The 57,671-nt window shown below is 45.3% G+C and carries 40 protein-coding genes and 1 riboswitch (2 of these 41 cut by a window edge); of the genes, 3 read left to right on the forward strand and 37 right to left on the reverse strand.

The features are described 5' to 3' along the window. The 17 genes from AC4CV5_RS16765 to pcrB all read right to left on the reverse strand — a co-directional run. Positions 1-881, reverse strand: the start of a protein-coding gene (locus tag AC4CV5_RS16765) for a type I polyketide synthase (RefSeq protein ID WP_490923322.1). The gene continues 6,673 nt to the left of window position 1, outside the view; only the first 881 of its 7,554 coding nucleotides appear in the window; it begins with the start codon at positions 879-881; the stop codon falls past the left edge of the window. A 17-nt stretch (positions 882-898) separates the two neighbouring features. Beyond that, the gene (locus AC4CV5_RS16770) at positions 899-5,419 is read right to left on the reverse strand and encodes an SDR family NAD(P)-dependent oxidoreductase (RefSeq protein WP_490923323.1); all 4,521 of its coding nucleotides are present in this window, start codon (positions 5,417-5,419) and stop codon (positions 899-901) included. Continuing rightward, the gene (locus AC4CV5_RS16775) at positions 5,412-8,081 is read right to left on the reverse strand and encodes a non-ribosomal peptide synthetase (RefSeq protein WP_490923324.1); all 2,670 of its coding nucleotides are present in this window, start codon (positions 8,079-8,081) and stop codon (positions 5,412-5,414) included. The genes AC4CV5_RS16770 and AC4CV5_RS16775 overlap by 8 nt, the downstream gene beginning before the upstream one ends. Before the next feature lie 19 nt (positions 8,082-8,100). Then, complete coding sequence (locus tag AC4CV5_RS16780; RefSeq protein WP_490923325.1) at positions 8,101-17,196, reverse strand: amino acid adenylation domain-containing protein; 9,096 nt, start codon at positions 17,194-17,196, stop codon at positions 8,101-8,103. Between the two features lie 21 nt (positions 17,197-17,217). Next, positions 17,218-18,360: an acyl-CoA dehydrogenase family protein gene (locus tag AC4CV5_RS16785; RefSeq protein WP_490923326.1), complete on the reverse strand. Its 1,143-nt coding sequence runs from the start codon at positions 18,358-18,360 to the stop codon at positions 17,218-17,220. Next, complete coding sequence (locus AC4CV5_RS16790) at positions 18,347-18,616, reverse strand: acyl carrier protein (protein WP_003240117.1); 270 nt, start codon at positions 18,614-18,616, stop codon at positions 18,347-18,349. The genes AC4CV5_RS16785 and AC4CV5_RS16790 overlap by 14 nt, the downstream gene beginning before the upstream one ends. A gap of 25 nt (positions 18,617-18,641) precedes the next feature. Then, complete coding sequence (locus tag AC4CV5_RS16795; RefSeq protein WP_490923327.1) at positions 18,642-19,703, reverse strand: HAD-IIIC family phosphatase; 1,062 nt, start codon at positions 19,701-19,703, stop codon at positions 18,642-18,644. Between the two features lie 15 nt (positions 19,704-19,718). After that, entirely contained in the window at positions 19,719-20,573 is an 855-nt protein-coding gene (locus AC4CV5_RS16800) for a 3-hydroxyacyl-CoA dehydrogenase family protein (protein ID WP_490923328.1), read from the reverse strand. Between the two features lies 1 nt (position 20,574). Next, a complete protein-coding gene (locus tag AC4CV5_RS16805; RefSeq protein ID WP_166854014.1) occupies positions 20,575-21,276 on the reverse strand; it encodes a thioesterase II family protein in 702 nt (233 codons plus the stop codon). Continuing rightward, positions 21,273-22,256, reverse strand: a complete 984-nt coding sequence (locus AC4CV5_RS16810) for a cysteine peptidase family C39 domain-containing protein (RefSeq protein ID WP_490923330.1) — start codon at positions 22,254-22,256, stop codon at positions 21,273-21,275. The genes AC4CV5_RS16805 and AC4CV5_RS16810 overlap by 4 nt, the downstream gene beginning before the upstream one ends. Then, the gene (locus AC4CV5_RS16815) at positions 22,246-23,751 is read right to left on the reverse strand and encodes a serine hydrolase domain-containing protein (RefSeq protein WP_248602508.1); all 1,506 of its coding nucleotides are present in this window, start codon (positions 23,749-23,751) and stop codon (positions 22,246-22,248) included. The genes AC4CV5_RS16810 and AC4CV5_RS16815 overlap by 11 nt, the downstream gene beginning before the upstream one ends. Next, positions 23,748-28,244, reverse strand: a complete 4,497-nt coding sequence (locus AC4CV5_RS16820) for an amino acid adenylation domain-containing protein (protein ID WP_490923333.1) — start codon at positions 28,242-28,244, stop codon at positions 23,748-23,750. The genes AC4CV5_RS16815 and AC4CV5_RS16820 overlap by 4 nt, the downstream gene beginning before the upstream one ends. 81 nt (positions 28,245-28,325) lie before the next feature. Continuing rightward, on the reverse strand, positions 28,326-29,519 hold the full coding sequence (locus tag AC4CV5_RS16825) for an MFS transporter (RefSeq protein WP_490923336.1): 1,194 nt from the start codon (positions 29,517-29,519) through the stop codon (positions 28,326-28,328). 125 nt (positions 29,520-29,644) lie between these two features. Then, positions 29,645-30,835, reverse strand: a complete 1,191-nt coding sequence (locus AC4CV5_RS16830; protein WP_222143724.1) for a CamS family sex pheromone protein — start codon at positions 30,833-30,835, stop codon at positions 29,645-29,647. Positions 30,836-30,850: 15 nt separating this feature from the next. After that, positions 30,851-32,857 carry an NAD-dependent DNA ligase LigA gene (ligA, locus tag AC4CV5_RS16835; protein ID WP_166854020.1) on the reverse strand — a complete coding sequence of 669 codons (2,007 nt, stop codon included), beginning with the start codon at positions 32,855-32,857 and terminating at the stop codon, positions 30,851-30,853. A gap of 23 nt (positions 32,858-32,880) precedes the next feature. Next, positions 32,881-35,100, reverse strand: coding sequence for a DNA helicase PcrA (pcrA, locus tag AC4CV5_RS16840; RefSeq protein WP_326222507.1), 2,220 nt, complete (start codon positions 35,098-35,100; stop codon positions 32,881-32,883). Between the two features lie 61 nt (positions 35,101-35,161). Beyond that, complete coding sequence (gene pcrB / locus AC4CV5_RS16845) at positions 35,162-35,848, reverse strand: heptaprenylglyceryl phosphate synthase (RefSeq protein ID WP_166854022.1); 687 nt, start codon at positions 35,846-35,848, stop codon at positions 35,162-35,164. Between the two features lie 244 nt (positions 35,849-36,092). On the opposite strand from pcrB, the gene AC4CV5_RS16850 reads away from it, so the two are divergent. Further along, a complete protein-coding gene (locus tag AC4CV5_RS16850) occupies positions 36,093-37,670 on the forward strand; it encodes an FMN-binding glutamate synthase family protein (protein ID WP_490923340.1) in 1,578 nt (525 codons plus the stop codon). A gap of 37 nt (positions 37,671-37,707) precedes the next feature. Here the strand turns inward: AC4CV5_RS16850 and AC4CV5_RS16855 are convergent, their stop codons facing one another. The 3 genes from AC4CV5_RS16855 to AC4CV5_RS16865 are packed head-to-tail and all read right to left on the reverse strand — an operon-like array spanning position 37,708 to position 40,789. Beyond that, on the reverse strand, positions 37,708-38,022 hold the full coding sequence (locus tag AC4CV5_RS16855; protein ID WP_003219429.1) for a YerC/YecD family TrpR-related protein: 315 nt from the start codon (positions 38,020-38,022) through the stop codon (positions 37,708-37,710). A gap of 2 nt (positions 38,023-38,024) precedes the next feature. Next, positions 38,025-39,020 (reverse strand): DUF3048 domain-containing protein, encoded by a 996-nt coding sequence (locus AC4CV5_RS16860; protein ID WP_490923343.1) that lies wholly within the window; start codon positions 39,018-39,020, stop codon positions 38,025-38,027. A gap of 26 nt (positions 39,021-39,046) precedes the next feature. Then, positions 39,047-40,789 (reverse strand): adenine deaminase, encoded by a 1,743-nt coding sequence (locus tag AC4CV5_RS16865; protein WP_166854025.1) that lies wholly within the window; start codon positions 40,787-40,789, stop codon positions 39,047-39,049. 129 nt (positions 40,790-40,918) lie between these two features. Between AC4CV5_RS16865 and AC4CV5_RS16870 the strand changes: the two genes are divergently transcribed. Beyond that, the gene (locus tag AC4CV5_RS16870; protein WP_166854026.1) at positions 40,919-41,152 is read left to right on the forward strand and encodes a YgaP family membrane protein; all 234 of its coding nucleotides are present in this window, start codon (positions 40,919-40,921) and stop codon (positions 41,150-41,152) included. A 14-nt stretch (positions 41,153-41,166) separates the two neighbouring features. On the opposite strand, the gene AC4CV5_RS16875 is transcribed toward AC4CV5_RS16870, so the two are convergent. Further along, positions 41,167-42,441: an APC family permease gene (locus AC4CV5_RS16875; protein ID WP_490923407.1), complete on the reverse strand. Its 1,275-nt coding sequence runs from the start codon at positions 42,439-42,441 to the stop codon at positions 41,167-41,169. Between the two features lie 139 nt (positions 42,442-42,580). Here AC4CV5_RS16875 and AC4CV5_RS16880 point away from each other — a divergent pair, with 139 nt between their 5' ends. Beyond that, positions 42,581-43,003: an Lrp/AsnC family transcriptional regulator gene (locus AC4CV5_RS16880; protein ID WP_222143718.1), complete on the forward strand. Its 423-nt coding sequence runs from the start codon at positions 42,581-42,583 to the stop codon at positions 43,001-43,003. Positions 43,004-43,041: 38 nt separating this feature from the next. Here AC4CV5_RS16880 and purD read toward each other — a convergent pair whose 3' ends face one another. The 16 genes from purD to AC4CV5_RS16960 form a co-directional block, all read right to left on the reverse strand. Beyond that, positions 43,042-44,310: a phosphoribosylamine--glycine ligase gene (gene purD / locus AC4CV5_RS16885; protein WP_490923346.1), complete on the reverse strand. Its 1,269-nt coding sequence runs from the start codon at positions 44,308-44,310 to the stop codon at positions 43,042-43,044. A 15-nt stretch (positions 44,311-44,325) separates the two neighbouring features. Then, positions 44,326-45,864: a bifunctional phosphoribosylaminoimidazolecarboxamide formyltransferase/IMP cyclohydrolase gene (purH, locus tag AC4CV5_RS16890; RefSeq protein ID WP_166854030.1), complete on the reverse strand. Its 1,539-nt coding sequence runs from the start codon at positions 45,862-45,864 to the stop codon at positions 44,326-44,328. Continuing rightward, on the reverse strand, positions 45,861-46,448 hold the full coding sequence (gene purN, locus AC4CV5_RS16895) for a phosphoribosylglycinamide formyltransferase (protein ID WP_490923348.1): 588 nt from the start codon (positions 46,446-46,448) through the stop codon (positions 45,861-45,863). The genes purH and purN overlap by 4 nt, the downstream gene beginning before the upstream one ends. Continuing rightward, entirely contained in the window at positions 46,445-47,485 is a 1,041-nt protein-coding gene (purM, locus tag AC4CV5_RS16900; RefSeq protein WP_072181553.1) for a phosphoribosylformylglycinamidine cyclo-ligase, read from the reverse strand. The genes purN and purM overlap by 4 nt, the downstream gene beginning before the upstream one ends. 99 nt (positions 47,486-47,584) lie before the next feature. Then, positions 47,585-49,015: an amidophosphoribosyltransferase gene (purF, locus tag AC4CV5_RS16905; protein ID WP_222143714.1), complete on the reverse strand. Its 1,431-nt coding sequence runs from the start codon at positions 49,013-49,015 to the stop codon at positions 47,585-47,587. Then, positions 48,991-51,219, reverse strand: a complete 2,229-nt coding sequence (gene purL / locus AC4CV5_RS16910) for a phosphoribosylformylglycinamidine synthase subunit PurL (protein ID WP_490923351.1) — start codon at positions 51,217-51,219, stop codon at positions 48,991-48,993. The genes purF and purL overlap by 25 nt, the downstream gene beginning before the upstream one ends. Next, complete coding sequence (gene purQ / locus AC4CV5_RS16915) at positions 51,203-51,886, reverse strand: phosphoribosylformylglycinamidine synthase subunit PurQ (RefSeq protein ID WP_014112917.1); 684 nt, start codon at positions 51,884-51,886, stop codon at positions 51,203-51,205. The genes purL and purQ overlap by 17 nt, the downstream gene beginning before the upstream one ends. Then, the gene (gene purS / locus AC4CV5_RS16920; RefSeq protein ID WP_003219409.1) at positions 51,883-52,137 is read right to left on the reverse strand and encodes a phosphoribosylformylglycinamidine synthase subunit PurS; all 255 of its coding nucleotides are present in this window, start codon (positions 52,135-52,137) and stop codon (positions 51,883-51,885) included. Before purS ends, purQ begins: the two co-directional genes overlap by 4 nt. Further along, the gene (gene purC / locus AC4CV5_RS16925) at positions 52,130-52,855 is read right to left on the reverse strand and encodes a phosphoribosylaminoimidazolesuccinocarboxamide synthase (protein WP_166854033.1); all 726 of its coding nucleotides are present in this window, start codon (positions 52,853-52,855) and stop codon (positions 52,130-52,132) included. Before purC ends, purS begins: the two co-directional genes overlap by 8 nt. A gap of 74 nt (positions 52,856-52,929) precedes the next feature. Beyond that, positions 52,930-54,225 carry an adenylosuccinate lyase gene (purB, locus tag AC4CV5_RS16930; RefSeq protein WP_166854034.1) on the reverse strand — a complete coding sequence of 432 codons (1,296 nt, stop codon included), beginning with the start codon at positions 54,223-54,225 and terminating at the stop codon, positions 52,930-52,932. Beyond that, positions 54,222-55,364 (reverse strand): 5-(carboxyamino)imidazole ribonucleotide synthase, encoded by a 1,143-nt coding sequence (gene purK, locus AC4CV5_RS16935; protein ID WP_490923352.1) that lies wholly within the window; start codon positions 55,362-55,364, stop codon positions 54,222-54,224. The genes purB and purK overlap by 4 nt, the downstream gene beginning before the upstream one ends. Beyond that, positions 55,357-55,845: a 5-(carboxyamino)imidazole ribonucleotide mutase gene (purE, locus tag AC4CV5_RS16940; protein ID WP_166854036.1), complete on the reverse strand. Its 489-nt coding sequence runs from the start codon at positions 55,843-55,845 to the stop codon at positions 55,357-55,359. The genes purK and purE overlap by 8 nt, the downstream gene beginning before the upstream one ends. Positions 55,846-55,985: 140 nt before the next feature. Continuing rightward, positions 55,986-56,087: riboswitch (purine riboswitch) on the reverse strand. A gap of 79 nt (positions 56,088-56,166) precedes the next feature. Beyond that, entirely contained in the window at positions 56,167-56,364 is a 198-nt protein-coding gene (locus AC4CV5_RS16945) for an NETI motif-containing protein (RefSeq protein WP_003219403.1), read from the reverse strand. Continuing rightward, positions 56,364-56,918 (reverse strand): DUF2179 domain-containing protein, encoded by a 555-nt coding sequence (locus AC4CV5_RS16950; RefSeq protein ID WP_166854037.1) that lies wholly within the window; start codon positions 56,916-56,918, stop codon positions 56,364-56,366. The genes AC4CV5_RS16945 and AC4CV5_RS16950 overlap by 1 nt, the downstream gene beginning before the upstream one ends. A 214-nt stretch (positions 56,919-57,132) precedes the next feature. Further along, positions 57,133-57,300, reverse strand: coding sequence for a Fur-regulated basic protein FbpA (locus AC4CV5_RS16955; protein WP_166854038.1), 168 nt, complete (start codon positions 57,298-57,300; stop codon positions 57,133-57,135). A 158-nt stretch (positions 57,301-57,458) separates the two neighbouring features. Beyond that, positions 57,459-57,671 carry the 3' portion of a DUF6574 domain-containing protein gene (locus AC4CV5_RS16960; protein ID WP_490923355.1) on the reverse strand. Its footprint extends 591 nt past the window's final position, so only the last 213 of its 804 coding nucleotides appear in the window; the start codon falls outside the window, past its right edge — the gene reads right to left on this strand; it ends in the stop codon at positions 57,459-57,461.

The raw sequence follows: 57,671 nt of genomic DNA on the forward strand, positions 1-57,671 counted from the left end.
GCCTGCCCTTCAGCACTTGGAGCCGTATACCCAGCCTTATTGTTTCCATCATTATTAATTGCAGAGCCCTTGATGACCGCATAAATCACATCACCCTCAGCTTGTGCGTCTTTCAATCGCTTTAACGCCACCACTCCGGCTCCTTCACCAAAAATGGTTCCGTTCGCCTTTTCGTCAAACGGGCGGCAATGACCATCTGCTGAATAGATCATTCCTTCCTGATAAAGGTACCCAGATATATGCGGCAGGCTCAGGGTAACACCTCCGGCTAATGCAAGGTCACATTCTCCTCCAATCAAGCCCTGACACGCCATATGTATCGCGACAAGAGAAGTCGAGCAAGCGGTTTGAACTGATACACTCGGCCCTTTCAAATTAAGTTTATAAGCGATTCGTGACGCAAACGACGAATCATTTAAATGCATGATTTGAAAAGCGTCTTCATTCTTATGAAGAGAAGACATATGACGGCCCATCCAGGACAAATTGCTGGAAGCACCAGCATACAGCCCGATCAGCCCGTTAAATCGTTCAGCGTCACAGCCCGCATGCTCAAGCGCTTCCCAGGTACATTCATGCATGAGTCTGATTTGCGGATCCATCAAGGCAGCTTCTCTCGGTGAATAGCCGAAAAACTCCGCGTCGAAGTCAGAAACCTCATCGATGATCGGTTTTGCTTTTACATATGCCTCTTGACGAAGCAGCGTCTCATCTACCCCGGCGTCTTTTAATTCTTCATCGGTAAATTGAGTGACAGATTCTATTCCTTTTGAAATGTTGCTCCAATACTCATCAATATTTGCCGCGCCTGGAAACTTGCCCGCCATACCGACTACCGCTATTTCCAGTCCTGTTTCTGTCCATTGTTTCTCGTCAGCCATGGAAATCAGCCTCCCATCTATTTTCGTCTCATTCGCTGTTTTCGCCGGTTTTTCCCTTCATTTATGGCTTTTTGGCGATCTGGCTCTATTCCTTTTATGTGTAAGTCATCACCGCTTTGCTGTGCTTTGACGGCTTGGGTTAATGCTGCAACCGTCGGGTGGGCATACATCATCACAACCGGGATATCCACGCCAAGCTCTTTTTTGATTCTCCCGCTCACCTGAAGCAGATCAAGTGAAGAGGCTCCTAATTCAAAGAAATTCATATTTACATCTGTCTCAGAATGAAAATAATCTTTGAAAATATTCATTAACCTTTCTTCAAGTGTGTCCAAGCGGTCTTTTGTCAGCACATGCGCTGCGGTTTGTCTATCCTCTTTCACATAGCTGTCTTTCATTCGTTTGTTTACATCCTGCAGCGAAATCAGGACTTGCGGGTAGCGCAGCTGCAAAGCTCTCATAAACGCTTTCGCTCCTTGAGCCGGCAGGATTCCTTGGTGTTGCTCCTCTTTGTCCGCTATCTTCGAAAGAATGGCTGCCGTTTCTGATTCATATGCCATCCCTACTTGTTCCCAACGGTCCCAGTTAACCGTCACCATGTTTTCACCTTCTTTTCGGCATGCGTGAGCATAACTGTCCAAGAATGCGTTTGATGCAGCGTAGCCGACTTGGCCCCCCGCTCCTAAAAATGAAACTAGAGAGGAACAAATGAAGAAGAAGTCCGGCTGTTTGTTTCTAAGCGCTTTTCTTAACAGAGCGGTTCCTGTTATTTTGGCCTTAGCCATATGCCTCTCATCGTCTGGTGTCCTTGCGTGAATCACTTTGCCATCAGGAATGCCCGCTGCATGAATAACGCCATGAATGGCTTGTCCGAAACGAGATTCTGCCGTTTGCAAGGCTTTTTGAAGCTCTGTTTCGTCTGAAATATCCGCCTGTAATACCAGCACCTCAGCTCCAGCCTTCTCGAGTTCTTCCACAGCTTTGAGTTTTTTGGCAGTATCGTCATTTGCTCTCAGTTTATCGGGCAGTCCTGTCCGGCTTAGCAGCACAATCTTTGCTTGAACTGTTTCAGCTAAATGAGATGCAAGAGATAATCCGATCCCGCCAAGGCCGCCTGTAATGATATAAACTCCTTTATGCCTGAGATTGCCGGCCATATCAATCTCATCTTGCTTGCCCGGCTGCTTCGCCTGCCGAATCCATCTGCTGTTTCCCCGATAAGCCACAATAGGCTGATCATCCTCTTTTTTAAGTTCATAAGAAATCATTTCAGGCCAGCTTGATTGACCGTGGTCCAGACAAAGATCAACAGCTTTACAGCTGATCTGCTTATACTCTTGCGGAATGGTCAAACAGACTCCGGTCAGCGCAGCCTGATGAGGCTGAAGATCCTCCATTCCCGTCACATCGTGAGCTTGATTGGTCACTACGGTCATGCTGAATCTTTTGTTGCTCTCTGTTCCAAGTAAACGGACAAGATCAAGGAGAGGAAGATAACCGGCTATTGTGTGCTCTGCAATATCTCCATCACGACAATCACAGTCTTGCAGCCACATCCAGATGATTTCATCGGGGATAAACCCCCTTGCATTCAGTTCATCCAGCAGCTTCCGAAAGTGGGCCGTATCACGATGGTTTACCTTAAACGTGTTTCTGTCTTTTTCCGCAAAGTGATCACCCGGCTGGACAGACACGGCTTCCGCTTGCTGTTTTAGGAGATATTGGCTGACATCACTGTTTTCTTCAAAGACAAGTATCCTCTTTCCTTGATGAGTGAATGTCTCATTGACTGGTTCCATTCGTTCCCAGAACGGAACGGAAAACCACTTATCAAAAGGAAGCTGTTTTTCACTTGAAGCAACGTTTAATTTCAATTCGTTTTTGATCTTTTCTTCCATCCCGCCCTGAGATGTTTGCGGATCGGGAAATACTTGATGCTCAAAAGGATAAGTCGGAAGCGGGATCCTTTCGTATGAGCCCCCCTGGCGAAAGTGCTCCCAGTTCATGTTTACACCATGCGTCCAAAGCCTGCCGATGCGGTTTAACAGATAGACACGATCAGACGATACTTCCTTTGGATGCCTGATCATGTTTACCGCAGCATGTTGCTCCGTCATAAAACCCTCATGTTTTCTCACAAACTGCGTCAACGTATTCCCTGGTCCGATCTCAACAAATACAACATTGCCCATTTGTAAAAGTGTGTTCAGCCCTGAATGAAAATCAACCTTTTCCATGATTTGCGAAGCCCAGTATTTCGGATCTGTGGCCTGCTCTGCTTGTATCCAATCGCCTGTCACATTTGAAATAAACGGAAGGCCAGGTACTTGGAATTCCATATCTTGCAGACTATCAGCAAAACGAGATGCCGCCGGCTTCATCATGCTTGAATGAAACGCATGGGACGTTTTTAAGTGCTGAATTGCCACTCCTTTTGACTGAAGGCGCGCGGCAAAAGCATTGATTGGCTCCATAAGACCTGATACAACCGATAAATCAGAGCTGTTTGAAGCCGACAGCTCAACCCCCTCTGTCAATTCCATTTCTGTCTCTCTCCTAGACAGTCTGACGCTCAACATTTCTCCCTCCGGCATTTCCTGCATCAACTGGCCTCTCATCGCAACCATATGAAGCGCGTCTTCCAATGAACAAATGCCTGACAGACAGGCTGCCGTTAATTCCCCTATGCTGTGGCCAATCATGTATTGCGGTTTTAAACCTTTTTTGCTCAAGAAGGACGCCAGCGCATATTCAAAGGAAAATAAAATAGGCTGCGTATATGAGGTTTCATGGATAAGCTGTTCGGCTTCTTTGCTTTCTGCTTCATTAGCCGGAAACATGATGCTTCTAATATTGAGTCCTTCCTCAGCTTGCAGAATGGTAAAACAGCGCTCCAGCTCCTCCTGGAATACGGGCTCCATTTCATACAGTTGCTTCCCCATATTGACGTATTGAGAGCCTTGCCCGGAAAACATAAAGACAACTGCCGGCTTCTCCAGCGCTATTGAGGAATTTTCCATATCGCTTGTTATCCCTAAAGGACCCGCCGTAAATGCCTGACGATACTGAAAATGCCTGCGGCCCTCTTGCAGTGTATATGAAACGTCTTGGAGCGGTACCTCTTCATTCTCTTTTATAAATTGCTTGACCTGATCCGCGGCCTTCATTGCAGCTTTTTCAGATCGGGCAGAAATAAGCATAAGGCAGTCTTCATGATCCTCTTGATGACGTCTTTCCTTCATCGGAGGCTCCTCCATGACAACATGAACATTCGTGCCGCCGATCCCAAAGGAACTGACGCCCGCTCGAAACATCCGGTCAGATGCTGTCCATTGTTTTGCTGATGTGCTGACATAAAAAGGACTGTTTTCAAAATCAATTTTAGGATTGGACTTTTTGTAATGAAGGCTTGGCGGCAGGGTTCTCGCTTTGAGACTCAGCGCCGTTTTAATAAACCCCGCAATTCCCGCGGCGGAATCCAAATGACCGATATTTGTTTTAACAGAGCCGATCGCGCAGAATTGCTTCTTTTCTGTTTGAAACGCTTGTTTAAGTGCCTCTATTTCAACTGGATCTCCTAACGAGGTGCCCGTGCCATGCGCTTCAACATAAGAAATACTTTCGGACTCTATACGGCTGATGTTCAGTGCTTTTCTAATGACAGCTGCCTGCCCTTCGATACTTGGCGCGGTGTAACCGACTTTACGGCTGCCGTCATTGTTATATGCTGATCCTTTAATGACAGCGTAAATATGATCTTGATCCTTCAGCGCCTGCTTTAAAGTTTTCAGCACTACAATACCGCAGCCTTCACCCCCGACTGTCCCTTTTGCTTCCGCGTCAAATGCGCGGCAGCGGCCGTCCGGCGACATAATCATCCCTTCTTGATACATATAGCCCTTTTTATGGGGACAAGTCACCGTTACTCCTCCGGCGAGCGCCATTTTGCAGTCGCCGGTAAGCAAAGCTCTGGATGCGAGATGCACAGCGGTCAGAGAAGATGAACAGGCTGTATCCACTGCGATACTCGGCCCTTTCAAATTCAATTTGTAAGAAATTTGTGTATTCATAAAATCCTTGTCCGTCAACTGAACAGCAGCAAACTGCTCAGAAGAACTGCTGCTTCTCAGCAGCATTGAACTTGCCTGCCAGTACAAATTCGCAGACGCAGCGCCGAATAAGCCGATAGGCTGTGAATAGGTTTCGGGATTGTAGCCGGCGTTTTCAAGGGATTCCCACGCGACTTCATGAAACATGCGCACTTGCGGGTCCATTACCTCAGCTTCGCGCTGTGAGTAGCCGAAAAACGCTGCGTCAAAGTGGTCATGCCGGTCTACTTTTCCTTTGGCCCTGACATAATGCTTATGATCGAGCTGTTCTTTAGGCACACCGGCTTCCATAAGCTCTTCTTTTGAGAAAAATGTAATGGATTCCGTGCCCGTTTTGATATTCTCCCAAAACTCTTCAATATTTTTGGCACCGGGGAAACGGCAAGCCATTCCGATAACCGCTATTTCTAAGCCTGTTGTTTTACTCATCAGAAATCCCGCCTAACAGTTGTGCGACATTTTCTAAATCTTCCGCTGCCTCTTCAACACTCTCAGCATTTGCCTGAGAACCCTCAGACTCCGTCTGCCGGCTGAGCTGGGCTGCTATTGCCGATACGGATGTATATTGAAACAGCTGAACAACAGACAGCTCTTGTCCAAACTGCTCTTTCAATTTGTTCGATAATTCTACAATGTGAAATGAGTTTCCGCCGATATCAAAAAAGTTATCTTCCATGCTGATATCAGATCCAGGTATATTCAAAATGGCAGCAAAAATGGAAACCAGTTTTTTCTCAGTTTCATTGTGCGGTTTTATGACCTGCTCGTTAGATTCAGGCTCTTCCATAGGATCTGGGAGCGCCTTGAGATCAAGCTTCCCTGACAGGTTCATTGGAAATGAGTCCACGCGAATGAATCGTCTCGGAATCATATAACCCGGCAGCTTTTCTGCTAAAAGCCCTCTCATTTTTCGAGTTTTCAGTTTTTGATCGGAAATGAGATACGCCACAAGAAACTGATCATCTGATTCCTTTTGAACTGGAATAATCACCGCGTCATGAATGATTTGTCCCGACTCCCGGTAATCAAGCAAGGCTTTTCTAATCTCATCAAGCTCTACTCTGAATCCTCTTATTTTTACTTGATCATCATACCTGCCAAAAAATTCGATTAAGCCGTCAGAACGCCATCTCGCCAAGTCGCCGGTATGATAAAGCTTGCCGGCAGGAATATGCTGCGGTTCTGTAAATTTTTCTGCCGTCAGCTCTGGCTGACAGATATATCCTCTTGCCACCCCGTCTCCGGCAATGCACAGTTCTCCGTATACGCCAATGGGCACAGGCTGTCCGCAATGATCCAAAATATAAATCTGTTCATTCGGCATCGGCCTGCCGATCGGTACGACGGCTTCATTCCAAGACTCTGGTATGGTAAAAGCCGCTGACTGTACAGTACATTCCGTCGGACCGTAATTATTTGTCATTATCGGCTTATTAGCCCGAAACGTTTGTAAATATTGCTGAACCAATTGGGGCGGCAGAATTTCGCCGCCAGCCATTATTAACTTCAATTTGTCAACGTGATGCGGCTCTTTCTCAGCGGCTTTGATCATTAGGCGCAAATGAGAGGGTGTCGCATCTGAAATATGAATGCGGTTCTCCTCATAAAAAGACCACAGCTGCTTTCCATCCATCCTTGCATGATCCGGTGCAATATATAAGGTGTGTCCAAGAAGCACTGCCGGAAATATCGTTTGCACGGATGCGTCAAAAATATGTGAAGCAAGCATGCCGATGCGGAGATGCTCTTGTGAAAATGGCTGAAAATGAAGGCTGTCTATGCCATATACTAAATTGACGACTTGACGATGCTCCACCATCACGCCTTTCGGTTTTCCCGTTGTCCCTGATGTATACAGCACATAAGCGAGATTTTCAGGAAACGGCAGAAGCCCATGCTCCGCCGCCCCTTCAAATTTCATCATTTCCTCTATAAATAAGCTTTTTTGATTCTCAGCAGAAATGTCATGATCCTCGTTCGTGATCACAAACCGCGAACCGCTGTTTTTCAGCATATAATCCATCCGTTCGGACGGCATATTTACATCTATCGGCAAATAAGGACATCCTGCTTTCAATATGCCTAATATGCCAATAACCATTTCTGCCGAGCGATGAACCATCAGCCCCACAGGCTCCTCATGACGAACACCTTCTTTTATCAAAAAAGCAGCAACCCGGTCTGACAATTCATCAGCCTCACCGTATGTGAAGCTGACATCTTCATACACGATTGCAGGCTGATTAGGTTTGAGAACTGCCTGTTCTTTGAAGAGATCGACAATCGATTTTTCTTTCGGATAAGGCTGATTTGTGTGATTAAATGTCGTAATGATTCTTTCTCTCTCCTCATGAGAAAGTAACTGCAGCTCAGAGACCAGAGTCTCAGGCGCCGACAAAGCCCGGTCCGCCAGCATGCAAAAATGGCCGGCTATCCGTTCAGCAGTATCGAATGTGTAATGTTTCAAATTCCAGCTCAACTTTCCAGTCAATGTCCCTTCATCACGCTGAATGGAAATAAGCATATTCGTGTCCAGCGCTTTCAAAGACGACGGCTGCTGAAGATCATTCATAGCAAGGGAAATGCCGAAGCGGGGCTCCCCTTTTTTATGCAAAGGATGAAGCTCGTCCAATAGTATTTTCACAGGATAATTTTGATGGGCATACACTTCTTGAAAAGCTTGTTTCACATGCTCTAGACAGTCTCTGAAACTCATAGAAGAATTGATTTTCACCAGCAGCGGAAGAAGATCATTGATCACCGGCTGTGTTTCCCGCTGTCTTAACACAGGGGCCGACGCCATGATATTCGTCCTTCCGCTGTACCTGTGCAGCAATGTGACTGCCGCAGTCATAAAAATGATAAACATACGCAAATCTGAAGCTCCGGATGCCTTTAAGATGGCCTTTTCCAGCTGAGCCGGGAATGAAAAAGTTATTGAAGCTTCTTCATCGTTTTGATCAAGAAGCTGTGAATCATAAGGAAAACGGCAGTCCGACGGGATTTGAGATAATAGAGAAGTCCAATATTGCCGCTCCTTCACTTTTTCAAGAGCTGCGGTTTTCAATTGAAAGACATCGGTTTGGTTCATTGTTATTCACCTATTTCTGCTAGATTTTCAGATCGTCTAGTTCCAGCAACGATACCTTTTCTAAATCATTGATGCCTGAAGTCAGGTCAATATCCTTGAGAGCGGTTTGCTTACAATCAATCACGGCTGACAGCACCATTTTAATCCCTTTCGCAACGCTTTCAATCGTTTCTCTTGTAAACAGCTCAGTGCTGTATTCAATGACAGAAGATAAACCGTTTTCGTCTTCTGAAGCGATCCAAAGCAAATCAAACCGGGAAACCGCTGTTTCATATTCATAGTCGGTTAGTGTGATCCCGTCTACCTCTAAAGCAGGCTGGCTTAGATTCTGCAGAGCAAAAACGGTATCAAAAATATGATTTCTATTTAACGTCCTATCTAACTTCAAATCTTGAACCATATGTTCATACTGATAATCTTGATGATCAAAGTCATCAATCACCAGCTGCTTGACATGGTGCAGAAATTGAGTAAACGTCATCTCTTTTTTCGGATAAAACCGAAGCGGAAGCATATTAACGAATATACCGATGATCCGCTGCAGTTCCTCCTGTCTTCTCCCTGCGACCGGAACGCCGACTACAATGTCGGACTGTCCAGTGAGCTTGTGCAGCAGGATTTGATAGATTGATAAAAGTCCCATAAAAAGCGTGGCATCTTCATCGGCCATAATGGATTTAAACGCCTCAAGCTCTTTTTTGCTTATATAAAAACGATAGTGGGCGCCGGCAAAGCTTTTGACATCGGGTCTCTGGTAATCAGCCGGCAGCCGAAGCTCACGAAAGTCGTCAAGCCGTTTCAACCAATATGTTTTCACCTCATTCAGGTCATCAGACTGAAGCATCTGATTCTGCCATTCTGAGAAATCCTTATATTGCAGTTCAAGCGGTGCAAGCTCTTTGCCGTCATACAGATCCATAAACTCGCTGACCAAGATATCCTGAGATAAACCGTCAGAAATAATATGATGCATATCGAGCATCAGAATATACTCGTTTTCAGAGTTCTTAATAACACCAGCTCTCATCAAAGGAGCCTGATCAAGCTGGAACGGCTTTAAAAAGCTGATGATGACTTCTTGTTCTTTTTGGTTTTGCCCTTCCTGGCCTGCTACATTTGATAGATCAAAAAAGTCGGCATGAAATTCCGCCTGCTCAGCTATGCACTGCATAGGAACACCGTCTATTGCTTTAAAGGATGTTCTTAAACTCTCGTGACGATTAATCAATTGCCGGAACACATTCTCAAGCCTTTGCATATCAAGCTTTCCTGCAATCCGGCCGGCAGTGAACTCATTGTAGCCAGTGCTCGTTTGATCTAACAGCTGAACAAGATAAAGCCGTTTTTGCGCTGAGGACAACGGATAATAATCCCGTTTTTTAGCTTTTTCTATCTTTCTGTAAATCTTCTTGTCGGCTTGGCTGATAAATTCGGCCATCTGCCTGATCGTCGGAATGTTAAAGAAATCCGGCAGCGCAATTTCCACATTGAATGCTTGATGAATAATGGAAATGAAAGTAATCGCCTTTAACGAATCCCCGCCCATCTCAAAGAAATCATCGTCTATGCCAATTTGATCAATCTTGAAAAATGACTGCCAATGAACAAGGAGTTCTTTCTCCATATCAGTTACTGGTTCAACATATTCAGCGGTAAGTTCTGGCCGCCCGTACAGCGAAACGTCCTCTTGCTCTTCACCGTTAGGCTGCTGCAGACGATTCACATATTTTTGTATCCTCTCCTGCAGATCCGTGGCAGACACTACAATCTGATCCATATGATCAAATGTGAAAATTTTCTCGAAAACCTCTCTGCCCTCATGCGCACGAATCAGGGTATTTTCTAAATCCCCTCCGACTGGAATATCCGGTTTTTTGCCGTCTTCAAATTCCCAGCCGTCTAAATTTAGGGCTGTCCACTGAACAGGATGCTGCGCATTATGTTTATATACAAAGGCATCAACAAACTGGTTAACCGCAGTATAGGCGGTAAATCCAAGTCCTCCCAATATCGGAGACAAGGACGAAATCAAAAAGCAGAAATCAAGCGGTCGATCGGCCAACACTTTTTCTAATACCGCAACACCCGTCATTTTTGCTTGAAAGTGAGCATTCGTAAAACTTTTATCCGTTTGTTCCATCATCCTGAATGATTGTTCGCCTGTTATTCCAGCTGCATAAATTACACCATGAATGGAGCCGTACTTACGTTCAGCCACATGAACCAGTTCAGACATATCCGCTTCACAGCTTGCATCCGCAGCAACAGCAGTGACTTCTGCGCCTGTTTTTTCTATCTCATATATTGATTTTATTTTTTTAACGGTTGGATCATCCTGAGCATGCGTGCTGATTAAGGACTCCCATTCACTCCGCGGCGGTAGGCCGGAACGGCTTGTCAGAATAAGTTTTCCTTTTGTTTTCTCTGCAATGGTTTTTGCAGCATGTAAACCGATGAAGCCCAGCCCGCCAATCAGAATATATACGCCTCCGGGACGAAGGTGCCCCTGCGATGATTCTGCAGGCACGGCTTTGTGAGTAAAATTCCTGGTGTACCTTTTATTACTTCTGTAAACCGTTAAGAGATTGCCTGATTCGGTCATCAGCTCTGATCTGATGAGTCCCAGCAGCTTGTCTTCTTTCCAGGAATCTTCTTTCTGCCTGTCTATATCAATCACTCGATAGCGAAGAAACGGTGTTTCCTGAGATATGACCATACTCGGCCCCAGATGTACGGCTTTCTCTGGATACAGCATGTCTTCTCCGCCAAGCTGATACGTAAGGGACGATAACACAAAGATCGAGATTTCCTGCTTTGTTTCTTTCTTTTTCAATGCTTGCCCTAAGTAAAGCAAAGAGTAATAGGATTCGTTTTGCATCTGCTCAATCCACTCGGCAGCAGCGGTTTCATCTTTCTCTGCCAGCCCCCAGAGGTGCAAAATCCGGCTGTACTGAATCTTTTCCTTCTCCAACACTTCAAAAAGACGGCAGTAATCTTCCGCAGAGTCTGGGCGGAGTGTGTACACTCCTTTTTCAACCTGCTGAAAGTTATGCCCTTTTTTAACAATGACACAAGAAGCACAGGTGGATTGCAGCCCCTGAATAAGCTTATGGGAAAAATCGCTATCCTCCATGAAGACAAGCAAACGTTGTTCCGTCGCTTCAATCCCGCGGGAAATCGGCAGGATTTCTTTTTCCCATTGCGGCAAATAAAACCACTCCTGAAGCGGAAGCTTTCCTCCTGAATGTTTTTTGCCTTTTCCGCTGGCAGTATGTTTCCGTTTGTGCCAGAAGGATTCCTTTTCAAAAGGATATTGCGGCATAGTAATCTTTTCAGGATGTCTGCCCTCGTGCAGCCCGCGCCAATCAATGTCCGCGCCATACATCCACAGCGCGCCAATTCTGCTGAGTAAAAATTGGACATCTGACATACTCTGTCTGCTGTGTTTCAGCACATTGCAAGCATACTGGCGCAGCTCATCGTTAATCGATCTCTTCACCAGCACACTTAAATCTTGCCCCGGGCCGATTTCGATAAAAATAGCATCTTCTTGCTTCGTTAACACGCCAATACCCTCGGCAAAGCGAACAGTCTCAGTCATGTGCCGCTTCCAATAGTCATAGTCCGCAGCTTCTTCATCCGCTATCCAGTCTCCCGTTAAATTCGAAAAGAAAGGAACATCCGGTTTTTGATAAGAAATGCGCTTAGCCGTATTTCCAAATCGTTCAGCGGCGGAAGCCATGACGTGCGAGTGAGCAGCAATTGAACCTTTTACTCTCATACAAAGCACTTTTTTGGCTTTTAACTGTTCTTCAAATGCGGAAATGTCAGACTCAAGCCCCGACACAATGCAAGAAGCGTCATTAACAACAGCCAACGAAATGCAATCAGGGAGAATCGCTTTCAGTTCTTCCTCTGGTATTGGCACGCTTAGCATGATGCCTGACGGCGCTTCGTGCATCGCTTGTCCACGTAAGCTGATTAGCTTGATGGCATCACTTAGCGTAAACACTCCCGATACCGCAGCAGCCGTTAATTCGCCGAAGCTGTAGCCGATCATAGCCCATGGCCGCAGCCCCCACTTCATCAGCAAAAGTGACAGCGCATATTCCAGCATAAAAATAGCCGGCTGGGCATATTTCGTCTCTTGAAGCTTTATCGCGGCAGCGTCTTCATCCTGCTGGTCAGGGTATAGAATATCCTCTAGCCTCTCACCGGTCGCTTCATAAAATTCTTGAAAACAGTGATCCATCGTCTCTTTGAAAAACGGCTCCTCCGTGTACAAATCCCTGCCCATGTTCACATATTGACTGCCTTGGCCCGAGAACATGAAGATCAATTTTTTCTCCTTTTTTTCCTGAATCCGGGACATTCGGCTGAGTCCTCTGTCCTTCTTCTCGGAAAGCAGGCGGATGACATCCTGTCTGTCCTTTGCCACAAACATTTGCCTATAATCAAAGTGCTGTCTTCCAGCCTGCAGCGTATAAGCGGCGTCTGCTGCATTAAGCTCTGAGTTCCTTTCCATATGTTCGAGCAAAAGGTCTTTCGTTTTTTCTAAAGCATTCATCGTTTTTGCTGAAAGAGGAAACAGCTGATACGAACGCGAATGTTTCTCACGGTCACTGACAGGCGCTTCCTCCAGAATCACATGGGCATTGGTGCCGCCCATACCGAATGAGCTCACGCCTGCTCGTCTTGGGGTATTTGTTCTCTTCCACACTCGGAGCTTGTCATTCACTAGGAAAGGACTGTTTTGAAAATCAATATTCGGATTCGCTTCTTTAAAATGAAGACTAGGCACAAGTTGTTGATGCTGCAGAGAGAGAACTGTTTTAATGAGACCCGCCGCTCCGGCAGCAGCATCAAGGTGTCCGATATTCGTTTTTACGGAACCAATCCGGCAAAACGCGGTCTTATTTGTTTGAAACGCTTTAGTTAAGGCTTCAATTTCAATTGGATCTCCGAGAGCTGTGCCTGTCCCGTGGGTTTCCACATAGCTGATGGTTTCCGGTTCAATCCCCGCGTCGGCAATCGCATCTCTTATAACCTCTGTCTGGCCTTCCACACTCGGCGCATTGAAGCCTACCTTTTGGTCACCATCATTGTTAACAGCAGATCCTTTTACAACCGCATAGATCCTATCGCCGTCAGCCAAAGCGCGGCTCAACGATTTCACTGCGACAAATCCGACACCATCGCCTCCTACAGTGCCTTTCGCGTCTTTATCAAAGGCTCGGCAATGGCCGTCTGGCGATTTCACCATATTCTCTTGATAGATGTAGCCTGACTTAACCGGATGGAGAATGGACACACCGCCTGCGAGAGCCATATCAGATTCTCCATTCAGCACTGATTTGCAAGCCAAATGCAGCGCGACCAAGGAGGTTGAACAAGCTGTCTGCAGGGTAATGGCTGGACCTTTTAAATTAAGTTTATGAGCAACCCGCGTGCTGATCGTATAGGTATCATTTAAAGAGCCGATTTCAAACAGCTCTGACATCCTGCCGTCTAATGAGTCAGCGAAATGCTGGAGCCATTGAAAGTTTGAGGTTGTTCCTGTAAACAAACCGATTTTCCCTTCATATTCAGCTGAAACACACCCTGCATCCTCCAGCGTTTTCCATACATATTCATGAAGAAGACGGATTTGCGGGTCCATGACCTCCGCCTGTCCAGGTGAATAGCCGAAGAAGGAGGCATCAAATAAATCGGGACCGTCGATGATTCCTTTCGCCCTTACATAATCATTTCTCGTAAATGTTTGTTCATCAATGCCTGCCGCAAACAGCTCTTCATCAGTGAAAAAAGAGATGGATTCCTTGCCATTTTGCAGGTTATGCCAAAATTCATCTATGTTTTTAGCTCCAGGGAAACGCCCGGCCATCCCGATGATGGCGATGCTGTCATCTAAAGGATCCTTCCGCTTTGATATGAATGGTGTTTTCTTTTTTGATTGCTTTTCCTCATGACCTGATAAGAATTCTGCAAGCATCTGAACTGTTGGTCGGCGGAACATCTCAACCATCGGAATACTTTTTCCCGTTTCCTTAGAAAGCTGCTGATTGACTTGGATCAAATGCAGGGAAGTGCCGCCGATTTCAAAAAATTTATCCTGAACATCGATGCTGTCTTGACCAAGTACACGTTTCCAAATCTCCAGCACCATCTTTTCTGTTTCAGAAGCGGGTGCTGCCGCAAGTGCCTTTCGTTTTGTCTCTGCAGCAAGCTCCGGCAGTGCTTTTTTATCCAGTTTTCCATTGGCCGTCAGCGGCATCTCATCCATCACAATAAATCGGGATGGAAGCATATATTCCGGCAAATGACGACGCAAGTATTCACGCAGCTGCTTTTCATCAATCGTCTCATCAGTGAAAAGATAAGCAGCCAGGCACGGTGTCTGGGACGCGTCCTTTTTCACGACAGCGGCCGCCCCTTTTATACGCCCGTACCGGCAGAGCCAGTGTTCAATCTCCCCGCTCTCAATCCGATAGCCCCTAAGTTTGATTTGGTCATCATTTCTGCCTAAAAACTGAATGGTTCCATCCGGTAAAAAGCGGGCTGCGTCCCCTGTTTTATACATTTTTTCTCCGGGTTTAAAAGGATGCGCCACAAATCGCTCTGCCGTCAGTTCCCTCCGGCCTAAGTAGCCTTCTGCTACTCCTTTTCCGGCAATATATAGTTCTCCCGCTGCTCCTTGTGGCAGCAGATTCATATGTGAATCAAGAATGTATATATCAGTATGTGCTGCAGGCCGGCCGATCGGCACATACAGATCTTTATCCCTTTCAGATGAGTAGCGGTGAATCATGCAGCCGACTACCGTTTCCGTCGGGCCGTATTCGTTAAAAATTTCAATTTCCCCATCGAAGTTCTCTTCAATTTTCGCCGCAAGAGAGGTTTCTAATTGCTCTCCCCCCAGTATCAGGCACTTCATCACACTGTCACGAAACGGCGTCCCGGAAATGAAATGAAGATGGGACGGCGTTAACTTCATAACGTGGGCTCGATTATCTTTCAGAATTTGTTCCACAAGAAGCTGCTTGTTTCTATCCTGGTACACAATAATTGCGTTTCCGGTTATAAGCGGGGTAAAGATAGAAGTTACTGTTAAATCAAAAGATAGAGACGTATAAAGGGCAAAATCTCTTTTATCACCCCTTACATATTGCTCGGCGGCCCAGGAAATATAATTTTCAAGACCAAGATGCTTAACAAGCACCCCTTTTGGCCTGCCTGTTGTTCCAGAGGTATATATGCAATACGCAATATCCTGCGGACCGTAATGTTTCACCAGATTGCTGTCGTTTCCTTGATAAAGGCTCTGATCGGTAATATCTATTTTCACACCATCGTATGAGTAAACCAGCCCCTCAATATCCTCTGTCAGCAGCAGGTTTATCCCGCTGTCCTGAAGAAGATATTCAATTCTTTCCGCAGGATAATCGGGATCAACCGGAACATAAGCACCACCCGCTTTTAATACAGCGAGACAAGCGATCACCATTTCAATTGAATGTTCTGTTAAAATACCGACTCTTTGTGCAGGTTTGACTCCCTGACTTTCTAAAAAGCGGGCGAGCTGATTCACTTTTTTATTTAATTGATCATAGGTCAGGGATTCCGAGCGAAACTCCACAGCAAGAGCGTCCGGCGTCTTTTCTGTCTGCCGTTCAAACAAATCAATGACAGTTTGATGTTCGTTGCCGGTCAAACCTTTATAATTGCAAAACTCTTCAAGCTGATAATGCACCTCATCTTCGGAAAGCATATTCAAGGGGTGCACCGATCTGTCTGCCGGATTCTCAATCACTTCCGATAACAGGTTGAGAAAATGACCCCCCAGCTGCTTCACTTGAAGAGCAGACATGACACCAGGATTGTATATAAATGAAAAATGGATATGTTCATCAAAAGCTTGTACACTCAATGTCAAATCAAACTCAGTTTGCTCAAACATGTCATATTTTTCGATTGAAAGAGGAAGACTGTTTGACTTAAGCATCTGATCAAGCGGATAATTTTCAATCACGACAATCGTGTCAAATAATGACTGCTCAGCTGTCAGCCCCGCATATGTTTTTAAATCAGACAGCGGTGTATGTTCATATTCACTTCTTTTGGCAATCTGCTCATGTGCAAGCTGAATCACATCTAAAGGCGTGGATTGAGGCGCAAAGCGAAGACGAAGCGGAATGGTATTAATAAACAGCCCCGTCATTTGTTCTATTCCCGGTACATCGGCGCTTCTTCCTGACACGGTTGTCCCGAATACCACTTCTTCTTGATCAGAATATTTTTTTAGCAGCAGACCCCAGACACTATATAGAATTGAAGCAAGCGTAACTTGCCGTTCAGAAGCGAGTGAGCGCAGAGCTTTTCCTTCTGAAACCGGAAGCTGTATTTCATGTTTAGAAAAAATAGCATTTCGCTTCCCTGGTCTTTCTGTATTCGGCAGCAATTGCACAGGCTCCCAGTCTTTCAATAACCCTTTCCAAAATGACGCCTGACTGTCTTTTGTTTTACGCTGCTGTTCCTGCTGCCATTTCACAAATGCTTGATATGACGGTTTTTGAGAAATAACAGGTGTTTGACCCATGGATAACGCTTGATATGACTCCATCCACTCTTTGAGGACAATCCCCATGCTCCAGCCGTCCATCAGGATATGATGAAAGCTGATCATCATCCAGATCCCGTTTTCTTCTATTTGATAAAGTGTGACACGAAAAGGTACTTCTTGAAGCTGAAACGGCTCTTTCCGATCACGCGTTGCAAGCTCCTCCTTCAGCTTTTCCTGAGAAATGCCTTTCTCGAACGAGATGCTCTGATAACGGATATCTATTTTATGATGCTTTAATATAACTTGAATGGGCTTAGCTGTTTCCTTCCACCTAAACACCGTCCGCAGCATTTCATTTTGCCGAACCGTTTGCTGCCATGCTTTTTCAAAAAGATCGCGGGCTGGTTCGCTCTCCAGTTTTATCAGCATTTGTTCAAAATAAGCATTACCTTCCGGCTCCATTAAATGATGAAAAAGCAGACCTTCCTGAATGGTTGTCAGTCCGAGAATGTTGGCTATGTTATTTTTATCTATTTTATTCATTTGCTCACTCACAGAATCCTCTCCATCCTCTGCCTATATATGTTTGACAAAATATCGTCTCAATCCATAATTCGCTATAACTTGCTGCTGAATTTGAGATGTTCCTTCAATGATCTCCAATACTTTGGCTTCTCTGTACAGGCGGGCAGCTGAATGATCTCTGCTGAAGCCGCTTCCTCCATGGATCTGTACATTTGAATTGGTAATTTCAACAGCAACCTTTGAAGTGAAATATTTCGCGATAGACGTTTCCGTCACGGCCTCTGGATCTTGTTTCATCCGCATTTCGCCGGCTTTCATACATAAGGCGCGGGCTGCATGCAGCTGTGTTACAGCATCACCGATCATTCCTTTAATCATTTGATGTTTGTAGAGCTTCTCTCCGAATTGGCTTCTCTTCCGTGAGTATGTTACTAAAGAATCGACGGCTTCCTGTGCAATCGCCAATCCGGCCCACGCTACACTGTATCTGCCATGATCCAAAGCCAAATTAACGATGTAATTAAAACCGCCCCCGATTGGCCCTAGTATCTGGTCATCAGAAACCTCAACGCTGTCAAACTCTATTTCCGCAAGATAAGAAGCTCTATTGGCCATCATGCCTTCCATTTTTTTTACCGTTACGCCGCTCTGGCGGCTGTCTACAATAAAGGCTGTAACCACTTCTCCATCACGGGCTATAACCAGAAAAAAGTCAGCAATGGCGCCAAAGGAAATCCATTTTTTTCTGCCGTTGATGACATAGCAGCTTCCGTTTTTTGTATATGTTGTTTCAATGTGGTTTGCGTCTGAACCAATGTTTGGTTCAGACAATGCAAACGCTCCGATTTTCTCTCCTTTTCCGATGGGGACAAGCCATTCTTCTTTTTGGCGCTCTGTACCGTACCGCAACAGAGATTCACCGACTAACGAATTCACAGTCAAAAGGGTTCGAATATTACAGCACGCTTTACCTGCTTGTTCAGTAAACAAACCGTACTCGACAGGGTTCAATCCTAATCCGTGATAGACCTCCGGAATACCCGCAGCAAAATAAGATTTGCTCCCTAACTCTTTTATTAATTCTGCCGGGATGCATTCCTTCTCATCAAACTCGCCTGCAAAAGGTCTGACTTTTTCGTCACAGTAACCCCGGAAATCTTGAATGATGTCGGCTTTCTTCTCAGCTGTTTTCATTAGCAAGCGCTCCGTTCTGTTTCTTTTCAATTAGGCTGACGATTCGGTTTACTGTGCTGAAGTTAGCAATATCTAAATCTTCGTTATCAAGCTGAAACCCAAAGTTTTGCTCAAGAAATGTTACAAGCTTCATCGCAAATAAAGAATTCACAAATCCCATTTCAAAAATGTGATCATCATTGGTTAATTCGATTTCATCGTCAAAGACCACCAAATTTTGTTCAATATATTCTCTAATTTGTTCATGAAGATTCATCTATTTGCTCTCCCCGCTATTTAGATTAATTGCTGCTTCCCGCAACAGGTGATTGGCTGAATTCCGTTTTGACCTCGACATACGCAGGATACGGCTGGATACGGCTCAAGTCATTTTCAAATAAGATGAAGCCGTCCGGGCCCTTCGTATGTTCTTTGAAATTGGCAAATTTATATGTGATATACATGACTCTGTTCCGATCTGTTTGTTTAAAATCAGCGAACAGTTTTTTCCTTTTTTGTTTCGCTTCATTTAAAATAGCTGTCAGTAAAATCGTACCGACACCGCGGGACATAACCCGGCATGACATTAAAAGAAGATTAATATGCCATTCATCTCCCTTTTTTTCTATTAAAGAGAGTCCGATCTTTCCATAAGAGCCGTACTTGTCCTCAAGCTCGCAGACCAGCAGCATATGAGAATCTGACTCTCGGAAATAATTTAATTCCTGATAATCATATGTTTTTCCGCTTGCATTCAGCTGGTTTGTACGCACCGTAAGCTCTTCTGCCCGCTGCAAATCGCTTTCTTGCGCATGGCTGATCGTAAACTTCATATTCAGAGTGGCAAGAAATTGTTCGGACGGTCCTTCAAACTGCTCTTCGTCCTCTTTTCTGCGGTCATCCTCCAGATACATCTGCCGGCGTCTTTTGGCATCCTCCGTTACGAATGCAGGCTTCAGCAAAGGATCGACGATTAGATCCTTATACCGAACGGCATCCCAGCACGAAATCTCCGGATGGGCATTTTTCACTTCTTCCCTTTCAAACGCTTGGTCGTCAATAAAGAGAAGCGTATCCTTATGGATATTGAGGTTTTTGCTAATTTTTTCCAAAGAAACCGATTTGGCATTCCAGCTGATTTCCGGATATAAAAAGAAATGGTCTATTCCAAATTCCTTTAATTTTTCCATAACAGCAGCTTCGTCATTTCTGCTTGCGACAGACAGCAATATGCCGCGTTCATCAAGCTCAGTCAAAATTTCTATGATATTGTCCTTCAGCTTTACATCATCAGATTCAAGCAGAATACCATCCCATAGCGTATGATCTAAATCCCAGACAACACACTTAACTCCCTTTTTCAATGGTCTGCTCCTCCTTTAACTGTATTGAAAGAATCCTTGTCCTGACTTTCTCCCTAACTTTCCTGCGTCTACCATTTTCACGAGCAGCGGACATGGCCTGAACTTTGAATCTTTGTAGCTTTCATATAGAACCAGCAAGGAGTTAAGGATCGTATCAAGACCAATTAAATCCGCAGTCGCGAGAGGGCCCATTTTATGCCCGAACCCGCCGCGGAAGATTTTATCCACATTGGCTGGTGTCGCCACTTGATCTTGAACCGTCCAAATGCTTTCATTAATGGTCAGCATTAACACACGATTTGACACAAAGCCAGGCAAATCATGAACAACGACAGGATTTTTGTCGAAAGATTTCAAAAACTCGACGGTTGCATCGACAGTCTCGTCAGAAGTGGCATCGCCCCGAATCACCTCTACAAGTTCTTTCAGAGGAACAGGATTCATAAAATGTGCTCCAATTACCTTTTCCGGACGATGCATCAGTGAACCGACCTTCGTAATTGAGATACAGCTTGTATTTACAAGGTAGATGGTATGCTCTTGGCAGATATCCTTTAATTGTAAATATACTTGTCTTTTTATCTCCCAATCTTCTGTTACGTTTTCAATGATGATATCAGCCGGCTCCACATTGTGCGGCTCAGTCGTGAATTGAATGTTATCAAGCACATCTTCCAGTGACATGCTGAATTTTTCTTTACGCATCAGTTGAACAAGCCTGAATGTCTTTTTAATATTTTCCTCTGCGGCTTTCAGTTTTTCATCACTGATATCCAGCAAAATCACTTGATACCCATTCGCAGATAAATCAAGAGCCATATCGGCCCCCATGACGCCCCCTCCGATAACACCGGCAGTTCTGAAATCCATTTCACACCACTCCTGTCTGATTCAAAATATGATTGATTTTAGCTGTCACTTCTTCTGTCTTCTGATTAATGAAAAAATGATCTCCTTCAAATTCGTAAAATCTGCATGTCTGATCGGTGTACTGATTCCAATCGGATAAATCAAACAGCACTGACGGCAGATCACGTTTTCCATAAAAAACCGAAATATCGCAGGATAAAGGAGCAACAGCTGTATTCCTGTATGTTTCCAGCAACTCAAAGTCAGCTCTTAATATAGGAAGGAAAAAGTCAAGCACCTGCTCATTTTTGCTGAATTCTTCCGGTACACCCCCCATCTCAATAATCGCTTGTTTTAAAGCGGAATTTGAAAGCTGATGAAGCACTTTCTTTTCCGGGATATGAGGCGGGAAACGCCCGGAAAAGAACATATGGATCGGCTGTTTATTTTCCATGGTTAATTTCTTTTGCAATTCGTATGCAAGCAGCGATCCCATGCTGTGTCCAAAAATGGCATAATCCGAATCACCCAAATGGGATTTTGCTTGCGCAAAAAGATCTTCCGTCACGGATCCTGCATGATTCAGCAATGGCTCAGACATTCTTGTTCCATGTCCCGGAAGCTCTAAGGCCACCAGTTCAACTGACGCATCAAGAAACCTTTTCCACCCGCTGAAGATGGTGCTCGAACCCCCGGCATACGGCAGACAGAATAATTTGATCATTTGACCCTCTCCTCTTTACCAATATCCTTCAGGCATTCAATATAGGCTGCTTCAAGCTCCAGCACTTTTTTCAGTGAATCTTTGATCCGGTCTTCATAACCTGAAGAAGATCCTTCCGAAAAATAAAGCTTAGCCGCAAGATGCCGCGCTGCTTCTAACTCATCAATAATGTCAGACGTCACAGCGGCAAGCTGTTCAAACGCCGGGAGAAATGCGAAGCGGTATTGCTCTGTTTTTTTCACATTTAAAATTCCATTAAATGAATGAAGGAGCTTTTCGCTGTCTCTTATGCTGTGAAATTGCTCAGTAAACCGGCTGAAGGACGCCAAACCGGATAACATCCGATCTACATGCTCGGTGATGTTATGAACAAAGAAGGCAGCCGCATCCTTGAAAATGCTTTGCCCTGAGCGATCCCTGTCCGGATCATAAGAAAAGGAGGCATAAGAATGAAAAGCGGCAGGAGGCTGAAAATAACTGTGAAAGCCTTGATAGGCTTTGGCCAAATGATGATATGAAATATTTCTGGCTTCATATGACAAGTTATCGGGATAACGGTTTTCAATGGCAAGAACAGTCTGATCTACGTCATGAAAGCCATAAATCAGTATGCTGTTCCGGCTATGCTTAGACATATATTCCTGTCTATAAGGCTGCGCATATGTATCCAACCAAATGATGACAGGTTTATTTTTAAGAACATCCCGTTTCACATCATCTATGAGACTGCTGCTCACCGATTGCTTATCCGCGCTTATTCCCTGCTGATTCATGACATACTCAGGATCATAAACTTCAGTCCGATCAATCATTGGATAACCGTCTTCATCCAATTGATACGAATATATGTCATTTAAAAGATAAGGATAGATTTCTTGCTGAAACGAGCGAACCACTGAAAAATAACAGTTAAAAAAACAGCTGCGATAAAATAGGTCGTTAAACGGCTGAATACCAGGGATGGATGTTTCACATTTCATGCGTCTCACTCCTTCTTGCGGCACGGTGATTGAAAAAACAAGCGGTTAAACCGAATATACAGGAGGCAAGGAGCAGCATATAATAAACCGCCGCCAAATAAAGAAGAGAACCGGGTCCCCAAATAAATATCATGCTCCAAGGCAAGCCATTAAAGGCGAAGATTGAAATGAGCTTAGGCGCCACTATTCCGGCTGCCAGCAAAATCCCCCAAAGCAGCGCCTTTCTTCTTGTTCGCTGCTGAACGGGAACATTTTTCGCTTTAACGCTTTTTAGAAAAATAAAAATTCTCCACAGCAGAACAATAAGCAATAAACTGAATAAAACCAGCATGGCAGCCGCAGCTTTATCAATGACCTGGAACGGATCAGTGACAGAACCGTCCTGTTTTTGATTTGGATCGGCAATCACTTGTAAAACAGAACGAGCGATTTTCTCAGGGTAAGCGCTGTTCATATTGGCCAAAACCCCTACAGCCGCTTTATCGTCAGGACTGATGATAATAAACGAAGAAAAGTTAGGGTTGGAGCCGGCATGGAACATTTCTTTGACTCTTCCCTTTTTTTCAAAAATTGACCATCCCGCACCATAATACACACCCGGCTCTTCGGTTTTTACGCTTTTATCAGGCAGGTGGCTCTGCTCAATCAAGCGGCCTATATCACCGTCGCTGTGATTCAGCTGAAATCGAAGCCATTTGGATACATCCTCTGCGTTCGTGATAATATATCCGGCAGGCGTGTTCCCCCTATACTCAGGCGCTTTATAGGCTCTGGCCTTTAAAAATCCGATTTTAAAACCTGATGATACATCGCCGGCATGACCAGCGTGTCGCCCAGCATACGTGTTTGACATATCTAACTGCTTAAAAACGTGCTCAGCCATATATTGCTCGTAAGGCTGGCCTGATGCCTGTTCAATGATATATCCCAGCACATCATAATTGATTGTGGCATATTCAAATGTGCTTCCCGGCTTATGACTAAGTTCAACTCCCTTTAATCCTTTCGCCGTTTTCTCCAAGGCATCTTCCTTTGAATCAACTTTGATATCCGCTATCGATAAAAAAGGAATTCCGCTTGTATGATGCAGCAGCTGATGAATAGTGATATCTGTTTTCTTTCCGTTGTAAACTGTATAAAATCCGCTGATATACCGGCTGACAGGGTCATTTAGATTGATTGCCCCCGAACGTACAAGCTTAAGCACACCCAGTGCAGTAAACGCTTTAGAGGTTGAGCCCATCTCAAACAATGTCGAGGCGGTTACAGGGCGGCTATGCCTTTCGCCGGCATAACCAAACCCCCTTTCGTATACCACATCATTTCCTTTTACCACTGTCACTGAGATCCCCGGTATTCCGCTTTCTTTCATCTGCTTTTCGATCAGAGCGTCAATGCGCTTATCAACTGGCGTCTGAGCGCTTGCCTGTCCGCCACCCCAGATTTGAATTGACAGGATACAAAGACATAAAATCAGCCATACGTTTCTCATCATTTGAACAAGGAATCCAATTCTTCAATAGATAATGAGGCAGTTTCGAAATCTGATGGCGTATATTCAACAGACTCTTGTTTACAGCAATGTTCAGTCAGCTCCTTCAGCTGTACAAAAAATTCATCTAAAAGCTGTTCCATATCCTCTGTCTGATAAAGATCACTGCAAATTACATCCAACGTTAGCTGTCCGTCATAGATTCCCGCTGTCAAATCAAGACTGACTGTCAGATCATTTTCAGGTGATGACTCGGCGCCTGAATTCAAATAAGTCATGCGGTATTCTGATTTGTCAGCTAAAAAACGGTCAACTTCTCCCAGATAATTAAAGCGTAGCTCAGGCTTCCTGTGATCCGGTATTCGTTTACTCAAATAGGTGAGAGCGCCGTAGCCAATACCCTTATTGGGGATATTCCGCAGGTTTTCTTTCACTGAACGGATTTGCGCCGGCAGATCAGCCTCTGCCTGAAACACGGCGGGATACATTGCTGTAAACCACCCAAACGTTCTTGAAAAATCTAAGTCTTCCTTTAATGGCTCTCTTCCGTGACCTTCCAATTCCAAAGAAATAACCTCTTTGCCTGTGCAATGATGGCAAGCCCGGATTAACGCAGTGATAAGCAAATCATTTGTTTGGGTTTGATACGCCTCATTTGCTTCACTGAGCAGTTTTTGAGTCATCTGGCTGCTCAAAGACCGTTTCAGTTTTATGCTATTTTCAACTTTGGAATTTTCCGGACAAATCCCATAGAGCGGCTCAATCTTTTTCACTTTTTCATTCCAATAGCTGCATTCTTCTTCCGCCTCACGCGAATAAGCGTATTCATGGATCGAATTTGAAAATTCCTGATAAGAATGTGTCTTTAAAGGCAGTCTCTTTTCTTCCTTCCTATCTATTGAATGTAAAAGAGCAAGAAAATCATCAATCAGGATTTGCCATGATACACCGTCCGCGATCAGGTGATGGGCTGTAAATAACAAATGCGTTTTTTCGTTTGCTTTGATTACACCGGTTTTAAAAAGCACTCCATTGTATAAGTCCGTGCTTTCTCTCATTTCCTGCCCGATCACCGCTATTTGTTTGGTTTGCTCTTCCTCGGAAACATTAGACAGATCCCAGTATTCGATATAAGGTTCGATATTTGTATTGTGATAGACCAAGGCATTCGTTTCTTTTTCTACATTCATTCGCAAGCTGTCGTGATGATTGATTAAAAGAGACAGAACCGCCTTTACATCTTCAAGGTGAACCTCTTTTTCAGCAGTTAGCATAACCGATTGATGCCAGAAATGAGCGCACTTTAAATCCAAAGACCAGAACCATTGGGTAATCGGTGTGCCCATCACTCTGCCTTCTGCTTGTTGTTGAGAAATTGCAGGCGATTGTTTGCTAGTCACAGCACTGACAAGTTCTCTAAATACGGGATAAGTCATAATATCCTGCGTCTTGATAAAAAGACCTTTTTCTTTCATTTTCGAAACGAATTGAATGGCTTTGATAGAATCTCCGCCAAGCTGATAAAAATGATCCCCTGGGCAAATGTCAGTCTGGCCGAGAATCTCCTTCGCGGTTTCCAAAAGTACCGCCTCTGCAACCTTCTGCTCTTCATTTAACAATCCGTAATTTGTCTGTTCTTGATACAGTAAAGGATCAGGAAGCGCTTCCTTGTTTGTTTTTCCATTTTGCGTAAGCGGAATTCGATCCATCTTGATAAAGTAGGCCGGCACCATGAAAACGGGCACTTTGCCAGAAAGCTTTTTCCTAAGCTCCAGCACTGGCGTAGGTGCAGAGCTCACTACATATGCCGCCAATTGCTTTCTGCCCTGTGAATCACCAAAATCAATGACAACCGCTTCTTCTATTTCCTCGAGAGAAAGCAGGGCTAATTCAATTTCTCCCAGTTCTATACGGTAGCCTTTCAATTTGATTTGATGGTCTTTACGCCCTGCATATTCAAGCAATCCATTATTCGTTCTTTTCGCCAGATCGCCTGTCTTATACATTTTTCTGCCCTTCATGAAAGGGTTATCCAGAAAACGCTCGGTTTGCAAATCCGGACGCTTCCAATATCCTCTGGCGACATTATCGCCTGATATATACATTTCACCTTGAGTTCCCGGCAATACCGGCTGCAGCTGTTCATCTAATAAATAAATTTCTGTATTCTGCAGCGGAACCCCAATTGGAACCGAAGCTTGCTGATCCTGTTCTCGGTCATATTTGTGGATCATACACCCAACGGTCGCTTCTGTCGGCCCGTATTCATTAAAGATTTCGATGCGGTGATCTGATGCTTCTGTTATTTGGCGTGCTAAAGAAACAGACAGCTGCTCTCCGCCAACGATCATTCTTTTTATAGAGGAATCTTTTAAGTTTGCGTCTTTCAGCAACGCTAAATGCGCTGGTGTCAGCTTGATGACAGCTGTTTTCATTTCTTTTACGATTTGATGCAGTATAAATTCCGGGATATCTTCTTGTCTGTAAATGACAATCTTATTTCCTGTCACTAATGGGGTGTAAATGGATGTAACGGTTAAATCAAAAGCTATGGATGAGTACAGCGCAAAGCTGTCCTCTTGGGAAGAAGTATAATTCTGAGAGGCTGATGTAATGTAGTTCACAAGGCTTTGATGTTCGATCATCACGCCTTTCGGCTGCCCTGTTGATCCAGAAGTGTAAATCATATATGCGATGTCGGAAGGATCGTTCCTGATGTCTAACTGTCCCGTATCTAAATCATTAAACATGGTGCAGTCAATACTGATTTGTTTTACATGCCTTGGCAAACGGCAGTCTATTTTAAAAAGAGGGTCTGTAATAAAAAACGCCGCTTCACTATTTTCTAAAATATACTTGATTCGTTCCGCGGGATACTCGGGGTCGATCGGCACATAAGCACCGCCTGCTTTTAAAATGCCCAGTAAAACAGCAATCAACTCCGGTGAGTGTTTCATGCTCACGGCAACAAAATCACCGCGGCTTATTCCTTTATGTATAAGGCAGCGAGCAATTTGGTTGGAGCGCTCATCCAGTTCTTGATAAGAAACATGTCTCTCGCCATCCTCTATCGCTGTGCGAAACGGATGCTGCAAGGCCGTTGCTTGAATTAATTGATTGATTGTCTGCTCTTTCGGATAGTCGGCCTGCGTCTGATTCCACTTAAATATCTCGTCCCTTTTTTCTTGTTCAGTTAATATAGACAAATGTCTGAATTGAATGTCTGGATCCTCGATAAGCAATAAAATCAGGCGGAGTAAACGGTCTTTCAATTGCTGAATTTCCGCTTCGCTGTAATCCGCAACCTTGTAGTCGAACTGTAATTCTATTGCTCCGCCTTCGTCCCATTCTTTAACTGCAATTTGAAGGGAATAAGGCTGTGATCCGTTATATAATTCATCATATTCGACATGGCATCCATCTATATCAGAAGCAAGATCGGTGTTGTATGAATTGATATACATTTGGAAGAGCTGATCGTATCCCTGTTTTGCCAGCTGTAATTCCTTTATCAGTTCGTCATAGGGGTACCGTTGGTGGAGAAAGTATTTCAGGTAGTCTGAATTGACTTCTTTTAAAAAGTCTGAGAAACGTTGGTCCAGGTCTGTTTTCTTTCTGAACGGCATCGTACTGACAGTCATCCCCGCCGTGCTTTTTTCCTTCTTTCCAGACCTGTTTAGTACCGGCGTGCCGATAATGAAATCATTCTCTCCAGTTGCTTTGCTTAAATACCAAAACAGCGATGCGGTAAACAATGCGTTTAACGAAGAGCCTTGCTTTTGAATAAATTCATAAACAGCAGCAGAATGTTCTTGGTCAAGTTTAAATCGTTTGCGTTTTCCAGCAATGTTCGCTGAACTTTTTGACAAGAAGCTGTCCGGCAAATGAGAAAATTCCTCTTTCCAAAATGCGGCATCTTTTTGATATCGTGGCGAAGAAAGGTATTTTTTCTCTTTTTCTATGAGAACCAAATAGTCGTCACCGCCTTCTTCAGGCAGTTTTCCATTTGCCAGAAGCATGTACAGATCCTTAATCTTATCAATGATGATTTTCATAGACCAGCCGTCAGCAACAATATGATGGCATTTGATTAAATACCCGCAGGTTGCTTCATCTGTTTGGAAAACATAAAATTGAACAAGCGCGCCATCATATAAAGAGAAAGGTATTTTAAATTCCCGTTCGGCCCAATCTAGCATTCTTTCATATGGATGGTCTGTTGAAGTAAAATCGGCTGATGGCACACGGGCCTGCGCTTTTTCGTCTATGTATTGAAGAACTGATCCTTCCTGCTTCATGAGCCGTATTCTGAGGGACTCTGTCTGTCTGATGCAATGCTGAATGGCTTTTTTTAACGTCTCAAGATGAAGCTTTCCATTGATTTGGATAAGGCCGCCAATATGATTAATAGCTGTTTCTGGGTATAAATTTTCGATATTTAATATCCTTTTTTGATGATGAGAAAGAGGAAATAAATTCAAGTTACCATTCAACATATCCACCTCTTTACAAGTAGTATTTTACATCACCAATTTAAACACACAACAAATATTTTGTAAATATTTATAAAACATTGTCTATATTTGTTCATTTTTTAGTTTTAAAGATAAAAGCGCTGAAACGGTAAAAATAATAAAATTCAAGAAAAATACATATTGAACACCCAGCCAATCTGTAAGGCTGCTCATAATTAAGATCGATGCGCCGTATACAAATGTACTTATTGTATGCTGAGCCGACAGTATTTTCGGAAGCAAAGTTTCGTTTATGCTCTCCTGTACATAAGTTCTGATCGCAATTCCCCGGAGCTGAAATGAAGGTCCTAAAATAAAGACAAAAAGCAGCGATGCCAACGCATACTTGTTAAGCGCAAGGCATAGTGTGCAAGCGCCGATGGCAAGTGATGTCCATAAAATCATCGAGAACAGTTTTCCATTCATTATTTTTGAAAGTTTCCAAACGATTAAACCGCCTGTAATGGTGCCGGCGAAATAGCTTGCGTTAATAAACCCCCACCATGTTTCGTTTTGATGCAGCACTTCATCGACATAAACAAGGATAATGGCTCCTGTCCAAATACTTCTGCCAAACATGGATAAAAGCTCAAGAACAGTCAGCATTCTGATAACAGGCATTTGATAAATTGCTTTCCATCCTGAGGAAATTTTATCCATAAAGGACTCATTTTCTTCCTTTTCGGCATCTCCTTTTCCCGCATCCTTGACAAAAAATAAAGATACTGTAGAGGTGCCATAAAGCGCAAAAGTCAACAATAGAAGCAGTTGCGGCCCGAGCCATTTGATCAAAATACCGCCGAGCAGCCATCCGAGCAGGAGCACGATTTGATCAGAGGTCAGCACCAGGCTGTTTGCTTTCAACAACATGGATTTTGGAACAAAACGGGGAATCATTGAATTTCTGACCGGAATAGTTCCACCATCTAACAGCGACATTAAAAATACAATAAAGAAAAAAATAAAAATAGATTTAAAATCTATCATAAATATGAGAAGCAACAAAGATAACAGAATGGTTTGCGTTAACTGTAAAAAAATCAAAATGTGCTTTAATCTGTATTTATGAATAAAAACCGGTATAAATACTGCGCTTAATGACTGACCCACGAACTGCATCATGGCTACCAGCGAAGCCAAAAAGGCCGACTCTGTGACTTGATACGTAAACAGGGTCAGTACCAGCACGTATAAAGAATCTCCTAAATTAGCAATTGACTGGCCCGCCCATATGAAATAAAAGGATTTATTTTTCATAATTTCAACCCTTTTCTATTTTTAGAACATCATAACATAAATAAATACCCTCTCCAATGCTGCTTAACCTTCAAAAAAACGCAAAAAAACCCCTGCACCGCAGCGGCACAAGGGGTCATCCAATATTAGTCATAAATGTGAACAGTCGGCTCTTTATCTCCGGCATTGCGGATAATGACCGCTTCCTGTCCGTCTGAGGATGTGATATTGACTTCGACATCGACTGAGCTCTTGGAGTAGTAGTCCATCACTTCACCCGTTAAGAACTGGGTAAACGCGACAACTTCGCTTTTTCCGTAGAATTGCATTGGAATGTCGATCTTCATTTTCGTCATTTCATTATTTTCATACAGCGCTGTACCGACAACGCCTGTGTAGTTCGGGAAATATTCTTCAATTGAGTTTTTGAACCGCTTAAAGACCTCGGTGTCATCCGGGTATTTTTCTGCTGTCGTTGTATCTGCCGGATAAAATACATATTTTTCATTTATGTCATCCCAATTTGAGATATCAGTGGAGCCTGCTTTGACTTCCGTTTTGGCGATGAAGTTCCCCGGCACAATCGATGTTTTTGACGCCTGCTTGTAGAGCGCGACGGTGATCGGCACATTCTTCAGGTTATCTTTTTTACGGAGGCGGTTAATGACCTCTTGTGCGATTTTTTCTCCCTGCTCGCGAAGCGTGCTGTCCTTAATCTCCACTTCTTTCTGAGGGTCGCCTGTTTTTTCACGATAGTAATATACGGAGTTTAATGCCAGTCCGATCATCACGCCGCCAAGCTGGATGGAATTCTTGTCTTTTCTGACTAAATAATCGTGCTCCAGCATAGATGCTAAATAAACCGGGCTGCTTTCGTTCTTTTCTTCTGTTGAACCGGAGCTCGGAAGTGCTGGGTTCAAGCCTTCATTTTTGAAGTTTTTATCTTCTTTTTGGGCTTTTTTCAGATCAGAGCCAGTTTTTTTCCGTGCCAGCCAGCTTAATACTGTATCTTCATCTAAATATTGCCCTTCTTGGAACAGATAATCGTCAGTCGAGAAAGAATCTTGGGCAAGACGCATCAGCCCTGTTTCAAACTCATCGATGTCAAGTCTTGTATTCAGCTGTTCCGTTGTTAAGCCGCGCGCTTTTCCTGCCTTAAAGGGCAGCACCATTTTGTAATAGGAGTCAGAGATATTATATTTCGGGACAATCGCTTTTTCTGACGATTTCGCCGTCTTTTGCGTGATCTCTTCCTCCTTATCCCCCCCAAAACCTGACGAGCAGGCAGACAGCATTAACACTGCCGCCGTTGCCGCCATTGCCAACGTCTTTTTCAATAGAAAACACTCCTCTTATTTCTTTAGCTCTCCCATTAACTGTTCTTCATTCCACACTTCAATGTTCAGCTCTTGTGCTTTTGTCAGTTTACTTCCCGCCGCTTCTCCGGCGATGACCAAATCTGTGTTTTTGCTGACGCTTCCAGTCAGCTTTCCGCCGAGCGCTTCGATTTGCGCTTTGGCATCGTTTCTTGACAGTTCTTCCAGCTTTCCTGTCAGAACAATTGTTTTACCGGCAAAGTAAGAATCGCTGTCCTCTGCTTTTACTTTTTTCGGGCCTTTGTATAGTGTGTTTACACCCAACTCCTGAAGTTCATTCAAGAGATCAAGCATTTCTTCTTTATGAAAATAAGTGATGACCGCGTCAGCCATTTTTTCACCGATTTCATCAATCGCGAGAAGCTCCTCTTCTGAAGCTTTTTTCAGGTTCTCCAAGCTTTCAAAATGCATGGCAAGCGTCTTTGCGGCCTTTGAACCGATAAAGCGGATGCCGAGTCCGAACAGCAGGCGCTCTAACGAATTTTCTTTTGATTTTTGGATGGAGCTGATCAGGTTTTCAGTAGATTTTTCTCCCATACGCTCGAGCTGGATGACCTGTTCCTTCGTCAGCTTATATAAATCCGCCACATTGCGGACAAGGTTCTCCTCAAACAGCTGTGTGATGACTCGTTCGCCAAGTCCGTCAATGTTCATGGCATTGCGGGAAACGAAATGGATCAGCCCTTCCCGGATTTGCGCCGGACATTCAGGGTTAATGCAGCGAAGCGCCACTTCTCCTTCGATGCGGACGAGTTCGCTCCCGCATTCAGGGCATTCCGTGGGCATGCTGAATTCCTTTTCTTCTCCTGTGCGCTGTTCAACGAGGACGTTCACGACTTCAGGAATGATATCGCCCGCTTTTTTGATGACGACCTTATCCAAGATCCGAATGTCCTTCTCTTTAATTAAATCTTCGTTATGAAGGGATGCTCTTGAGACCGTTGTGCCGGCAACTTTTACCGGCTCAAGAATCGCGGTCGGCGTAATCACACCCGTTCTGCCGACATTTAATTCGATATCGAGAAGCTTTGTCACGACCTCTTCTGCAGGAAATTTATACGCGATGGCCCAACGCGGGCTTTTCGCCGTAAAACCAAGCTCCTCCTGCTGATCAAGGGAATCAACTTTAATCACGATGCCATCAATTTCATACGGGAGGTCAGCACGCTTCCCCTGAAACTCATCGATCAGTGCAATAACTTCTTCTATGCTGTCGCATTTTTTTCGTTCCTGGTTTGTTTTAAATCCGATTTCGTCAAGAAAATCAAGTCCCTGGCTTTGCGTCTCCACACCCATCTCGTCAAGCTCCGCTATACTGTAGACGAAGATATCGAGGTTTCGTTTCGCTGCAATTTTCGGATCGAGCTGTCTGAGTGATCCTGCGGCGGCATTTCGCGGATTGGCGAACGGTTCTTCTTCGTTTTTGATCCGTTCCTCGTTGAGCGCTTCAAACGAACGTTTTGGCATATATGCCTCGCCGCGCACTTCGATCGACAGATCACGTTTCATTTTGAGCGGAATGTTGCGGATCGTCTTCAGATTCTCCGTAATATCCTCTCCCGTCGTTCCGTCACCCCTTGTGGCCCCTCTGACAAAATAGCCGTCTTCATAACGGAGAGAAACAGCAAGACCGTCTATTTTCAGCTCCACATTATATGCCACATCGTCGCCGACTGCCTGGCGCACCCGGCGGTCGAAATCACGAAGATCATCGGCATTAAAGGCGTTGCCCAGACTGAGCATCGGCGTGCCGTGGGTAACTTTCTGAAACGCTTCAAGCACGGCTCCGCCGACACGCTGCGTAGGAGAGTCCGGCGTTCTGAGGTCTGGATGCTCCTCCTCGATCGCTATCAGCTCCTGCATCAATCTGTCGTATTCGGCATCAGGGACGCTCGGTTCATCTAAGGTGTAATATTCATAGCTATACTTGTTGATGGTGCGGCGCAGTTCGTCTGCCCGCTGCTTCGCTGTTTCTTTGTCCATCTGCTTCTTCCTTTCCTCTTCAATTACTGCTTTTCAATAGGAGCAAATGCTGCTAACAGGCGTTTCACGCCGACAGGGCTCGGGAAGGCAATATCAAGCTCCGTCCCTTCTCCTTCGCCTTTCACGCTGACGACAGTTCCTGTTCCCCATTTTTTATGGCCCGCCTTATCTCCGACTGCCCAGTTTAAGGTATCGCCGCCTGTTTTGCTGGCGTAGGATACCGGACGTGAAACAGGGCCGCGTCTCGGCTGCATTTTTCTCGCAGACGGTGCTCTCGTTTCTTTTTTCTCATTTAGGTTTTCCAATAAATCATCCGGTATTTCAGCAATAAAGCGAGATTCCGGATTCATATTTGTCCGGCCAAACAAAGTGCGCATTTTGGCATTGGTCAGATAAAGCTCTTGCTCCGCCCTTGTAATCCCAACGTAAGCAAGGCGGCGTTCTTCTTCCATTTCCGCTTCCTCCATTAATGAACGGCTATGCGGGAAGACGCCTTCTTCAAGCCCCATCAAGAAAACAACCGGGAACTCCAGCCCTTTTGCGGCGTGCAGTGTCATCAGGGTAATCGCATCCTTGCCGCCTGACTCTTCCTCTTTCTGATCGAGCTGATCGATATCTGCAATCAGCGCCAAATCTGTCAGAAACGCAACAAGTGTCTTATCTTCACTTTTCTGTTCAAAGTTTTTCGTAACAGACAGGAACTCGTCGATGTTTTCTAAACGGCTTTGAGCTTCAATTGATTTTTCAGCCTTCAGCATTTCTCTGTATTCCGTCTTATCAAGAATTTCTTCTGTCAGCTCTGTAATGGATAAGTAGTCCTGCATATTGGTCAGGTTTTCAATCATCTGCCTGAAGCTGTCGAGAGCGTTGGCTGCCTTGGCGCTGACGCCGATAAAATCAACCTGCTGAATCGCTTGGAAAAATGACAAGCCGTTCATCGCCGCATATGAAGCGATTTTTTCAAGTGATGTCGCGCCGACTCCGCGTTTCGGCACATTGACAATGCGCGTGAAACTGATATCGTCATCCGGATTGGATACGAGGCGCAGGTACGCGAGAATGTCTTTAATTTCTTTTCTGTCATAGAACTTTGTGCCGCCGACAATGTTATAGTTCAAGCCTGCTTTGAGAAGCGTTTCCTCAATCACACGGGACTGTGCGTTTGTCCGGTACAAAATGGCGATATCCGAAAGCTTCCTCTTGCCTGAGCTGTGAAGCTGATGGATTTTACCGGCCACAAACTGCCCTTCGCCGAACTCATTATCTCCGCGGTAATAAGAAATTTTGATGCCTTCATCGTTTTCCGTCCACAAATTTTTCGGTTTGCGGTTTGAGTTGTTTTTGATGACCTCGTTAGCTGCGCGCAAAATCCGTTTCGTTGAACGGTAATTTTGTTCAAGCAAAATCACACTGGCGTTCGGATAATCTTTTTCAAAAGAAAGGATGTTGGCGATATCCGCGCCGCGCCATCTGTAGATCGACTGATCAGAGTCCCCGACCACGCAAAGGTTCTGGAAACGCTCTGCAAGCTGCTTAACGAGCATGTATTGTGCTCTGTTCGTATCTTGATACTCATCGACGTGGATATACTGGAATTTGCGCTGATAAAATTCAAGCACTTCCGGCACACGGTCAAACAGTTTAATCGTTGTCATAATTAAATCATCGAAATCGAGCGACTGGTTTTTCAAAAGCTTCTTCTGATAATCAGCATATACATCGCTGACCACCTGATCGTAGTAGCCGCCGGCAACTTTAGAGAATTCTTCCGGTTCGGTCAATTCGTTTTTCGCACTGCTGATCGTGCCGAGGATGCTTCTTGGGTCAAACTTCTTCGGATCTAGATTGCGCTCCTTCAAAATCCCCTTGATGACTGAAAGCTGGTCTGCCGTATCAAGGATGGAGAAATTGCGGTTAATCCCGATCCGGTCGATATCTCTGCGCAAGATCCGCACGCACATGCTGTGGAATGTTGAAATCCAGATATCGTCCGCGCCCGGTCCGAGAATGCTTTCAACACGTTCTTTCATTTCGCGTGCTGCTTTATTTGTAAATGTGATCGCCAGAATGTTCCATGGCGCCACATGTTTTTCCGCCATTAAATAAGCGATTCTGTGTGTCAGGACACGCGTTTTTCCGCTTCCCGCACCCGCCATCAGCAAGAGTGGCCCGTCCGTTGTTTTGACAGCTTCTTGCTGAACGGGGTTTAATCCGCTTAGTAATTGATTGCTAATATAATTCAAAATTTGTTCACCCGCCTATACAAAACATATGTTCTATCATAAACCAAATCCGTACAATTTACTACTCGCCTTTCACAGCCGCTACTGTTTTCAAAGCCTGGTCAAAATCTTCGTACACCGCATTTCCAACAACAACCACGTCCGCATGCTCAGCATACTGCTTTGCCGTTTCCGCATCCTTGATGCCGCCGCCGTAAAACAAGGTGGACGTTTCCAATACAGCCTTCGTTTTCTTCACGGCTTCTATGTCTCCAAGCACGCCGCTATATTCCAAATAAAAAATGGGAAGATGCAGCAGCTCAGACACGCGCGCATAGGCAACAATATCGTCAATAGTCAGATCGGCATTCGCTTCAGTCAATGCTGCGGCTTTGCAATCCGGATTAGCGATGCAGTAGCCTTCCGCCACGATTTCTTCCATAGACATCAGTTCTCCGTATTCCTTCATGGCTTTCTGGTGCATTCCGACAATCCAGTCCGCGTTTTTGCTGTTTAATACACTCGGAATAAAATATAAATCAAAGCCGGGAACGATTGCTTCAATCGCTGACACCTCAAGGACGCACGGTACCAAAAACCGTCTCACCTTAGACATCATCCGCAGGACATTGTCCTCTGTCACACCATCGCTTCCCCCGATAATGACCGCATCCGTTCCTGATTCACAAAGAATCTCCAGCTGTTCGTCAGGCAAATCTTTATTTGGATCGAGTTTAAAGACATGCTTCCACTCTGTTACATCGTACACGTCATACGTTCCTCCATTCGTTTGTTACCATTTAAACATTATAACAAATTCACATAGCGCGGAAAAACGGAAAAAGCCGTTAATCTCGTTATTCACTGAAAAAGGTGTTTTGATTCTTTTTTCATAAAAAAGAGAGCTCCAGAAAGCCTTCAATAGTTCAAGCTCTAGGCAAGAGATTCCTTTCTGTTATTGTTTGGAAAGTGCTCAACTGTGGAAATGGATACATAAAAAGGGAGGCTGACACATGGAATCCATCATTATTGCACTCATCGCGTTTATTATTGGGATTATCGCCATCCCCATCGTTTTGTTTGTATGGATCTACATAAAGGATGAAAAACAGGAGGAGCATTCGATTCTCCGTAACTATCCCGTCATCGGAAGGTTTCGATATATCCTTGAAAAAATCGGGCCGGAGCTCAGGCAGTATTTATACAGCAATGACAATGAGGAGCAGCCCTTTTCCCGAAAGGAATATGAACAAACCGTCATCTCGGGCAAATATAAAAGCAGAATGATGGGCTTTGGATCTGTAAGAGATTTTGATAAACCTGGTTTTTATATTCGTAACGCCCTTTTCCCAAAACTAAAAGAGGAAATGCATGTAAACCAAACGCCTAAGATTGAAACCCAAATCTATCAACTCGATGCTGACAATCTGTTCAAACGGAAGGAACACGCCGAACACGTGAAGGCCGATCCGTATTTTCTCCACCCTGATGATGTGCAGGTGATCGGCGAGCATACATGCGAGAAGCCTTTTTATGTGAAGGGATTAGTCGGCCAGTCTGCCATGAGCTACGGTTCCCTTGGAGAACGGGCGATTACGGCGCTCTCAAAAGGGCTTCATCAGGCAGGCGGCACTTGGATGAATACCGGTGAAGGAGGATTATCTGAGTATCACTTAAAAGGCGGTGCCGATATCATTTGCCAAATCGGGCCCGGTCTTTTTGGCGTACGCAAAAGAAACGGAGAATTTTCATGGGAAGAGTTTAAAAGAAAAAGCAGGCTTGACCAAATTAAAGCGTTTGAACTAAAGCTGGCGCAAGGAGCGAAAACCCGCGGCGGCCATGTGGATGGCGCCAAGGTATCAGAAGAAGTGGCAGACATCCGGAATGTAGAACCCGGGAAATCCATTGACAGCCCGAACCGCTTTCATGAATTTTCAAGCGCTCCCGAAATGCTCGACTTTATCGAGAAACTTAGAGATGTCGGGCAGAAGCCAGTCGGAATCAAACTTGTCGCAGGCCATCCTGACGAGTTGCACGAGCTTTTCGCCTATATGCAGAAAAGCGGACAGCATCCGGATTTTATCACGATCGACGGGAGTGAAGGCGGTACCGGCGCTTCCTTTTATGAGCTCGCTGACACTGTCGGCCTTCCGATTATGACAGCACTGCCTATTGTTGATACGCTGCTTAGACAGTACGGCTTGCGCAACCATCTGAAAATCTTTGCTTCAGGAAAGCTCCTGACTCCTGACAAAATTGCAGTCGCTTTAGCTCTCGGCGCTGACTTTGTCAACATTGCACGGGGCATGATGTTTTCGGTCGGCTGCATCCGCGCTCTCGTGTGCCACACCAACACTTGTCCGGCAGGTGTGGCAACAACAGATCCAAAACTGCAAAAAGCACTGAGTGTTGAGGAAAAACAGCATCGTATCTGCAACTATGTCATTTCACTGCGCGAGGGACTGTTTAACCTCGCAGCCGCAGCCGGGATCAATTCGCCGGTCTACTTTTCCAAGGAGCATGTTGTCTATCGAAAAGAGGACGGCAGCATCGTCGACATCGACAAACTGATCCACCAATTTGTTTCATAAAGAAACCGCCCTTGCCGAACGGCAGGGCGGTTTTTTGTTATTTTGAAGAAGACTCTGTTTCAGTTTCCTTCACACGGTCAAGCGCCATTTCATATGCGTCATTTCCGTAATTTAAGCAGCGTTTCACACGGGAAATCGTAGCTGTGGAAGCGCCTGTTTCTGTTTCAATCTTATGATACGTGTTACCTTCGCGAAGCATGCGCGCTACTTCAAGGCGCTGAGCCAGCGATTGAATTTCGTTAATTGTGCAAAGATCATCGAAGAACCGGTAACATTCCTCCAGGTCTTTCAGCGATAAGATCGAGTTAAATAACTGGTCCAGCTCTTTGCCGCGTAATTTATCGATTTGCATCGTTACACACCTTCTCCTTTACTAATGGAAGCCGCATCGAGATCAGGCACGATATTAATCCAAGTCTTTCCTGGAACAAACGGAAGCCATTTGCCGTCTTTTACCGGCACAATTCTGCCGTCTACTTGTTTCCAGTCTGTTTCAATAACGTTTCCGTGCTGAAACAACAGACCTTTTCCCCCTGATTCCAGGTCGATGTCCCGCCTTCCATCTTGATCAATAGTATGATGGCTGGCTTCAACAATGAAAATATTTTGCATTGCAACCGGCTTTCCGGTTTCCCGGTCTGTCGTTATGACACCATCAGAGCTTCTTGTATAAGATTCAGCTTTTTTATCATAGTTATATTCGACAAGATTTGTAACGTTCTTTGTTCCATAATCTACCCGAACATTGTAAGATTCATTTGCAGGTTTTGCTTCTGATGTTTGAAACAGCAGCGGATCTGTTTCCCGCTTCAGCTCATATCCCTTTTGTTCCGCCGCCTTTTTTATGTAATCATAAGACGTGTAGGAATTGTGGGGCGGTTTGCTGAAATCAGCTCTCCAAAATAAGCTTCCGTCAAAATCCAATCCGTTAATATAATCGGCAGCTCCGGATTCCAGCTGCTCTTTGGCGCCGGGACTCCAGCCGTGATGGACAAATATGCTGTCAAAGCCATTGCTGAGAGTGACGAAATATTCCCGCGCGCTCCGCACAGGTCCGACAGTTTCAGGCATCTGGCTTTGAAAAACGGCCAGAAATCTTGTAATTTGCCCTTCGGCTAGCGCTTCTATGACAATGTCGGCTTTAGACAGCCCTGACTGCGGCCTCGCCTTCGGGTGATTGTTCACCACAACAGCAACAGGCCGGCGTTCAATCACCTTCTGTTCAGTCTCCAGTCCCGTCAAAGGAGCTTTCAGCTTCTTTTCAGCATCCGGGACAGCTTCCTTCTGCTGACAGGATACCAGCAGAAAAAATACGAAACACAGTATGCAAACTGACATCCATTTTTTCATGTGTCGGCTCCCCGCTCTTTTATATTTTAACGCATTATCGATGGAAAGAGTACAGTTTTTTTCATGACGTCGAAGATTCCTCTCGGCGTAATGCGTATATACGGAAGGTGCGTACTTTGCAAAAAGAGCAGCGTATAGACGGGATCACAAAACTCGTAGCCTCTTTCAGTCAAAAGATCTCTCAGCTTTTGTTCCTTCTCAAGCACATCTTCATACGCTTCCGAAGAGGCACAGCCGCACAGCGCAAGCGGAATTTCATGCAGAATGTTCCCGTTTTCCGCAAGGACGATTCCTCCCCCGATCTCTTTCATGCGGGCGAAAGCGAGCAGCATATCCGCTTTATTTTTTCCGATCGCGACAATATCGCCTGTCGTCGTAAAGGAGCTCACAAATCCCTGCACGCTTGAGGCAAAGCCTTTTATCATCGTATTGACACGCCATTTCCCATGTCTGTCAAGCATCGTCAAATAACTTTCATCATGGTCAAACGAGAGCTGTTCCATCGAATTGTCGATCTCAATCATATACGGCTCCATAATGACCGCATTCCGCATTTTCACGCCCATCGGCATGGAAAACTGCAAATCATCCATCGTCATATTATATGAAAGCTCAAGCGGGACAAGACCGCCTTTGCTCCAGCCCGTCTTTGTAAACGCCTTCAAATCATGGCCGTCTTCACGAAGGATGATTCCTTTTGACAGAACGGTCACGGGATTCGGGTTTAACGGATCTTCAAGTATATTCAGCGATGCCAGTCTTCCCGGTCCGACCACTCCTAAATAATCATCCATTTGGTAATACTTTGCGATATTAAATGATGCCATATTGTAGGCATCGATTGCCGGAACTCCTTCTTCTAACGCGACCCGGATCAGCTCGTTTGTCATGCCGCCTTTATAGAAATTCGGCGTCGCGCCGTCTGTCGTGTAAAAGAAATGGTCATAATAGCGGAAACCCTTCTCATGCAACTCCTGCAAGATTTTTCTTACATCAGGACGAATGGAAGAATTTCGGAGGGAAACATAGTAGCCCAGTTCCAGCCTTCTCATCACTTCATCACCTGTCATCGCTTCATGATCACAATCCGCTCCGAACAGTTTCATCTTTGTAAGCGTTTTATCTGAAGCGCCGGGAAAATGCCCTTCAATGCGTTTCCGCTGCTTCTTTGTAGCTTGCATGCAGTGAAGCATTAAATCATCACCATCTACCAAACGAGGCCATCCGGTCATTTCTCCGCCTTGAATCACATCCGGATGTTCAATCCACTGTTTTCTGACGTCAAACGGAAGGACGTGATCCTCGTTCAGAACCTCGGTCTGAAGGTCATAGCGTGACCACCAAAAGTATTGAACAGGCTGCTTTTTGAGTTCATTTAAAATGGTAAGCGCTTTCTTTTTTCCGCTTTGTAAAAGCAAAAACAAGTTATCATTCACAAATGTCGTTGTTCCGTATTGAGACACATATTCCGCCAGCGTTTGGGGATTATATATTTGAAAAGGATGTGCGTGCGGTTCGATATACCCTGGCACAATGTATTTTCCTTCACAATCAATCGTATGAATTTCTTCGGCTCTATTCGGAAGTTCATGACCCACATAAACAATGCGGTCCTGATAAATCCAAATGTTTTTTTTCAGCCATTGTTTTACATATGGATTTAAGACGAGAGCATTCCGTAAAAGGAGCGTTGGAAGCAGCTTTGAGTCTACAACATCAACCTGTGCCCTGATGTCTTTGTTTTTCCAGTTAAAGGTGCGTTCGGACATTCACATACTCTCCTTTACATGTATTAGACTCATGTTATCACATCCTTCCTCATCACGCACGGTAAAAACGTTACAAATTTTTGAAGGTTCAATTAAAAAACTTTTTTAAGTAAGAAGGAGCGGATTTCCATGAAGCCAAACATCAATCTCATCAATGCCGTCTTCAGAATCGCCTGCGGACTGACGATTATGTCAGCCGCCAGCGCAAAGTTTACGAAAAAGCCTTGGTGCAGAATGCACCTCTTTTACATCTTTATGGGGGCCTTGAAAGCAGGTTCGGGAATTTTGCGCTTCTGCCCTGTGACCTACATGTTTCAAAACGGCGCTTCCGGGAATAACGAACAGGAGCATCAAAACAGATAAACAAAAAAGCTTGATCACAAAACGTGATCAAGCTTTTTCTCATGACATTTCTTTGTCTTCATATAGAGATACCCTGCAGCTGCCAGTGCTGCCGGATAAAGAAGTGCCCAGCCGCTGAATGAGTAAATCACTGCGCACGCCGCAAACGACCCGAGCGCCATCCACCAGCCTGAATCTCTCCAGCTCAGCAGTTTCAGCGCTGCCGCCATTGTACATATGTAAGAGGCGATGAATACCGCACTCGGCCCTTTTAACAGAGTTGTCAAATCGATTTGAAACAAGCCATATGCCCCAAGCACTAAGCCAAACACTGCAGCAAGCGCTGTTAATACACGGATAGGCGTATGTTTTGTCTCACTAAGTTTCCCGAAATATAAGGGGATGTGTCCCTCTCTCGCCAATGCGTATACCATTCTGGAAAAACCCGCAATATTGGCATGAATGGTGGCGAATGTAATAAACAGTGCTAAACATACCGTTACATATACTCCGCTTTCCCCGGCTCCTTTTGATATGAGCATGGCAAGCGATGCGATTTCTCCATTCTCTCCATATGAATGAGTCCCCACCGTCACAAATGACAGCATGATATACAGCCCTGCCACGCAAGCCGCTCCCAAGAACAAGCTGATTGGAACATCTTTTTCAGGACGATGAAATTCCTCAGCCAGTGGGGTAATCATTTCCCAGCCTACAAAAGAGAAAAAAATCATAACTGAAACAGATCCCGCGGCAGACCAGCCATGCGGAAGTAACGGTTTGAATTCTGCTGCTTTAACGTGAGGCAATGACACGGCAACAGAAGTGACAAGCAGAAATACGATGATACAAATGACGAGTGTACTGATGTTCGCAGATAATTGAATGCCTCTCATATGAAGCAAAATGGAGACAGCCAGCATACAGCATGCAATCAAAGTAATCTGCCAATCCGAAGCTTCTGTGACATAACTGACGTAATGCACGCCAGTCAAAGCGATGACGGGAACGCCGATTGGAACGGATCCTAACATGATCCAGCCTAAAACCGCTCCATCTTTTTTATGAAAAGCCAGCTGCACGTAAGCCGTAATTCCTCCCGCGCTGGGCGCTATTTTCACAAGCCGGGCCAGTGTGCCGACTAGAAGAAAAGATAAGAAAGACATGAACACCCAAACAAATAAAGAAACGGGACCGGCTGCGTCAGCGGTGACAGACGGCAGGATTAATATCCCGCAGCCTAAAACGGCCCCAATCGTTAATGCCGTCCCTTGTATCCAAGTGATCGAACGCTGCAATTCAGGCATGATGCCTCCTCTCCGTTGATGGCTTTATTATAGGAAAAATAAGACGGCATCCATATGCTACAATTAAGTTAAATCAACAGCATCACCTTATGATAAAAGGAATTTTCACAAATTCGCTTAAACATGTAAAGGAGCCGGACAAATGGACGATACAGACCTTCAGATTCTCTCACATTTGCAGCGAAATGGCCGATTAACGATGGTTGAACTGGGAAAGCTTGTCGGACTCAGCTCGCCAAGCGCGGCGGAACGTGTCAGGAAGTTGGAAGACAAAGGAGTGATTACTGGCTACAGCGCGAATATCTGTTACGAAAAACTAAACAAGCATGTTACGGCTTTTATCCTGATGGAGCCAAAAAGCTGCAAACACTACGCCGCCTTTGCAGCAGCGCACCCGGATGTGGCAGAAAACCACCGCATTACAGGGATGTACAGCTATGTGACAAAAGTGGTGACAGAATCGGTACATACACTCGAAGATTTTATTGACGCTTCGATGGCCCACGGAAAACCGACCACGCTGGTTGTACTTTCTTCTTCTGCTCAGCACCCGGCTTTTGTATAACAAAAAACCCGCAGCTCAATCTGCGGGTTTTCTTCACTTTATTTTTGTGCAGCCTTTAAAGCGCGTGCCCCAATGTCTTTTCTGAAAAAGAGTCCAGGCTTGATGATCTCATCAACAGCTTTGTACACTCGGTCTCTCGCCGCTTCAAACGTTTCATCAAAAGCTGTCACATTGGCGACGCGGCCGCCATTTGTGACGAACTCTCCGCGCTTTGCTTTCGTTCCGGCATGGAAGACCACAACCTGGTCAGTTTCCGCTGCAAGGCTGCCGATCGGCGTGCCTTTTGCATAGCTTTCCGGGTATCCTTCTGAAGCAAGCACCACACTTACCGCCGCGGTATCCTTCCATCTTAAGTCGACTTCCTTATCATCCAAAAGATCAAGAAGCACCTGTACCAGATCAGATTCCATGCGCGGAAGCACGACCTGTGTTTCCGGATCGCCAAAGCGGGCATTAAATTCGATGACCTTCGAGCCGGTTTCAGTGAGCATCAATCCCGCGTACAAAACGCCAGTGAAGGAACGCCCTTCTTGTACCATTGCTTTTGCGGCGGGCTTGACGATTGTTTCTACAGCATGGCGGACGGTTTCTTCCGAAATTTGCGGAACTGGAGAGTAAGCGCCCATTCCGCCCGTATTTGGGCCTTTGTCTCCGTCAAACGCCCGCTTGTGATCCTGTGCAATTACCATTGGATACACCTTTTCTCCTTTGACGAATGCCATAAGAGAAAACTCTTCGCCGGAAAGGAATTCTTCAATGACAACAGACGCGCTCGCATCACCGAATTTTTCATCCTCTAGAAAATCATGCAGACATGCAATCGCTTCTTCCTCTGTCATAGCAACTGTAACGCCTTTTCCAGCCGCAAGTCCATCTGCTTTTATGACAATCGGAGCGCCTTTTTCCTGCACATATGCCTTTGCCTCTTCAAAGGATGTAAACGTGTTGTATTCTGCTGTCGGAATATCGTATTTCTTCATTAAATCCTTAGCGAACTGTTTGCTTCCTTCGATGATGGCAGCGGCTTTTGACGGACCGAACACACGCAGACCTGCTTTTTCGAATTCATCCACCAGACCTTCAATTAAAGGAACCTCAGGGCCGACGATGGTCAGGCCGATCTGATTTTCTTTTGCAAACGAGACAAGCCCGGCATGGTCGCTTTCCTCAATGTTTACAAGCTGTGCGGAAGCTGCCATGCCGTCATTTCCAGGAGCGGCAAATACCGTATCAACGAGGCTGCTTTGCTTCACCTTCCATGCCAGTGTATGTTCTCTTCCGCCTTTACCGATAATGAATACATTCACGTCGTTTTCATCCCCTTAATGTTTGAAGTGTCTAATGCCGGTGAATACCATGGCAATGCCGTACTCATCCGCTTTTTTGATGGAATCCTCATCACGTACAGATCCCCCCGGCTGAATAATAGCCGTAACGCCCGCTTTTGCCGCTTCTTCGACAGTATCCGGCATTGGGAAAAATGCATCAGATCCGAGCGCGCTGCCTTTCGCTTTTTCACCTGCTTGCTCGATGGCAATTTTCGCTGAGCCGACGCGGTTCATTTGGCCTGCTCCAACACCGACTGTCATGTTGTCCTTCGCGAGAACGATCGCATTTGATTTCACATGCTTTACGACTTTCCAAGCAAGCTTCAAATCTTCCCACTCTTGCTCGTTCGGCTCTCTTTTTGTCGGAATGCTGATCTCAGCATTATCGAAGCCGTGCATATCTAAATCTTGAATCAACAGTCCGCCTTGAACCGATGTCAGCTGTTTTTCTTTTTGAACGGCAGTTGTCACATCAAGCGTCAGCAGACGAAGATTTTTCTTCGCAGTCAAGATGTCAAGTGCTTCTTGGCTGAATGAAGGCGCGATGATGATTTCTAAGAAAATGTTGTGAAGCGCTTCGGCAGTTGCCTTGTCCACTTCACGATTCAGCGCGATAATGCCGCCGAAGATAGATGTTTTATCCGCTTCAAACGCTCTGTCAAACGCTTCTGCAATCGTTTTCCCTGTTCCTACGCCGCATGGATTCATATGCTTCACGGCAACCGCAGCCGGCTCAGTGAATTCACGAACGATTTGAACTGCTGCATCCGCGTCTTTAATGTTGTTGTAAGAAAGCTCTTTTCCGTGAAGCTGTTCTGCTTGCGCAATGGAGCCTTTGACAGGAAGTGCTGTTTGATAGAATGTTGCTTCCTGATGCGGGTTTTCCCCGTAGCGAAGCGATTGTTTTTTCTCAAATGTCACAGTGAATTGTTCCGGTTCTTTTTCACCGACAACGTTTGTCAAATAGTCAGCAATCAGTGCATCATATGCCGCAGTATGACGGAATACTTTTGCCGCCAGCTCGCGTTTTTTCTGAAGGGATACGCCGCCTTCTTCTTTGATTTGATTCAGCACTGGGCTGTAATCCGCCGGATCAACGATAACCGTCACATCCTGATGGTTTTTTGATGCCGCACGCAGCATGCCTGGTCCGCCGATGTCGATATTTTCAATCGCTTCTTCATATGTGACATCTTCTTTAGAAATCGTCTCTTTAAATGGATAGAGGTTGACGACAACGAGGTCAATCGGCTGAATCCCGTGTTCATTGATCTGCGCCATATGCTCTTCATTGCCGCGAACCGCCAGAAGGCCGCCGTGAATATTCGGATGAAGTGTTTTGAGCCGCCCGTCCATAATTTCAGGAAAACCTGTCACTTCAGAAATTCCGATGACATTCACACCGTTTTCTTGAAGAAGCTTTTTCGTTCCGCCTGTTGAAATCACGTCAACTCCAAGCTCTGTTAGTTCTTTTACAAAAGGAACGAGATTTGTTTTATCTGAAACACTGATTAATGCACGTTTAATGGTCATGCCTTTTCACCTCTGTTATTTAATCCTAATAGCTGTTTAATCACACTCGGATACCATTTATGCTCAAGCTTGTGAATCCGCTGTTCAATTGTTTCCAATGTATCATGTTCGTCAATTTCGATTGCCTTTTGAGCGATGATCGGGCCTGTATCCATTCCTTCATCGACATAATGCACGGTGATTCCGGCAACCTTCACACCCGCGCGGTACGCCTGTCCAACTGCGTCGATCCCAGGGAACGCAGGAAGAAGTGACGGGTGAATGTTAATGATTTTTCCTCCGTATGCCTGTAGCAGGGTATCACCGATCAGCCTCATATAACCGGCAAGAACAATCAATTCAACGTCATGAAGATGTAGTTGTTCGATAATGGCCCGTTCAAATGCGACCTTGTTTTCGTAAGACTTCGGCTCAAATGCAAAGGATGGAATATGGAATGTTTCCGCCCGTTCGATGACTTTCGCCTCCGGTTTGTCGCAAACGAGGAGCGATACGGACGCATCCCACTTCTCTTCTTTCAAACGCGTGACGATGGCTTCGAAGTTTGAACCGTTTCCGGATGCAAATACCGCAAACTTTTTCATGAAAGTGCTGCACCGCCGAATGTGACGCCTTCGCCTTGTTTCACACGTCCGATCAAATAGGCTTTTTCGCCTTGGCTTTCAAGCGTTCCGATCACATCTGTCAGATGCTCTTCTTTGACTGCCAAAACAAATCCGATCCCCATATTAAAGACGTTGAACATGTCTTCTTCCTTCAGCTTGCCGTATTCTTGCAGGAAAGAGAAAATCGGCGGGATTGGCCATGATCCGTGATCGATTTCCGCACTTAAGCCTTCCGGAAGCATGCGCGGGATATTTTCGATGAATCCTCCGCCTGTCACGTGTGCCATGCCGTCGACTTTTCCGCTTTTCACCGCGGCAAGCACCGGCTTCACATAAATTCTTGTCGGTTCAAGCAACTCCTCGCCAAGCGGGCGGTCAAACGGTTCGTATGTGGTATCAAGGTCCAGCTCCGCATCATCCAGAAGCACTTTTCTCACAAGGGAAAATCCGTTGCTGTGAAGGCCGCTGGAGCTCAGGCCGATCAATAGATGGCCTTCTTTGATGTTTTCTCCAGTCACGATTTCGTCCTTTTCCGCCACTCCAACAGAGAAACCGGCAATATCGTATTCATCAGCTGTATATAGTCCCGGCATCTCAGCCGTTTCGCCGCCGACTAAGGCTGAACCTGACTGCTCACAGCCGTTCGCTACACCTTGTACGATCTGCTCAATTTTCATAGGATCCGCTTTGCCGACCGCTAAATAATCGAGGAAAAACAACGGCTCTGCGCCTTGTGCCAGCACATCATTGACACACATCGCAACAGCGTCAACGCCAATCGTGTCATGCTTATCCATGGAAAAAGCGAGCTTTAATTTTGTGCCGACACCGTCCGTTCCCGAAATTAAAACAGGTTTTTGATAAGAAAGCTCAGACAGGTCAAACATGCCGCCAAAACCGCCAAGGCTTCCCATAACGCCAAGCCGTTTTGTGCGCTCCACATGTTTTTTCATTCGTTTTACAGCTTCATATCCGGCTTCGATGTCAACTCCTGCGTTTTTATATGCTTCAGACATCCTATTCACTCCTTTAAGGCGCTTTTCAATATATCTCCCCGAACGAGGGCAGAAAGAGAAAGGCAGCTGAACTGCGCTGCCTTATGTCATTTTCAAGTTTTATTTGGTTAATACTGCTTCTTTTACATGAGGAAGCACTGTATCCTGGTAAATTTCAGTCGGATATTTTCCTGTAAAGCAAGCGAGACACTGTCCGCAATTAGAGTCATCGTATTTTCTGCCGATGCCTTTCAGCAGCCCTTCCACACTCAAAAATGAGAGGGTGTCGGCCCCGATTTCCTGACGGATTTCTTCAACAGAATGGGAAGACGCGATCAGTTCCTCATGTGTGGAAGTATCAATGCCGTAAAAGCAAGGATGAGCGATCGGCGGTGAACTGATTTTCACATGCACCTCTGTTGCTCCCGCTTCTCTGAGCATCGTGACAATCCGGCGGCTTGTTGTTCCGCGCACGATAGAGTCATCAACCATCACGACGCGTTTGCCTTCCACGACCCCGCGCACCGCTGATAGCTTCATTCTGACGCCTTGCTCGCGCAAAGCCTGGGACGGCTGAATAAACGTTCTGCCGACATAGCGGTTTTTGATTAAACCCAGCTCGTACGGGATGCCTGTTGCTTCTGCATACCCGATCGCCGCAGAAATACTGGAATCCGGAACCCCTGTTACGACATCAGCTTCAACTGTGGATTCCTGAGCCAGCATTTTCCCAAGGTTTTTTCGCGCACTGTGCACGTTAATGCCGTCAATGTTGCTGTCTGGTCTTGAGAAATAAATGTATTCCATGCTGCAAATGGAACGGTTGATATTCATGGAAAAACGCTCTGATTTCATGCCTTCATCATTGATGATCAGCATTTCGCCCGGTTCTACCTCACGAAGGTACGTTGCACCGACGACATCAAATGCGCATGTTTCTGATGCAACAACATAAGCGTCGCCCATCATGCCGATTGACAGCGGTCTGAGCCCGTTCGGGTCAAGCGCGACAATCATTTCTGTTTCGGTCATGATCAGGAATGCGTATGCACCTTTCAGCATGGAAAGCGAGTTTTTAATTTGATCCTTCAGCGTGAAGTGGCCGCTTCTTTTGATCAGGTGAGCCAATACCTCTGTATCCGAGGAGGTTTGAAAAATGCTTCCTTGATTTTCGAGCTGCTGCTTCAGCTGAGTGGCGTTGACAAGGTTTCCGTTATGAGCAAGCGCCAGACTGCCGTTGTTTTGGGAACGGAAGAGGAGCGGCTGAACATTTTCGTATCCGCCGCCTCCAGCCGTTGCGTACCGAACATGCCCGATTGCGCCTTTTCCCTTCACTTTGCTGAGCTCACCGTTTTGAAATACTTCAGTGATCAGCCCTTGGCCTTTGTGTGCCGTCAGTTTTTCACCGTCAGTTGCTACAATTCCCGCGCCCTCCTGACCTCTGTGCTGGAGGCTGTGAAGGCCGTAATACGTGATTTGCGGGGCTTCTTCATGTCCCCAAATCCCAAATACGCCGCACTCTTCATTTAAGCCTTTGATTTCAGCAAGCATGGGATAGCTCCTTTCCATGCGCGCTCAAGTTCTTTCGTTTGCGCATGAATCAATTGTTGTCCGTCTTGGTTTTGAATCGCCAGAAGACCATCAGCTGTTACCACACCGATATGAACTGCATCTTTCACAGCAGCTTCAAACGCTGCTTGATGTTCTTTTTTCACTGAAACAACGAAGCGGGATTGAGATTCAGAGAATAATAACGCTGCTTCTCCTTCAACAGTCACGTTCGCGCCTAGGTTTTCCGTCGTCATGACACTTTCTGCGATCGCTACGCCTAAGCCGCCTTCAGACACATCATGCGCTGATTGAACAAAGCCTTTTTTAATCGCTTCCAGCAATGCTCTTTGGCGTGACAGTTCTACATCAAGATCGATTTGCGGGGCTTTTCCGTAAATGCTGCCTTCTGTCATTTTTTGCAGCTCGCTTCCGGCAAACTCAGGTTTTGTTTCGCCAATCACGTAGACGAGATCTCCCGCTTGTTTGAAATGCTGTGTTGTAATGTGTGCTGTATCTTCAATTAAGCCGACCATGCCAATAACAGGTGTCGGGTAGATCGCCGTGCCGTTTGATTCGTTATAAAGTGATACGTTTCCGCCAATAACCGGTGTGCTGAGAACATTGCACGCCTCGCTGATGCCATCAGCCGCTTTTTCGATCTGCCAGAAGATTTCCGGTTTCTCCGGGTTTCCAAAGTTAAGGTTATCTGTGACGGCAAGCGGTTCTGCACCTGAGCAAATGATGTTGCGCGCCGCTTCAGCGACAGCAATTTTTCCGCCGACTTCAGGATCAAGATAGAGATAACGCGCGTTACAGTCTGTCGTCATCGCCAGCGCCTTTTTCGTTCCGCGGATTCTGAGAACACCTGCGTCAGACCCAGGAGCGACAACTGTATTTGTCCGCACCATGTAGTCATACTGATCGTAAACCCACTCTTTGCTTGCGATCGTCGGCTGCTGGAGGAGGGCCTTCAGCGTTTCATTCGCATCTTTAATTTGAGGAGCCGGAACGTCTGTCTCTAAAAACTCGCGGTAGTATGCAGGTTCTTGAGATGGCTTGTGGTAAACCGGAGCTTCCTCTGCCAAAGCATCAACAGGCAGCTCACATACAACCTCGCCTTTGTGTGTCAGGCGAAGCATTTTATCATCTGTTACACGTCCGACAGAAACCGCTTCAAGTTCGTACTTGTCAAAAATATCGATGATTTCCTGCTCACGTCCGCGCTCGATGACCAAAAGCATCCGTTCCTGTGATTCAGAAAGCATCATTTCATATGCAGTCATGCCTGTTTCACGCTGAGGAATCAGGTCAAGATTCATCTCAATACCAGAGCCGGCTTTACTTGCCATTTCGGCACTTGAGCTTGTTAAACCAGCAGCTCCCATATCCTGAATGCCGACTAACGCATCACATTGGATGACTTCCAGACACGCTTCAAGCAAAAGCTTCTCCATAAACGGATCGCCGACTTGAACAGCAGAGCGCTTTTCTTCAGATGAATCAGACATTTCTTCAGAAGCAAACGTAGCGCCATGAATTCCGTCACGCCCTGTTTTTGCTCCTACGTACATTACTGTATTGCCGATACCTTTCGCCTGGCCTTTTTTGATGTCTTCATGGTTGATTAAACCGACGCACATTGCGTTGACGAGCGGATTTCCTTCATAGCTGCTGTCAAACTGCACTTCTCCGCCGACTGTCGGGATGCCGATACAGTTGCCGTATCCGGCGATACCCGCTACTACTTCTTCAAACAAGTACTTCACGCGCGGTGAAGTCAGTTCACCAAATCGAAGAGAGTTCAATACAGCGATTGGACGGGCACCCATTGAGAATACGTCACGGATAATGCCGCCGACGCCAGTCGCAGCGCCTTGGTAAGGTTCGAGAGCTGATGGGTGGTTATGTGATTCAATCTTGAACACAACCGCTTGGTTGTCACCGATATCAACGATTCCGGCGCCTTCCCCCGGACCTTGCAGCACACGCTCGCCGCTTGTCGGGAATTTACGCAGTATCGGCTTTGAGTTTTTGTAGCTGCAATGCTCTGACCACATGACAGAAAAAATTCCGATTTCTGTGTAGTTCGGCAATCTGCCAAGAATGGATTCAATCAATGCAAACTCATCATCACTGACACCCATTTGCTGATACATTTTCTCTTCTTTTATTTGTTCTTTACTTGGTTCAAGCAGTAGTGACATGAGTTTCCCTCCAATTTTTCACGATAGACTGAAACAATTTAAGACCGTCGGCGCTTCCAAGCAGTTCATCGACCGCGCGCTCAGGGTGAGGCATCATGCCTAATACGTTGCCTTTCTCATTCACGACACCGGCGATGTCGCTGACACTTCCGTTAATATTGGAGCCGTATGTGAAAGCAATTTGATTGTTTTCTTTCAATGAAGCAAGCGTTTCGTCATCACAGTAGAAATTTCCTTCACCATGGGCAACAGGGATTGTAATCGATTGGCCCTTTTCGTAGGAAGATGTGAATAATGTTTCGTCGTTCTGTACAATTAATTCAACCGGACGGCAAATGAACTTCAAATCTTTGTTGCGTCTCATTGCACCTGGCAGAAGGCCAAGCTCCTGTAAAATCTGGAATCCATTGCAGACGCCGAGAACAGGTTTTCCTTCAGCCGCTGCTTGTTTGACAGCTGGCATAATATTCGCAAATCGGGCGATAGCGCCGCATCTCAAGTAATCGCCGTAAGAAAATCCTCCCGGAATTAACACGCCGTCGAAGCCGTCAAGGCTTGTTTCCTCATGCCAGACGTATTCTACTTCATGGCCGAGTTCATCCTTTACAGCATGATACATATCGATATCACAGTTGGAGCCGGGTAACACAATCACCGCAAATTTCACTGTGCGACTACCTCCTCAACCTCGTATCTGTAATCTTCAATCACTGTATTAGCAAGAAGTTTTTCGCACATTTCTTTCACTAGGACGTCTAGATCACGGTCAGATTTTTCAATGGTAAGCTCCATGTATTTTCCGATGCGCACATCTTGAACTTCATTGTAAGTCATACTGTGCAAGGCATGCTGGACAGCGCTCCCTTGTGGATCTAGTACACTTTCTTTTAAGCTGACATAAACTTTTACTTTATACATGATGAATGCCTCCCAGTCTTTTGAAAATCTCTTCGTATGCGTCGGTTAAGCTTCCAAGATTTCGTCTGAATAAATCTTTGTCCAGCTTTTCGTTCGTGTCTTTATCCCACAAGCGGCAGGTGTCAGGTGAAATTTCATCCGCCAACAGCACTTGCCCGTCTGCATCTAAACCAAATTCAAGCTTGAAATCTATTAATCTCACATGACAATCGTCAAAAATGGTTTGAAGCTCTTCATTCACTGTTTTTGTAATGGACTTAATGGTTTTTACTTGCTCAGGAGTTGCCGCTTTCAAGAGCCAAATATGATCTTCTGTGATGAGCGGATCACCCAGCGCGTCATCCTTGTAGTAAAATTCGATAATCGGCTGTTCAAGCTTTGTGCCTTCTGGAATGCCAAGACGTTTGGACATGCTTCCTGCCACAACATTTCTGACTACAACTTCAAGCGGTACAATCGTTACCTTTTTAATGAGCTGCTCTGTTTCCGAAATGCGCTCAATAAAGTGATTGTTAATCCCTTTACTATGAAGATGTTTGAAAATTAAGCTTGAAATCTCGTTATTTAAGCGCCCTTTTCCGCTGATTTCTGCTTTTTTCTCGCCGTTAAAGGCAGTGGCGGAGTCTTTATACACGACATACAGCGTGTTTTCGTCATCGGTTTTGTAGATCTTTTTTGCTTTTCCTTCGTATAAAAGTTCATTCTTCACAATATTCACGGAAGGCCTCCTAACCCGAATGTTGGGAATTTTCAAACTGCGGCGGCATAGAAGAAGCCGCCTAAAAGCTTCTTCTATGCCAAACCTAAACGTTCAAAGATCAGATCAACATTTTTAAGATGATAGTTGTAATCAAAGCAGTCAGCAATTTTTTCCGGAGAAAGACGGGACGTGATTTTCTCTTCCGCCTCCACAAGCTCACGGAACGGCACTTGTTTTTCCCACGCTTCCATTGCTTTCGGCTGTACTGTATCATAGGCTTCTTCGCGAGTCAGACCTGTGTCAATCAGAGCAAGCAGCACGCGCTGAGAGTAGATAAGGCCGAGTGTGCGGTCCATGTTGCGTTTCATGTTTTCCGGGAAGACCGTTAAGTTTTTCACGATGTTAGAGAAGCGGTTCAGCATGTAGTTCAGCGCAATTGTCGCATCCGGAAGAATAATCCGTTCTGCTGATGAATGAGAAATATCGCGCTCATGCCATAATGGAACATTTTCGTAAGCCGTCATCATGTAGCCGCGGATGACGCGCGCCATGCCTGTCATGTTTTCAGAGCCGATTGGGTTGCGTTTGTGCGGCATCGCAGATGATCCCTTTTGCCCTTTCGCGAAAAATTCCTCAACTTCGCGTGTTTCACTCTTTTGCAGTCCGCGGATTTCCACTGCGAACTTTTCGATGCTTGTCGCGATTAAAGCAAGTGTCGCCATATAGTCAGCATGGCGGTCACGCTGAAGGGTTTGAGTTGAAATCGGTGCTGCTTTCAATCCGAGCTTCTCACATACATATTGCTCAACAAATGGGTCAATGTTCGCATATGTGCCGACAGCGCCGGAAATCTTCCCAACCTCGATGCCTTCTTTCGCTTGTTTGAAACGCTCAAGATTCCGTTTCATTTCCTCATGCCAAAGCGCAAGTTTTAAGCCGAATGTTGTAGGCTCAGCGTGTACGCCGTGTGTGCGCCCCATCATGACTGTGTATTTATGTTCTTTCGCTTTTTCTTTTATAATGTCAACAAATCTCTCAAGGTCCTTGAGCAGAATATCGTTTGCCTGTTTTAATAAGTAAGAAAGAGCAGTATCAACAACGTCCGTTGACGTTAAGCCGTAGTGCACCCATTTTCTTTCTTCACCGAGTGATTCGGAAACGGCGCGTGTAAATGCGACAACGTCATGGCGCGTGTCCTGTTCGATTTCTAAAATACGGTTGATGTCAAATGACGCGTTCGCGCGCATGACCTTTACGTCTTCTTTCGGAATGACGCCAAGCTCCGCCCACGCTTCACATGCAAGAATCTCAACCTCCAGCCATGCTTGAAATCTGTTTTCATCCGTCCAAATCGCGGACATTTCAGGTCTTGAATAACGTTCGATCATTCTGCTTGTCCTCCGTCTCTATTCATCCATTTATTTGTGATCTCCTGAATCCAATGGTCTTCAGGCTGCTTCATAAATGTAATATGCCCCATTTTGCGGCCTTTTTTGATTTCATGTTTTCCGTATATATATAGCTTTGCTTCTTTTAAAAGCTCCGGCTCTTCCTCAACAAGCTTCACTTCATCGCCTAGAAGATTCACCATCATGCCCGGCTTCAGCAAATCTGTTTTCCCGAGAGGAAGACCGCATACGGCTCTGATATGCTGTTCAAACTGGCTCGTTTCGCAAAGGTCCAGTGTATAATGCCCTGAATTGTGCGGTCTTGGCGCCAGTTCATTGACCAAAAGCACTCCGTCTTCTGTCAGGAACATCTCAACAGCAAGCGGTCCGACAAGGTTAAGCTCGTCTGCAAGTTTAACGGCCAAATCAGCAGCCTTCTTCTGAATCCCTTCATCCACCCGTGCAGGCACGATGCTTTGGAAGAGAATATTGTTGTGGTGAATGTTTTCAGCTGCCGGAAATGTTGCAATTTCGCCGTTTACCGATCTGACGACGATGACCGACAGTTCCATTTTAAAGGAAACCCAGCTTTCGAGAATGCAAGTTCCGTGCTCTAAAAGAGCGGAAGCCTGCTCAATTTGCGCCTCTTCTTTCATCACAAATTGGCCTTTGCCGTCGTACCCGCCTCGGCATGTTTTAAGAACTGCTGGAAGCCCAAGCTTCTGTACTGCCTGTTTCAGTTCATCCTTTGTGTTGACGATGCTGTACGGCGCGACTTCACAGCCTGCGGCTTGAATTGCTTTTTTCTCTGTTTCACGGTTTTGGGTAATGAGCAGCAGCTCACTTCCTTGCGGGAGATACGCATGACCTTTTAGCCAATGCAGCGCATCATAGTCGATGTTTTCAAACTCATACGTGATGATGTCGCTGACTTCAGCCAATTTTCGAATCGCTTCACGGTCATTGTAATGAGCGGTAATTTCAATATCCGCAACCTGCCCGCACGGCGAATCTTTCACCGGATCAACGACCGCGACTTTATACCCCATTTGTTTGGCGGACACAGCCATCATTTTCCCAAGCTGGCCGCCGCCAATAATGCCGATGACAGCTCCCGGATAGATGATTTGTTTAGACAAGCTGATCACTGCTTTCTAACACCGTCTGTTTTGTATTTTCTCTTCTCTCATCCAGTTTACGGGCAAGATCTTCGTCAAAAGCTGACAAAATTTGCGCCGCTAACAGGCCTGCGTTCACAGCGCCCGCTTTGCCGATGGCTGTTGTCGCAACAGGCACGCCTCCAGGCATTTGGACGATAGAAAGAAGTGAATCCAGTCCGTTCAGCGCCTTAGACTGAACCGGAACTCCGATGACCGGCAGTGTTGTTTTCGCCGCCGTCATCCCCGGCAGATGCGCCGCTCCTCCGGCACCGGCGATAATCACCTTGATGCCTCTTTCTCTGGCAGTTTCAGCGTATTCAAACATCAAATCAGGCGTCCGGTGAGCGGAAACGACCTTTTTTTCGTACGGAACATTGAGTTCTTCAAGTATGTCGCATGCGTTTTTCATTGTCTCCCAATCGGAAGTGCTTCCCATGATGATTCCTACTAGCGGCTGCATTCTGTCCCCACCTTCTAATGCTTTTGTTTTCAGAAAATAAAAAATACCCGCTCTGCATTGCACTTATGAGGAAGCAATACAAACCGGGCATGGTACATGTATCGTCAGTCGTTCGCTTCTGCGATATATCCATGTCAGTTTTATCGATCACTTTCCTGCATAGTCCGGCAATTTACGGTTGCCGGGTAGAAACTTATGGGCCATATTCCCAAGATTATATGAGGTCGTGTTTTGATTTCATGTTTATCTTAACAACGGACATGGATAATGTCAACGATATTATCGAACGATACAAAAATTCATTCTACTAATGTTCGTGTTTTAGATCAATTTCCCTTCAAATACGATTTTTTTCCCGCACGGAACGATCTGAATTGACCCATTTTCCTTTTTCTCCATAAAAATAGGCTCCTCCATTCGCCGCACTGGCAGATATCCTTCTTCTTTCATTTGCTGAAGCACTGCATCGATCGTTTGCTGCTCTGTCACTTCAAACTTTTTCTTCTTCGGCTTTGCCATTATTCTTTAATTCTCCTCTTCTTCACCGCTTTGACCCAGAAGCCGCCATGGATTGTTTTTGGTTCATACGCAATAATAAAAGCTTTTGAATCAAGTGTTTTTATCGTATCATACAGCTGGAGTTCATATCTTCTCGGCGTCAGAATCTGAAGGGCTGTGCGGTCACCTTCAAGCCCGCCAACCACCCAGTTTGTTACGCCGTAGCCTTTTTCACGGAGCTGCCTCGGAAGATCAAGATCGAGCTCCTTTGTAATCACATTGACCATAATATAGCCAAGTGCCAATTTTTCTTCTATTTTCATGCCGACAATCACGCCAAGACCGTAACCGATCGCGTATGCGATCACATTTTGAATCTGGTCTAAGTTATCGAGCACCAGGCTCAGTCCTGTCACATAAACCAGTATTTCAATCGTGCTTATGCCGGCCGCTAAATAACGCTGCCCTTTCAGCGTTAAAATCATTCTTATCGTAAAAAATGACACATAGACAATATTAATAATGAGAATTATGAGAACCATGGCTAACCCATTTGATAAGATGGTTTGCATCATTTTATTTCATCCCCCCACTCTTCAGCTTGCATAAAGCATTCATATTCTACTAGAGAAATGAGTCGTTTACAATGAGCTGAGGCCGTAAGCCTAAGGAAAATATTTCGACACGCTTTATGAGTTTGAACAGTAGTAGTTTACCCTCTTTCTCACCATTTCAAAATCAAAACAAAAAAGCCTGCTTTTCAGCAGACTCACCTCTTCTCATATATTGTCAGATCTCTTTTTTCAATTTCAGAAGGGACTTGTATTCTTTTTCAAGCTCACTCAGCGTATAATCAGACAGCTGTTCCCCTCTTCCCTGATAAAATTCCGAGAGCAGTAATTTGGTTTTTAAAAATTGCTTCTTTTGATTAATCGCTCGGCGAAGTAAATCAGCCATGTCCATCATCCTCCTTAAACATAAAGGTTTGTGCGCTGGACTTTTACAGCATTTTCCCCATCATACATGGATTAATCCTACAAATCAACTATGTTTTTTAGATATATTTGTAAAAAGTGTGACATAAAAAAACCGGCTATGAACAGCCGGTTTTTTCATTAAAGCGGAATCAGCGACGCCGTGAAATACTCAGAAATCAACGGCCAAGTCACCGCAGCAAACAGCAGTGCTACCGCAACCACAGCAAATACACAATAGATATAGTCAATCGGTGCATCCTGTGCCGCCTGATACAGACGCTGCACATACAGAGCCATCATAAAAAAGATCGAAAACAAGATCAGCACTGTAAACAGAACTGTCAGGATCGG

It is taken from the genome of Bacillus sp. NS1, assembly GCF_058248265.1.

Bases quoted from the DNA above. Each gene is read 5' to 3' on its own strand.
- AC4CV5_RS16950 (WP_166854037.1), bottom strand. From the start codon at position 56,918: ATGATGCAAACCATCTTATCAAATGGGTTAGCCATGGTTCTCATAATT.
- AC4CV5_RS16955 (WP_166854038.1), bottom strand. From the start codon at position 57,300: ATGGCTGATTTACTTCGCCGAGCGATTAATCAAAAGAAGCAATTTTTA.
- AC4CV5_RS16810 (WP_490923330.1), bottom strand. From the start codon at position 22,256: ATGAAATGTGAAACATCCATCCCTGGTATTCAGCCGTTTAACGACCTA.
- ligA (WP_166854020.1), bottom strand. From the start codon at position 32,857: ATGGACAAAGAAACAGCGAAGCAGCGGGCAGACGAACTGCGCCGCACC.
- AC4CV5_RS16785 (WP_490923326.1), bottom strand. From the start codon at position 18,360: ATGAAAACAGCTGAGAAGAAAGCCGACATCATTCAAGATTTCCGGGGT.
- purB (WP_166854034.1), bottom strand. From the start codon at position 54,225: ATGATCGAACGTTATTCAAGACCTGAAATGTCCGCGATTTGGACGGAT.
- AC4CV5_RS16880 (WP_222143718.1), top strand. From the start codon at position 42,581: ATGGACGATACAGACCTTCAGATTCTCTCACATTTGCAGCGAAATGGC.
- AC4CV5_RS16770 (WP_490923323.1), bottom strand. From the start codon at position 5,419: ATGAGTAAAACAACAGGCTTAGAAATAGCGGTTATCGGAATGGCTTGC.
- AC4CV5_RS16860 (WP_490923343.1), bottom strand. From the start codon at position 39,020: ATGAAAAAATGGATGTCAGTTTGCATACTGTGTTTCGTATTTTTTCTG.
- purM (WP_072181553.1), bottom strand. From the start codon at position 47,485: ATGTCTGAAGCATATAAAAACGCAGGAGTTGACATCGAAGCCGGATAT.
- AC4CV5_RS16825 (WP_490923336.1), bottom strand. From the start codon at position 29,519: ATGAAAAATAAATCCTTTTATTTCATATGGGCGGGCCAGTCAATTGCT.
- AC4CV5_RS16855 (WP_003219429.1), bottom strand. From the start codon at position 38,022: ATGCAAATCGATAAATTACGCGGCAAAGAGCTGGACCAGTTATTTAAC.
- purN (WP_490923348.1), bottom strand. From the start codon at position 46,448: ATGAAAAAGTTTGCGGTATTTGCATCCGGAAACGGTTCAAACTTCGAA.
- purS (WP_003219409.1), bottom strand. From the start codon at position 52,137: ATGTATAAAGTAAAAGTTTATGTCAGCTTAAAAGAAAGTGTACTAGAT.
- purH (WP_166854030.1), bottom strand. From the start codon at position 45,864: ATGACCATTAAACGTGCATTAATCAGTGTTTCAGATAAAACAAATCTC.
- AC4CV5_RS16820 (WP_490923333.1), bottom strand. From the start codon at position 28,244: ATGTTGAATGGTAACTTGAATTTATTTCCTCTTTCTCATCATCAAAAA.
- purE (WP_166854036.1), bottom strand. From the start codon at position 55,845: ATGCAGCCGCTAGTAGGAATCATCATGGGAAGCACTTCCGATTGGGAG.
- AC4CV5_RS16850 (WP_490923340.1), top strand. From the start codon at position 36,093: ATGGAATCCATCATTATTGCACTCATCGCGTTTATTATTGGGATTATC.
- AC4CV5_RS16790 (WP_003240117.1), bottom strand. From the start codon at position 18,616: ATGAATCTTCATGAACAAATTAGAGAATATATTGAACAAAATTTGGTG.
- AC4CV5_RS16945 (WP_003219403.1), bottom strand. From the start codon at position 56,364: ATGGCAAAGCCGAAGAAGAAAAAGTTTGAAGTGACAGAGCAGCAAACG.
- AC4CV5_RS16870 (WP_166854026.1), top strand. From the start codon at position 40,919: ATGAAGCCAAACATCAATCTCATCAATGCCGTCTTCAGAATCGCCTGC.
- AC4CV5_RS16775 (WP_490923324.1), bottom strand. From the start codon at position 8,081: ATGAACCAAACCGATGTCTTTCAATTGAAAACCGCAGCTCTTGAAAAA.
- AC4CV5_RS16805 (WP_166854014.1), bottom strand. From the start codon at position 21,276: ATGATCAAATTATTCTGTCTGCCGTATGCCGGGGGTTCGAGCACCATC.
- purL (WP_490923351.1), bottom strand. From the start codon at position 51,219: ATGTCACTACTGCTTGAACCAAGTAAAGAACAAATAAAAGAAGAGAAA.
- AC4CV5_RS16865 (WP_166854025.1), bottom strand. From the start codon at position 40,789: ATGTCCGAACGCACCTTTAACTGGAAAAACAAAGACATCAGGGCACAG.
- AC4CV5_RS16800 (WP_490923328.1), bottom strand. From the start codon at position 20,573: ATGGATTTCAGAACTGCCGGTGTTATCGGAGGGGGCGTCATGGGGGCC.
- purF (WP_222143714.1), bottom strand. From the start codon at position 49,015: ATGCTTGCTGAAATCAAAGGCTTAAATGAAGAGTGCGGCGTATTTGGG.
- AC4CV5_RS16815 (WP_248602508.1), bottom strand. From the start codon at position 23,751: ATGATGAGAAACGTATGGCTGATTTTATGTCTTTGTATCCTGTCAATT.